General features: G+C 62.9%; 55 protein-coding genes and 1 pseudogene (2 of these 56 running past the window's edge). 21 read left to right on the forward strand and 35 right to left on the reverse strand.

Annotated features, from left to right (window positions below):
- The 13 genes from JQ553_RS12010 to JQ553_RS12070 form a co-directional block, all read right to left on the reverse strand.
- Nucleotides 1-312 carry the 5' portion of a PQQ-binding-like beta-propeller repeat protein gene (locus JQ553_RS12010; protein ID WP_212500137.1) on the reverse strand. It extends 1401 nt beyond the left edge of the window, so only the first 312 of its 1713 coding nucleotides appear in the window; it begins with the start codon at nucleotides 310-312; its stop codon lies beyond the left edge, outside the window.
- 559 nt (nucleotides 313-871) lie between these two features.
- Nucleotides 872-1816, reverse strand: a complete 945-nt coding sequence (locus tag JQ553_RS12015) for a carbohydrate kinase (RefSeq protein WP_212500138.1) — start codon at nucleotides 1814-1816, stop codon at nucleotides 872-874.
- Between the two features lie 12 nt (nucleotides 1817-1828).
- On the reverse strand, nucleotides 1829-3484 hold the full coding sequence (locus JQ553_RS12020; protein WP_212500139.1) for an FGGY-family carbohydrate kinase: 1656 nt from the start codon (nucleotides 3482-3484) through the stop codon (nucleotides 1829-1831).
- A gap of 116 nt (nucleotides 3485-3600) precedes the next feature.
- The gene (locus JQ553_RS12025) at nucleotides 3601-4374 is read right to left on the reverse strand and encodes an SDR family NAD(P)-dependent oxidoreductase (protein ID WP_212500140.1); all 774 of its coding nucleotides are present in this window, start codon (nucleotides 4372-4374) and stop codon (nucleotides 3601-3603) included.
- An 87-nt stretch (nucleotides 4375-4461) separates the two neighbouring features.
- Nucleotides 4462-5466, reverse strand: a complete 1005-nt coding sequence (locus JQ553_RS12030; RefSeq protein WP_212500141.1) for an ABC transporter ATP-binding protein — start codon at nucleotides 5464-5466, stop codon at nucleotides 4462-4464.
- A 16-nt stretch (nucleotides 5467-5482) separates the two neighbouring features.
- Nucleotides 5483-6313, reverse strand: a complete 831-nt coding sequence (locus JQ553_RS12035) for a carbohydrate ABC transporter permease (RefSeq protein ID WP_212500142.1) — start codon at nucleotides 6311-6313, stop codon at nucleotides 5483-5485.
- Nucleotides 6314-6317: 4 nt separating this feature from the next.
- The gene (locus JQ553_RS12040; protein ID WP_212500143.1) at nucleotides 6318-7190 is read right to left on the reverse strand and encodes a carbohydrate ABC transporter permease; all 873 of its coding nucleotides are present in this window, start codon (nucleotides 7188-7190) and stop codon (nucleotides 6318-6320) included.
- A 100-nt stretch (nucleotides 7191-7290) separates the two neighbouring features.
- A complete protein-coding gene (locus tag JQ553_RS12045; protein ID WP_212500144.1) occupies nucleotides 7291-8604 on the reverse strand; it encodes a sugar ABC transporter substrate-binding protein in 1314 nt (437 codons plus the stop codon).
- Between the two features lie 183 nt (nucleotides 8605-8787).
- On the reverse strand, nucleotides 8788-9741 hold the full coding sequence (locus JQ553_RS12050) for a sugar-binding transcriptional regulator (protein WP_212500145.1): 954 nt from the start codon (nucleotides 9739-9741) through the stop codon (nucleotides 8788-8790).
- A 9-nt stretch (nucleotides 9742-9750) separates the two neighbouring features.
- A complete protein-coding gene (locus JQ553_RS12055; protein WP_212500146.1) occupies nucleotides 9751-10416 on the reverse strand; it encodes an HAD family hydrolase in 666 nt (221 codons plus the stop codon).
- A 58-nt stretch (nucleotides 10417-10474) separates the two neighbouring features.
- Nucleotides 10475-10699 carry a hypothetical protein gene (locus JQ553_RS12060; RefSeq protein ID WP_212500147.1) on the reverse strand — a complete coding sequence of 75 codons (225 nt, stop codon included), beginning with the start codon at nucleotides 10697-10699 and terminating at the stop codon, nucleotides 10475-10477.
- A gap of 26 nt (nucleotides 10700-10725) precedes the next feature.
- The gene (locus JQ553_RS12065) at nucleotides 10726-11010 is read right to left on the reverse strand and encodes a chaperone modulator CbpM (protein WP_212500376.1); all 285 of its coding nucleotides are present in this window, start codon (nucleotides 11008-11010) and stop codon (nucleotides 10726-10728) included.
- Between the two features lie 2 nt (nucleotides 11011-11012).
- Entirely contained in the window at nucleotides 11013-11918 is a 906-nt protein-coding gene (locus tag JQ553_RS12070) for a DnaJ C-terminal domain-containing protein (RefSeq protein WP_212500148.1), read from the reverse strand.
- 322 nt (nucleotides 11919-12240) lie between these two features.
- Between JQ553_RS12070 and clpB the strand changes: the two genes are divergently transcribed.
- The 8 genes from clpB to JQ553_RS12110 all read left to right on the forward strand — a co-directional run bounded on the left by clpB (nucleotide 12241) and on the right by JQ553_RS12110 (nucleotide 22040).
- Nucleotides 12241-14853, forward strand: a complete 2613-nt coding sequence (clpB, locus tag JQ553_RS12075; RefSeq protein WP_212500149.1) for an ATP-dependent chaperone ClpB — start codon at nucleotides 12241-12243, stop codon at nucleotides 14851-14853.
- 101 nt (nucleotides 14854-14954) lie between these two features.
- A complete protein-coding gene (locus JQ553_RS12080; RefSeq protein ID WP_212500150.1) occupies nucleotides 14955-15212 on the forward strand; it encodes a DUF2171 domain-containing protein in 258 nt (85 codons plus the stop codon).
- Between the two features lie 186 nt (nucleotides 15213-15398).
- Nucleotides 15399-16454, forward strand: coding sequence for a Dyp-type peroxidase (locus tag JQ553_RS12085; protein WP_212500151.1), 1056 nt, complete (start codon nucleotides 15399-15401; stop codon nucleotides 16452-16454).
- Nucleotides 16447-17262, forward strand: coding sequence for a family 1 encapsulin nanocompartment shell protein (locus JQ553_RS12090; protein WP_212500152.1), 816 nt, complete (start codon nucleotides 16447-16449; stop codon nucleotides 17260-17262). The genes JQ553_RS12085 and JQ553_RS12090 overlap by 8 nt, the downstream gene beginning before the upstream one ends.
- An 85-nt stretch (nucleotides 17263-17347) precedes the next feature.
- On the forward strand, nucleotides 17348-17542 hold the full coding sequence (locus tag JQ553_RS12095) for a hypothetical protein (RefSeq protein ID WP_212500153.1): 195 nt from the start codon (nucleotides 17348-17350) through the stop codon (nucleotides 17540-17542).
- Nucleotides 17543-17736: 194 nt separating this feature from the next.
- On the forward strand, nucleotides 17737-18135 hold the full coding sequence (locus tag JQ553_RS12100; RefSeq protein WP_212500155.1) for an Hsp20/alpha crystallin family protein: 399 nt from the start codon (nucleotides 17737-17739) through the stop codon (nucleotides 18133-18135).
- Nucleotides 18136-18143: 8 nt separating this feature from the next.
- Entirely contained in the window at nucleotides 18144-20519 is a 2376-nt protein-coding gene (lon, locus tag JQ553_RS12105; protein WP_212500156.1) for an endopeptidase La, read from the forward strand.
- Nucleotides 20520-20594: 75 nt separating this feature from the next.
- Nucleotides 20595-22040, forward strand: coding sequence for a DUF5107 domain-containing protein (locus JQ553_RS12110; RefSeq protein ID WP_212500157.1), 1446 nt, complete (start codon nucleotides 20595-20597; stop codon nucleotides 22038-22040).
- Nucleotides 22041-22081: 41 nt separating this feature from the next.
- Here JQ553_RS12110 and JQ553_RS12115 read toward each other — a convergent pair whose 3' ends face one another.
- The 7 genes and pseudogenes from JQ553_RS12115 to JQ553_RS12145 all read right to left on the reverse strand — a co-directional run bounded on the left by JQ553_RS12115 (nucleotide 22082) and on the right by JQ553_RS12145 (nucleotide 28939).
- Entirely contained in the window at nucleotides 22082-23089 is a 1008-nt protein-coding gene (locus JQ553_RS12115) for a class I SAM-dependent methyltransferase (protein WP_312015129.1), read from the reverse strand.
- Nucleotides 23090-23327: 238 nt separating this feature from the next.
- Nucleotides 23328-24110: a 3-hydroxybutyrate dehydrogenase gene (locus tag JQ553_RS12120; protein WP_212500159.1), complete on the reverse strand. Its 783-nt coding sequence runs from the start codon at nucleotides 24108-24110 to the stop codon at nucleotides 23328-23330.
- Nucleotides 24111-24154: 44 nt separating this feature from the next.
- Nucleotides 24155-25330: a patatin-like phospholipase family protein gene (locus tag JQ553_RS12125; protein WP_212500377.1), complete on the reverse strand. Its 1176-nt coding sequence runs from the start codon at nucleotides 25328-25330 to the stop codon at nucleotides 24155-24157.
- Between the two features lie 93 nt (nucleotides 25331-25423).
- Nucleotides 25424-26158: pseudogene (locus JQ553_RS12130) on the reverse strand (acetoacetate decarboxylase); the annotation flags it as partial.
- A gap of 79 nt (nucleotides 26159-26237) precedes the next feature.
- The gene (locus JQ553_RS12135) at nucleotides 26238-27455 is read right to left on the reverse strand and encodes an NAD(P)/FAD-dependent oxidoreductase (RefSeq protein ID WP_212500161.1); all 1218 of its coding nucleotides are present in this window, start codon (nucleotides 27453-27455) and stop codon (nucleotides 26238-26240) included.
- Nucleotides 27456-27570: 115 nt separating this feature from the next.
- Complete coding sequence (locus tag JQ553_RS12140; protein ID WP_212500162.1) at nucleotides 27571-27888, reverse strand: hypothetical protein; 318 nt, start codon at nucleotides 27886-27888, stop codon at nucleotides 27571-27573.
- 100 nt (nucleotides 27889-27988) lie between these two features.
- Nucleotides 27989-28939 (reverse strand): helix-turn-helix transcriptional regulator, encoded by a 951-nt coding sequence (locus JQ553_RS12145; RefSeq protein ID WP_212500163.1) that lies wholly within the window; start codon nucleotides 28937-28939, stop codon nucleotides 27989-27991.
- Nucleotides 28940-29455: 516 nt separating this feature from the next.
- Here JQ553_RS12145 and JQ553_RS12150 point away from each other — a divergent pair.
- On the forward strand, nucleotides 29456-30403 hold the full coding sequence (locus tag JQ553_RS12150; protein ID WP_212500164.1) for an AraC family transcriptional regulator: 948 nt from the start codon (nucleotides 29456-29458) through the stop codon (nucleotides 30401-30403).
- A 27-nt stretch (nucleotides 30404-30430) separates the two neighbouring features.
- On the opposite strand, the gene JQ553_RS12155 is transcribed toward JQ553_RS12150, so the two are convergent.
- The 13 genes from JQ553_RS12155 to JQ553_RS12215 form a co-directional block, all read right to left on the reverse strand.
- On the reverse strand, nucleotides 30431-31357 hold the full coding sequence (locus JQ553_RS12155) for a catalase family peroxidase (RefSeq protein ID WP_212500165.1): 927 nt from the start codon (nucleotides 31355-31357) through the stop codon (nucleotides 30431-30433).
- 217 nt (nucleotides 31358-31574) lie between these two features.
- Entirely contained in the window at nucleotides 31575-32276 is a 702-nt protein-coding gene (locus JQ553_RS12160; RefSeq protein ID WP_212500166.1) for an SDR family NAD(P)-dependent oxidoreductase, read from the reverse strand.
- A gap of 39 nt (nucleotides 32277-32315) precedes the next feature.
- Nucleotides 32316-33122 (reverse strand): glutathione binding-like protein, encoded by an 807-nt coding sequence (locus JQ553_RS12165; protein WP_212500167.1) that lies wholly within the window; start codon nucleotides 33120-33122, stop codon nucleotides 32316-32318.
- Nucleotides 33123-33201: 79 nt separating this feature from the next.
- Entirely contained in the window at nucleotides 33202-34401 is a 1200-nt protein-coding gene (locus JQ553_RS12170; RefSeq protein WP_212500168.1) for an ABC transporter substrate-binding protein, read from the reverse strand.
- Between the two features lie 82 nt (nucleotides 34402-34483).
- Complete coding sequence (locus JQ553_RS12175) at nucleotides 34484-35644, reverse strand: iron-containing alcohol dehydrogenase (RefSeq protein WP_212500169.1); 1161 nt, start codon at nucleotides 35642-35644, stop codon at nucleotides 34484-34486.
- A 38-nt stretch (nucleotides 35645-35682) separates the two neighbouring features.
- Complete coding sequence (locus JQ553_RS12180; RefSeq protein ID WP_212500171.1) at nucleotides 35683-36453, reverse strand: enoyl-CoA hydratase-related protein; 771 nt, start codon at nucleotides 36451-36453, stop codon at nucleotides 35683-35685.
- Between the two features lie 11 nt (nucleotides 36454-36464).
- A complete protein-coding gene (locus JQ553_RS12185; RefSeq protein ID WP_212500172.1) occupies nucleotides 36465-37475 on the reverse strand; it encodes a nitronate monooxygenase family protein in 1011 nt (336 codons plus the stop codon).
- A 22-nt stretch (nucleotides 37476-37497) separates the two neighbouring features.
- Nucleotides 37498-38685 carry an acetyl-CoA C-acyltransferase gene (locus JQ553_RS12190; protein ID WP_212500174.1) on the reverse strand — a complete coding sequence of 396 codons (1188 nt, stop codon included), beginning with the start codon at nucleotides 38683-38685 and terminating at the stop codon, nucleotides 37498-37500.
- 15 nt (nucleotides 38686-38700) lie between these two features.
- Complete coding sequence (locus tag JQ553_RS12195; RefSeq protein WP_212500175.1) at nucleotides 38701-39831, reverse strand: acyl-CoA dehydrogenase family protein; 1131 nt, start codon at nucleotides 39829-39831, stop codon at nucleotides 38701-38703.
- Between the two features lie 24 nt (nucleotides 39832-39855).
- Entirely contained in the window at nucleotides 39856-41037 is a 1182-nt protein-coding gene (locus tag JQ553_RS12200; RefSeq protein WP_212500177.1) for an acyl-CoA dehydrogenase family protein, read from the reverse strand.
- A 12-nt stretch (nucleotides 41038-41049) separates the two neighbouring features.
- Complete coding sequence (locus JQ553_RS12205) at nucleotides 41050-41787, reverse strand: SDR family oxidoreductase (protein ID WP_212500178.1); 738 nt, start codon at nucleotides 41785-41787, stop codon at nucleotides 41050-41052.
- A 48-nt stretch (nucleotides 41788-41835) separates the two neighbouring features.
- A complete protein-coding gene (locus JQ553_RS12210) occupies nucleotides 41836-43380 on the reverse strand; it encodes a class I adenylate-forming enzyme family protein (protein WP_212500378.1) in 1545 nt (514 codons plus the stop codon).
- Between the two features lie 63 nt (nucleotides 43381-43443).
- Nucleotides 43444-44082 (reverse strand): 2-hydroxychromene-2-carboxylate isomerase, encoded by a 639-nt coding sequence (locus tag JQ553_RS12215; protein ID WP_212500180.1) that lies wholly within the window; start codon nucleotides 44080-44082, stop codon nucleotides 43444-43446.
- Between the two features lie 194 nt (nucleotides 44083-44276).
- Here JQ553_RS12215 and JQ553_RS12220 point away from each other — a divergent pair, with 194 nt between their 5' ends.
- Nucleotides 44277-44789, forward strand: a complete 513-nt coding sequence (locus JQ553_RS12220; protein ID WP_212500182.1) for a helix-turn-helix domain-containing protein — start codon at nucleotides 44277-44279, stop codon at nucleotides 44787-44789.
- Between the two features lie 206 nt (nucleotides 44790-44995).
- A complete protein-coding gene (locus JQ553_RS12225) occupies nucleotides 44996-45484 on the forward strand; it encodes a ferritin-like domain-containing protein (protein ID WP_212500183.1) in 489 nt (162 codons plus the stop codon).
- Between the two features lie 544 nt (nucleotides 45485-46028).
- Here JQ553_RS12225 and JQ553_RS12230 read toward each other — a convergent pair.
- Nucleotides 46029-46289: a hypothetical protein gene (locus tag JQ553_RS12230; protein ID WP_212500185.1), complete on the reverse strand. Its 261-nt coding sequence runs from the start codon at nucleotides 46287-46289 to the stop codon at nucleotides 46029-46031.
- A gap of 621 nt (nucleotides 46290-46910) precedes the next feature.
- Complete coding sequence (locus JQ553_RS12235; protein ID WP_212500186.1) at nucleotides 46911-47126, reverse strand: hypothetical protein; 216 nt, start codon at nucleotides 47124-47126, stop codon at nucleotides 46911-46913.
- 647 nt (nucleotides 47127-47773) lie between these two features.
- Here JQ553_RS12235 and JQ553_RS12240 point away from each other — a divergent pair.
- The 10 genes from JQ553_RS12240 to JQ553_RS12285 all read left to right on the forward strand — a co-directional run.
- A complete protein-coding gene (locus JQ553_RS12240; protein ID WP_212500188.1) occupies nucleotides 47774-47944 on the forward strand; it encodes a hypothetical protein in 171 nt (56 codons plus the stop codon).
- Nucleotides 47941-48150, forward strand: a complete 210-nt coding sequence (locus JQ553_RS12245) for a hypothetical protein (RefSeq protein WP_212500190.1) — start codon at nucleotides 47941-47943, stop codon at nucleotides 48148-48150. The genes JQ553_RS12240 and JQ553_RS12245 overlap by 4 nt, the downstream gene beginning before the upstream one ends.
- Nucleotides 48151-48802: 652 nt before the next feature.
- Nucleotides 48803-50053, forward strand: a complete 1251-nt coding sequence (locus JQ553_RS12250) for an ABC transporter substrate-binding protein (protein ID WP_212500192.1) — start codon at nucleotides 48803-48805, stop codon at nucleotides 50051-50053.
- Nucleotides 50054-50181: 128 nt separating this feature from the next.
- On the forward strand, nucleotides 50182-51009 hold the full coding sequence (locus JQ553_RS12255) for an AraC family transcriptional regulator (RefSeq protein WP_212500194.1): 828 nt from the start codon (nucleotides 50182-50184) through the stop codon (nucleotides 51007-51009).
- Nucleotides 51010-51128: 119 nt separating this feature from the next.
- Complete coding sequence (locus JQ553_RS12260) at nucleotides 51129-52139, forward strand: branched-chain amino acid ABC transporter permease (protein ID WP_212500195.1); 1011 nt, start codon at nucleotides 51129-51131, stop codon at nucleotides 52137-52139.
- Between the two features lies 1 nt (nucleotide 52140).
- Complete coding sequence (locus JQ553_RS12265) at nucleotides 52141-53232, forward strand: branched-chain amino acid ABC transporter permease (RefSeq protein ID WP_212500196.1); 1092 nt, start codon at nucleotides 52141-52143, stop codon at nucleotides 53230-53232.
- Entirely contained in the window at nucleotides 53225-54007 is a 783-nt protein-coding gene (locus tag JQ553_RS12270) for an ABC transporter ATP-binding protein (RefSeq protein WP_212500197.1), read from the forward strand. Before JQ553_RS12265 ends, JQ553_RS12270 begins: the two co-directional genes overlap by 8 nt.
- On the forward strand, nucleotides 54000-56210 hold the full coding sequence (locus JQ553_RS12275) for an ABC transporter permease (protein ID WP_212500198.1): 2211 nt from the start codon (nucleotides 54000-54002) through the stop codon (nucleotides 56208-56210). Before JQ553_RS12270 ends, JQ553_RS12275 begins: the two co-directional genes overlap by 8 nt.
- 3 nt (nucleotides 56211-56213) lie before the next feature.
- On the forward strand, nucleotides 56214-57047 hold the full coding sequence (locus JQ553_RS12280) for a phosphoenolpyruvate hydrolase family protein (protein WP_212500199.1): 834 nt from the start codon (nucleotides 56214-56216) through the stop codon (nucleotides 57045-57047).
- 25 nt (nucleotides 57048-57072) lie between these two features.
- Nucleotides 57073-57478: the 5' end (the start) of a flotillin family protein gene (locus JQ553_RS12285; protein WP_212500200.1), read on the forward strand. The gene runs 2489 nt beyond the window's last position; 406 of the gene's 2895 nt are visible here — the first part of the coding sequence; its start codon is at nucleotides 57073-57075; its stop codon lies beyond the right edge, outside the window.

Below are 57478 nucleotides of genomic sequence, written 5' to 3' on the forward strand. Positions count from 1 at the left end.
GATCGGCGATGTCTCGAGCGATTCCTTGACGTCGGTCTGGAAGATCCAGGCCACGTGCAGGTTCTTCACATTGTCGCGGCTGATCTGCTTGCCTGGATAGAAGCGCGTCTGCGCATAATTGCCGTTCGTCAGCAGAAAATCCTTGGCATTCTTGTCCGCCGCGTTGAGCTGCTCCTGCGTGACCGGAGGAACGTTGGCGTTCCCCACCACCGATTTCTGCTCCTGCTTGACTTCCTGTCCAATGGCGACGCCGGACAGCAAGCCAACACCGATCATTGCGGCAAACGCCGCACGCCCTTTCATGATACTCATCATTCCCCCCGCTAATTCTTGGTTGCGATATGACGGATGGTATTTGCCAATTCCCCTTCAAAACCTGATCGCCCGCAGACGGCGACGCCCGCTGGTCGGTTCGTTGCACTGCAATAGCTCGCCGGAAAACGACGACAGGCATCGATGGACGAGTTCCACCATAGCGCCGTCCTGCACAAAGACAACTGATCCGCGCTATGCGAAATGCGATCCGCGCGTGCACATGCCGTCGGCGGCGCGGCTGATGGAGGCCGGTCCCATCAGATCATGATGCGATCAGGTCGAATCGCATCATGATCTAATCTCTTTATTTGAGCATGATCTTGCTCGGAAAACCGCCACGCACTTTTCCGGATCATGCTTTCGCGCCGATAGATGCCTCACCCACGGCCATCGTCGCATGGTGAGCGGGAATCGCCTTCGCGGCGCAGCATACAAAATGAGACTGCGCGTCAAGCAAGGCGGTGGCACAAACACCCTCGTGGAGACGATCTCCGCGCAAACGCTACGCGTTTATCGCGAAGGAAAACCGCTACACACTTTTCCGGATCATGCCGAGTCAAGCGGGCCAATCATCGGCCGGAAGCTCGCCGCTGCGCGGCGGATCGGCGCCCGCCCGCGTGCAGGTGAAAGCGGCACATTTGCAGGCGAATGACAGCGCGCGCCTGAGCTCGGCCGCGGTGATGTCGCCCAGCCCCCGCCTGCCGATGCGATCCAGCCGATGCAAGGCCGCGAGCAGCGCAGCCTGAAAACTGTCACCGGCGCCGATCGTGTCGACCACCTTCACGAGGGGAGCCTCGGCCTCGATCATCCCCGCCTGACCGTGCCAGGCGCACGCACCGAGATTCCCGCGCGTCACCACGACCAGAGACGAACCTTCCGAAAGCAGCGCCCCGGCCCTCTCCCCATAGGCCTCGTCGCCGAACAGATAGGCGAAATCGACGTCCGACATTTTCACGATGTCGGCCTGGCGGCAGAATGCCATCATGCGTGCGCGGTAGGCGTCCTTGTCCGTGACCAAGTTTGGCCGGCAGTTCGGGTCGAACGCAATGGTGGCCGTCCGCCCGGCGTCCGCGACCAGGGCCAAGGTCTCGGCCGCGCCCTTCTCGTTGACGAGCGTCGTCGAGCCGACGTGGAGACAAGCGACGTCATCGAGCGCAATCGCCTCGCTTCGATAAACCCAGTTTCGCGACGCAGTGTCGGCGTCGTAGAAGGCGTATTCGGTCTCGGTACCGGTTACACGCGCGAAAGCGAGCGTCGCCTGGCGATCGCTTCGTGTCGCGTAGCTGAGATCGACGCCCGAGTTCGAGGCGTGGTCGGCGATCATTCTGCCGAACGTATCGTTCGCGATGCCGCCGACGAAGCCCGCGGGCACATCGAGCCGCGCGATCCCGACCGCGATGTTGAGGCAGGAGCCGCCGACCGCGGGCGTCAGGGCCTCGCGCCCGTCAGCCGTCTTCGACGGGAGGAAATCGATCAGCGCATCTCCGCAAACGAGCAGCATCCAGCAAACGTCCTACATCGATGGCGCTTCGCCCGGCGCCCGCTTCATGACCTCGCGGCTGCCGCGATCGAGATCGCGGAGCATGGCATGCACGCTGCGCTTCCGGCGGTGGAAGTCAGCCATTTCGGGCCTGGTCGGTTCGCTGAGGCGCCCGAGCGCGGACATGCCGGCCATCGCCCCGTTGATCGAACTATGCGCGCCGCTTGCGACTGCGCCGAGCATCGCAGCTCCGAGCAGCACCGACTCCTGCGTCTGCGGCAGCGCCACGGTGTAGCCGGTGGTGTCAGCCATGATCTGGCGGACCAGCGGGCTGCGGCTCGCGCCACCGCCGATCACGATGGTCTTGCCCTCGACGCCATGGGCCTGAAAAGCGTCGATGACGTCGGCGAGGCCATAGGCGAGCCCGCACAGCCCGGCCACGAACAGCCGCTCCATCGCGCCGATGTCGGTGTCGAGATCGAGGCCGGCGATTACCGCGCGCGACCCGGGATCGGCATAGGGCGAACGGTTGCCGAGGAATTCCGGCAGCACGTGCACATTGCGCGCGAGCAGCGCCGCGGCGCCGGCTGTTCCCGCGCGCGCCAGGATGCGTTTCTCGAGAAAATCGATGATGTCGAGGCCGTTGCCCTTCGCAGCGGCCTGCACCTCGGCGTGCGCCGGATGCGAGCGCAGCAGATGATCGATCGCAGCACCCGCTGCGGATTGCCCGCCCTCGTTCAGCCAGAAGCCCGGCACCATGCCCGAAAAATACGGGCCCCAGACGCCGGGAACGAAACAGGGATCGACGGTCGTCGCCATGATGCAGGCCGACGTTCCCATGATGTAGGCGAGCCGCTTGCAGACATCGACATCGGCGCCAGAGCCGTCGCGGCCGCCGATCGCGCCTACACCGCCGGCATGGGCATCGATCAGCGAGGCGCCGACCGCGGTCCCCGGTGTGAGGCCGAGATCGAGCGCTGCGGCTTCCGACAGTCCCCGGCCAAGCGGCGACCCCGGGGGCACGATCTCGGTGCCGATGCGCGCATAACGCTCGGTCACGAAATCATCGAGGCCGACCCGCTTGAAGAAGCGCTCGCTCCAGCCGCCCTCGCCTGCCACGTAGGTCCATTTGCAGGTGACGGTGCAGGTCGACCGCGCCAGCGATCCGGTGGCGCGGAACGAGAGATAGTCGGCGAGGTCGAAGAAATGCCCGGCCGCGTCGAAGCTTGCGCGTAGATGCCGCTTCAGCCAAAGCAGCTTCGGGATTTCCATTTCGGGCGAGATGAGGCCGCCGACATAGCGCAGCACGCCGTCGCCGGTCTCGTTGACGAACTGCGCCTCCTCGATCGCGCGATGGTCCATCCACACCACCACATTGCGCGCATGATCGCCCGACATACTGACGGTGAGCGGCTGCCCAGCCTTGTCGAGCACCACGAGCGAGCAGGTCGCATCGAAACCGATGCCCTTGACCTGCTCCGCTGCGATTGCCGCCTCGCGCACCGCGCCGCGGACAGATGCGACGCTCGCGGCCCAGATGTCCTCGGAGGACTGCTCGACGATGTCGCCGGTTTCATGCCAGACGCGGATCGGGTGGCGGGCCGCTCCCAGCAATTTTCCGGCCTCGTCAAACACGCCAGCCCGGGCGCTCGTGCTGCCGACGTCCACGCCGATATAGGCTTGCCGCATTGCCGCTCCGTCAGAGCGTGATGACTTTTCTTCGAACAGTCACCGCGCTCTCTCGTTTTGCGTGTTCATGATCCCAAAGCGGTTTCCACTTTTCCGGATCATGCTCCGGCGCAAGCTTACCAGCAAGTGTAGCCGCCATCGACCAGGACGATGCTCCCGGTCATCAGGCTCGCGGCCTCGGAGGCCAGGAACAGAACCACGGATGCGATCTCGTCGACCTGCCCCATGCGTGCCATCGGAGTTCCACCGATCCAGGCGTCATACATCCTGGGGCTGTTCTTCACGAAGGCGTTGAGCGGCGTCTCGATATAGGTCGGCGCCACCGCATTGACGCGGACGCCGCGCGTCGCCCATTCGGCGGCGAGCGATTTGGTCAGATGGTGCACTGCGGCCTTGGACGCATTGTAGAAGCACTGCTCCTGCGGCTTGTTGACGATGAAGCCTGACATCGAGCCGACATTGACGATGGTGCCCGACTTCGCCTTGAGCATGTGATTGCCGAAGGCGCGGCAGCACCAGAACGTGCCGTTCAGATTGACGTCGATGACGTTCAGCCAATGCTCGTCGGTCACGGTCTCGGCCGGCGTCTCGCTGCGCGCGATGCCGGCATTGTTGACGAGGATGTCGACCTTTCCATATTTGCCGGCCAACTCGTCGGCGACCTCGGAGACGCGCTTGGAATCGGTGACGTCCATCAGCGCGATATCGGTGTCGAACCCCTTGGCCTTCAGCGCCGCCTTCGCATCATTGGCCGCCTTCGCGTCGCGATCGCCGATGATGACCTTGGCGCCCGCCTCCGCCAGCGCTTCGCTACATGCAAGACCAATGCCTTGGCCGGCGCCGGTGATGATGGCGGTCTTGCCGTCCAACCTGAATTTCTCGAGATACATTCTCTTCTTCCTTTTGCTTTGGCCCTGTCGAGTGCGGGCGGGCGCATCGCCCCGGCCCGGGCGAGATCGATGGAGACGCCATCCGCGCTAGGCGCGGATCGAGTTTCCGCTGTCGTCGAAACGATGGATCCGCGACGGCTCGGGCGTCAGCGACACCTGGTCGCCGGGGCTCAGGCCGAGCTCGCCGACATAGCGCGCCGTCAGCGTCCCGAGCGGTCCGGTATCGACATAGAGGAAGGTGTCGCTGCCGAGATGCTCGGCAACTGCGACCGTGCCCTGCCATCCCTGTCCATCGCGCTCGACCTTGAGGTGCTCCGGCCTCACGCCGATGGTCGCGGCACCGTGCTCCTTCGCCTGCTCGCCGGTGACGAAGTTCATCTTTGGCGAGCCGATAAAGCCTGCAACGAACAGGTTCGCCGGCCTCTCATAGAGTTCCAGCGGCGAGCCGTACTGCTCGATCTTGCCGCCGTTCAGCACGACGATCTTGTCGGCCATCGTCATCGCCTCGACCTGGTCGTGGGTGACGTAGATCGCTGTGGTGCCGAGTTGCTTTTGCAGCCGCGTCACTTCGAGCCGCATCTGCACCCGCAGCGCCGCGTCGAGGTTCGAGAGGGGTTCATCGAACAGGAACGCCTTGGGCTCGCGCACGATGGCCCGCCCGATCGCCACGCGTTGCCGCTGGCCGCCGGACAGTTCGCGCGGCTTGCGGTCGAGATAGGGCGTCAGATTGAGGGTTGCTGCGGCCCTCTCGACCTTGCGGTTGATCTCGTCCTTCGGCAGGCCGGCCATCTTGAGACCGAAGGCGATGTTGCCGCGCACGCTCATATGCGGATAGAGCGCGTAGGATTGAAACACCATCGACAGGCCGCGCTTGGCCGGCGGCACATCCACGACGTTGCGCCCGTCGATCAGGATGGCCCCGCCGGTGACGTCCTCGAGCCCCGCAATCAGGCGCAAGAGCGTGGTCTTGCCGCACCCGGACGGTCCGACGAAGACGACGAAGGAGCCGTCGGCGATATCGAGGTCGGCGCCCTTGATGATGTGGACCGGCCCGAACGACTTTTCTACACCCTGCAGCGTAATCTGACCCATGCCGAAAGCCTTTCTGCTACTTGACCGCGCCGAAGGTCAGGCCGCGGACGAGCTGCCGCTGACTGAACCAGCCGAGCACGAGGATGGGCGCGATCGCGAGCGTCGACGCCGCCGACAATTTTGCCCAGAACAATCCCTCCGGGCTCGAATAGGATGCGATGAACACGGTGAGCGGCGCAGCCTCCAGCGTCGACAAATTGAGTGTCCAGAACGCCTCGTTCCAGGCCAGAATCAGATTGAGCAGCAGGGTCGACGCGAGTCCCGGCACGGCCATCGGCGTCAGCACATAGACCAGCTCGCGTCCGATCGTGGCGCCGTCCATCCGCGCAGCCTCGAGGATGTCCTTCGGGATCTCCTTAAAATAGGTGAACAGCATCCAGATCACGATCGGCAGATTACCGAGGCACAGGATGAAGATCAGCCCGGCGCGGGTGTCGAGCAGGCCGAAATTCCGGTAGATCAGATAGATCGGCACCAGCACGCCGACCGGCGGCATCATTTTGGTCGAGAGCATCCAGAGCAGGGTGTCCTTGGTGCGCCTGGTCGGCGAAAACGCCATTGACCACGCCGCCGGGATCGCGATGAGCATGGCAATCAGGGTCGATCCGCCAGCGATAATGATCGAGTTGACCGCGTGGTGGACATAGTCACTGCGCTCCTGGACGGTGATGTAGTTCTCCAAGGTCCAGTGGAAGAACAAGAACGACGGCGGGATCGCGAAGGCCTCGAGCTCGGTCTTGAAACTCGCCAGCACCATCCAGAGGATCGGGAAGAAGATCAGGAAGCCGGCCAGCCAGGCCGCGACCGTCGAGATCACCTTGCGCTGCGTCGTCACCATCCGAGCCATGGCATCACGCCTCCAGATTCCGGCCGACGATGCGGACGAGGAAGAACGCGACGATATTGGCGATCACGACCGCGACCAGGCCCCCCGCCGACGCACTCCCGACATCGTACTGGATCAAAGCCTGCGAATAGATCAGGAAGGCGATGTTGGTAGTCTGCAGCCCCGGACCGCCGCCGGTGGTGACGAAGATTTCCGCGAACACGGTGAGCAGGAAAATGGTCTCGATCAGGATCACCACCGTGATCGGGCGCGCCAGATGCGGCAGCGTTATGTAGATGAAGGTCGAGATCGCACTTGCGCCGTCCATCTCGGCCGCCTCCTTCTGCTCCTCGTCGAGCGACTGCAGCGCGGTGAGCAGGATCAACGTCGCGAACGGCAGCCACTGCCAGGCAATGATGAGTATCACCGACAGCAATGGGACATCGTTGAACCAGTCGATCGGCGTAAGGCCAAGCAACTTGGCAAGCCAGGCGAACAATCCCGAGACTGGGTGCATCAGAAGGTTCTTCCACACCAGCGCGCTCACCGTCGGCATCACGAAGAACGGCGCGATGACCATCAACCGGACGATGCTGAGCCCGACCACCTGCTGATCGAGCAGCAGCGCAAGCGGCACGCCCACCACGATCGTGATGGCGAGCACCGACCCGACCAGCACAAGCGTGTTCTGCAACGAGGCGAGGAAGGCCGGATCGGTCAGGAAGTAGCGGAAATTCTCCAGTCCGACGAATTGTTCGGAGCCTGGATCGAGCAGATTGTAGTGCAGCGTCGAGAAATAGACCGTGAGCGCAAGCGGCACGATCATCCAGATGAAGAGCAACGCAACCGCGGGGGTGAGCAATGTTCGCGCGAGCAGTTGGGTCTGCTGGGTCGCCATCCCCGCCTCCTTTCAATGAAAGGGCGACCATCCTCGTCGCGGCGCGGGATGGTCGCGAGCGTCCGGCCGGGAGGGGTGAGCCGGACGCGTGGAACCAAGCTTACTTGATGTAGCCCGCGCGCTTCATCTCGCGCTCGGTCGAGGATTGAGCGGCCGCGAGTGCGGCGTCGACGGAGGTTGAGCCGGAGAGCGCAGCCGAGAACTGCTGGCCTACCTGGGTGCCGATGCCCTGGAATTCGGGGATCGCCGCGTATTGCACGCCGACATAAGGCACCTGCTTGACGGTCGGCTTGTTCGGATCGGCCGCATCGATCGACTGCAATGTCAGCATCGCGAAGGGCGCGACCTTCAGATAATCCGGATTCTGGTACAGCGAGGTCCGCGTGCCCGGAGGCACATTGGCCCAACCTTCCTTGGACGCCACGAGTTTCGTGTAGTCCTTGCTGGTCGCCCAGGCGATGAACTTCTCGGCCGCCTCGACCTTCTTTGAGCCGGCGGGGATCGCCAGATTCCACGCCCACAGCCAATTGGCATTCTTGCCAAGGCCGGTGTTCGGCGCGAGCGCGAAGCCGACCTGGTCCGCGACCCTGGAATCCTTCGGGTTGGTCACAAAGGACGCGGCCACGGTGGCGTCGATCCACATCGCGCACTTGCCGGCGTTGAACAGCGCGAGGTTCTCATTGAAGCCGTTGGAGCTTGCGCCGGGAGGACCGGCCTGCTTCATGAGGTCGACATAGGTCGAGAGCGTCTTTTTCCATTCCGGAGAGTTGAATTGCGGCTCCCACTTCTCGTCGAACCAGCGCGCACCGTAAGAATTGGCCATCGCGGTCAGGAACGCCATGTTCTCGCCCCAGCCGGCCTTGCCGCGCAGGCATATGCCGTAAACGCCTGCTGATTTGTCGGTCAACTTCTTCGCCGCATCGATTACGAAGTCCCAGGTCGGCTTTTCCGGCATCTTCAGCCCGGCCTTCTCGAACAGATCGGTGCGATACATCACCATCGAACTCTCGCCGTAGAATGGAGCGGCGTAGAGCTTGCCGTCGACCGAGACTGCGTCACGGATTCTCGGCAAGAGATCGTTGACGTCGTAGTCGGCGCCGAGCTTGTCGAGCGGGACCAGCCAATTCTTCTTGGCCCAGATCGGCACCTCATAGGTGCCGATGGTGAGCACGTCGAACTGACCGCCCTTGGTGGCAATATCGGTCGTCACACGCTGGCGCAGCACGTTCTCCTCGAGCGTCACCCACTTGACGGTGATGTCCGGATTCTTGGCGGTGAATTCGTTGGTGAGCCCCTGCATGCGGATCATGTCGCCATTGTTGACAGTCGCAACGGTCAGGGTGGTCTGGGCGATGGAGGGAGCGGAGATCAAAAGAGCAGCCGCACCCGCAACGGCGCAAAGGACGTTTTTCAAGGTAACCTCCCATGGTCACGCTGAGCATATGCCCACGTGTTGAGCGTATGTTCAACCTGCCGCTGATTTTTGTCAAGCGCGCGGACGCGCCGGCACGCGCGAATTCCCAGGCTTCGACACCCCCGGAATGGAATTCTTGCAAGCGCGAGGAACTCGGCCAAGGCAGGATAAGGTTGTGCTGGCCTAGCGCTCGAGCACCGCGCGGGCGGTTGCCTCGTCGGTGATCAAGCCATTGACCACGCGCCCGGCGAGCGCGGCCTTGATCGCCGGCACCTTGGCCGAGCCGATGGCTGCGGCAATCGTGGTTCCCTCCGCCGGAATCTGCGGCGGAATACTGGTCAGCCGCTTGTTGGTGCCGCCCTTGATCAGCCGTCCCCTGGCATCAAAGGCCCAGCCCGTCACCTCGCCGATCGCGCCGAGCCGCATCATCTCCAACAGCTCCTCGCGGGTCACAAAGCCGTCGACATGCACCTGCGCCTTCTGGTCCATCTGGCCGATGCCGATCAGCCTGAGATCGGCCTTGGCCGCGACCGCCTTCACCTTCGCGATCGGCTCAATGCGGACCATGCGATTGCGCTCGTCCTCGCTCGACATCAGGAACGGCAGCGGCATCGGGTAATGGCGCGCACCGGTGCGGTCGGCGAGCCGTCCGACGGTATCGTAGAAGCTCGCCGAACCGTCGGCGGAGATGTTGCCGACCAGCGAGACGATCTGGTGAAAAGGACGCTCGATCGGCGAGACCCGCTCGACAGCGGCCCGCACGGCGCGGCCGGTGCCGAGCGCCACGATCACCGGCGTCTCCGACCGCAGTGTCGTCTCCAGGATGTTGGCGCTGCGCTCGGCGATGCCGGCGGTCGACAGGGGCGCCGACGGGTCGGTCGGCACGACCTCGCAATGGACCAGATCGAAGTGGCTCTTCAGCCTGGACGCCAATTCCATGCAGGCTGCGATCGGATGCTCCAGACGGAAGGTGATCAGCCGCTCCGCGAGGCAGAGCGACACCAGCCGCTGCGCCGAGGCGCGCGAGACTTGCAGCATCCTGGCGATCTCGTCCTGGGTGTGGCCCGCGATGAAATAGAGCCAGCCGGCGCGCGCCGCATCATCGAGACGGGATTTTTCGCTGTCTTGCGTCGCCATGTCCGTGTGTCAACCTTCCGTCCAGAAATCGATCATCCTGTCGAAGATCCGATCCGCGCCGGCTTCCCGGAGCAGGCCGTCGCCGTTTCGCGATCGATAGTGGGAGCCGCCGACAAATCCCCACACCCTCATGCCTGCCGCCTTTGCGGCCATCACGCCGCTGACGCTGTCCTCGATCACCAGCGTCCGGCGCGGCTGCGCTCCCATCGCGCTCGCCGCATGCAGGAACAGGTCCGGCGCCGGCTTGCCACGCTTGACCATCTGGGATGTGTAGACGCTTGGACCAAAATGATTGGCGAGTCCCGTCAACTCCAGCGAAAAGGTGACCCGGTCCAGGTCGCTCGATGATGCGACGCAGCGGGGCAGAGCCAGATCCGCCAGCAACGCCCCGACACCGATGATCGGCTTCAGTTCGGAGCGAAAGGTCTTCCGCACCTGCTGCGCCAGATCGGTCAGGAAATTCGCGGGCACCGGTCGGCCCAGGGTATCGCAATACTCGACCACGGCCGCCGTGCTGCGGCCAAGGAAGAGTTTCAGCGCCTCCTCGGTGCTCAGCGCGACGCCAACCCCGTTGAGCGCCTCGGACAGGCACCGGCAGCTCAGCACTTCGCTGTCGACGAGCACGCCGTCGCAGTCGAAGATCACGAGGTCGGTCTCGGGGAGGCTGGCTTCCATTCAGGCATGAGATCATATGCTCAGGCTATGAGCAATAGATCAGCACCCCCGCGCCGCGTCAGGTCCCGAGGAATCCAGGCGCCAGGTCTTCCTGGACGATGATTTGCGCCGCCTCCGGTGTCAGCTCGCTGCCGACGAGGTCCAGCCCCCTGGCGGCATCGAACAGCAGCGCGCGGACGTCGTCCGGCGTGAGCACGCCCTTGGCGACAAGCTTGCGGACCAAAGCCCGCAGAATCAGAACCTCGATCTCGCCATGCGCAAGCGGCGCTGCCTTCTCGGTCATGATCGTCTCCCCGGTCGTTCGGTCCGTCATTCGCGGGTTGGCGCGGCGACCTGAATCTCCTTGTGCAGTTGCGCGAACGCATGGCGCAGCCCATGGAGCTGATCGATGAGATGGAGAATGACGTCGACTCCCTCGTCGTTGACTCCGAGACCGCCCTTCAAGTCCTGGATCAGGTGAGCGCGCGCAACGTCCTTGTCGGAGAAATTGGTTTCCGTGGCCGTCTGCTCCGGGATGAGCCACTGCTGCTCGATCCAAAATTCCAGCGTCTGCACTTCGAGGCCGGCGCTCGCCAGGAACTCCTGCTTGGTCATGGTCATGATGTGCCATCCTCGCGCGGGTTGAACGCCTTGCCCTTATCCCACTTTGAAACGAATTCCTCGAGTTCGGGATCCGGCCCCTTGGGCAAAACCACCTTCAATTTGACGAACTGATCGCCATGACCTCCGCCGGGGTGCGGCCCGCCCTTGCCCTTGAGGCGCATGATCGTACCGGTGTTCGATCCCTTCGGGACCGTCATCGTTACGGCGCCAGTGGGCGTCGGAACGCGAACGCGTCCGCCGAGCACTGCTTCGGACAACGAGATCGGCAATTCCAGCGAGATGTCATCGCCCTCGCGCGTGAAACGAGGATCAGGTCGGACCTCGACCTCGATCAGCGCATCGCCGGGGCCGCCGCTGCCGGTGCCGGGCGCTCCCTTGCCGCGCAGTCGAAGGATCTGCCCGTCCACCAGGCCGGGCGGAATCGTCACGTCGAGCGTACCTCCGTCAGGCAGCGTCAACCGCTTGTTTGCGCCCGCGATCGACTCGGCGAATTCGATCGGCAGGCTGTAATGCAGATCGCGGCCGCGCCGGTTCGCGCGCGCCCTCTCGCTGCGCCTCAAGAACTCGGCCAGCGCCTCGTCGGAATCGATGAAATCCGCGTATCCGGAGCTGTCCGTGTAAGGATTGCCGCCATCCGATGTCGCATACTCCCGGTAGAAATGTTGCGGCGGCCGCTCCGCACCAGCGGCGTCGATCTCTCCGGCATCGAAGCGCTTGCGCTTCTCGGCGTCACCCAGAAGGTCGTAGGCCGCGGCGACCTCCTTGAATTTTTCTTCGGCCGCCTTGTCACCGGGATTAAGGTCCGGATGCAATTTCTTGGCGAGCTTTCGGTAGGCCTTCTGGATGTCGGCTGAAGAAGCCGCAGGCACAACGCCGAGGACTTCGTACGGATTTCTCACGATCGACCCCGCAAGAACGTCAGTTTGTCCAATGTCATGTGGACGCAAAAGCGGAATATTTGCAACACCATTCGCCACGCCCGGTATTGCCGGTCGGCGAATGCGTGACGGACGCGCGAGCCAGGCCTTTGGCCGCGGACTGGTTCCATTGTTGACTATCCTCGGAAACGATCACACCATGACAACGATCGGCGCCGCAACGCCCGCCGGCGTCTCGGCGAGTGACTTCGTGGTTGTCATCGTCCCGTTGTCTTGTCGACGGCGCAGATGTGTGGCACGCAGCAACTTCTGTCACCTGGCGCCATTGCCTGGAGGTGCCGCGATGAACATTGAAAAATACACCGATCGCGTAAAGGGCTTCATCCAGTCGGCACAGTCGCTCGCGATGCGCGAGGGCCACCAGCAATTCTCGACGCTTCACATCCTCAAGGTGCTGCTGGATGACAGCGAGGGCCTCGCGGCGGGCCTGATCGATCGCTCGGGAGGCAATTCGCGTGCAATCCTGAAGGCGACCGAAGAGGCCCTGGCAAAATTGCCGAAGGTGACCGGTGCCGGTTCGGGACAGATCTATCTCGCTCCGGAGACCGCGCGCGCCTTCGCCGCCGCAGAGCAGGCCGCGGACAAGGCGGGCGACAGCTTTGTCACCGTCGAGCGCCTGCTGCAGGCCCTCGCCGCCGACAAGGACAGCGAGGCCGGCAGGCTGCTCGCCAGGGGCGGCGTCAGTCCGCAGAACCTCAACGCTGCGATCAACGCGCTGCGCAAGGGCCGCACCGCCGACAGCGCTTCCGCAGAGAACGCTTACGACGCCTTGAAAAAATATGCCCGCGACCTGACGCAATCCGCCCGCGATGGCAAGCTCGATCCGGTGATCGGCCGCGACGAGGAGATCCGCCGCACCATCCAGGTGTTGTCGCGGCGGACCAAGAACAATCCCGTGCTGATCGGCGAGCCCGGCGTCGGCAAGACCGCGATCGTCGAGGGACTGGCGCTGCGCATCGTCAACGGCGACGTGCCGGAAAGCCTGCAGGACAAGGCGTTGCTCGCGCTCGACCTCGGCGCGCTGATCGCGGGCGCGAAGTACCGCGGCGAATTCGAGGAGCGGCTGAAGGCCGTGCTGCAGGAGGTGACGTCGGCGGAAGGCGGCATCATCCTGTTCATCGACGAGATGCACACGCTGATCGGCGCCGGCAAGGCCGATGGCGCGATGGACGCGTCCAACCTGCTGAAGCCCGCGCTCGCCCGCGGCGAATTGCACTGCATCGGCGCGACCACGCTCGACGAATACCGCAAGCATGTCGAGAAGGACGCCGCATTGGCGCGACGCTTCCAGCCGGTCTTCGTCAGCGAGCCGACCGTGGAAGACACGATCTCGATCCTGCGCGGCTTGAAGGACAAGTACGAGCAGCATCACGGTGTGCGCATCGCAGACTCGGCGCTGGTCGCGGCGGCGACCCTGTCGAACCGCTACATCACCGACCGCTTCCTTCCCGACAAGGCCATCGACCTGATGGACGAGGCGGCGGCACGACTGAAGATGCAGGTCGATTCCAAGCCGGAAGAACTCGACACGCTCGATCGCGAGATCATCCGCCTCAAGATCGAGCAGGAGGCGCTCAAGAAGGAGACCGACCGCGGCTCGAAGAGCCGCCTGGAGACTCTCGAGCGCGACCTGACCGAGCTGGAAAAAAGGTCGGCCGACCTGACGTCGCAATGGCGGTCGGAAAAGAGCAAGCTTTCCGATGCGCAGAAGATGAAGAGCGAGCTTGAACACCTGCGCACCGAACTCGCCAACGCACAACGCAAAGGGGAATTTCAGAAAGCGGGCGAGCTTGCTTACAGCCGCATACCCGAGCTCGAGAAGAAGCTCGCGGCCGTCGAGGCCAGCGAGACGTCGTCGATCAGCGAGACGGTGACCGCCGACAATATCGCGCAGGTGGTCTCGCGCTGGACCGGCGTGCCGGTCGACAAGATGCTCGAGGGTGAAAAGGACAAGCTGCTGCGCATGGAGGAGATGCTCGGCAAGCGCGTGGTCGGCCAGTCGCAGGCCGTTCGCGCGGTCTCAACGGCGGTGCGCCGCGCGCGCGCCGGCCTGCAGGATCCCAACCGTCCGATCGGCTCTTTCATGTTCCTGGGCCCCACGGGCGTCGGCAAGACAGAGCTTGCCAAGGCCCTCGCCGAATATCTGTTCGACGATGAAACCGCGATGATTCGTCTCGACATGTCCGAATACATGGAGAAGCACTCGGTTGCGCGATTGATTGGAGCTCCTCCCGGCTATGTCGGCTATGACGAGGGCGGCGCGCTCACCGAGGCGGTGCGGCGCCGGCCTTATCAGGTCGTGCTGTTTGACGAGATCGAGAAGGCGCATCCCGACGTCTTCAACGTGCTGTTGCAGGTGCTCGACGACGGCCGCCTCACCGATGGCCAGGGCCGTACCGTCGACTTCCGCAACACGCTGATCATCATGACCTCGAATATCGGGGCGGAGTATCTCGTCGCCCAGCCGGATGGCCAGGACACCGGCGCGGTGCGCGAGCAGGTGATGAACATGGTGCGTGCCCACTTCCGTCCCGAATTCCTGAACCGCATCGACGAGATCATCCTGTTCCACCGCTTGCAGAAGAACGAGATGGGCCGGATCGTCGAAATCCAGTTCACGCGGCTGCGGAAGCTGCTCGAGGATCGCAAGATCGAGCTGTCGCTCGATGCCAAGGCGCGGGACTGGCTGGCGGAGAAAGGCTGGGATCCGGCCTATGGCGCCCGGCCGCTGAAGCGCGTGATCCAGCGCAGCGTGCAGGACCCGCTCGCCGAAATGATCCTCGCCGGCGACGTGCGCGACGGCTCGCAGGTGAAGATCTCCGCGACCAAGGCAGGCCTCACCTTCAACGGCAAGACGCCGGAAACGACACAAGCGGACGAGTTCGAATCGGTGTGAAAAGAACCTGGACGCCGGACGGCGTTGTTGACGCGCCATTCATCGCGCGTCGTCGATTGCGAGGCATCATCGCCGTGCAAAGCTTCAACCAGGAGGAAGCCATGTCGGAGCACAAGATCGAACACAATATGGAGGTGATCGGGGCCGACGGCGTGCATGTCGGTACGGTCGATCGCGTCATCGACAACCGCATCAAGCTCAAGAGGCACGACAGCGGAGACGGGATGCACAAGGATCATCATCACTACATCGAGCTCGGCTTCGTCGCGGGCGTTGAGGGCTCAAAGGTCCGTCTTTCCGCGAATGCCGCCATCGCGGTGACCCTCGAGGAGGAGAGGTCCGGAAAACCTGTCGATTGAAGTCGCGGCTACGGCCTCTGGCAATTTGACGATACGGGCACCACTCCGCGAACACGGTCGAGCCAGGCAATCCGGGCCCTTGTAAAGGCGCCGGTTGCATGCTCCTCTCCTTGTGTCGTGGTCGCCTGCCGGCGCTCTGTCCTGCTCCCTGCGGCCGCGGGATGACAATTCAACAAGGAGTGACGCGTGCCATCAGCCGTCCCGCAACCGGTCGCTGCGAAGCTGACGCGTGCCGCTATCTTCCTCGTCGTCACGATCAAGCCTGACCCGGACCATGATGCCGTCGTGCGGTCGCTGTGCGGTGACCTGGGTGCTCTTCTTCGCGCCGTGGGCTTCCGTGACCTCGAGGGCCGGCTCTCATGCGTCATGGGAATCGGCTCCGACGCATGGGACCGGTTGTTCGACGTGCCGAAGCCGAAGGATCTGCACCCGTTCCGCGAGATTCACGGACGCCATCATGCCGTCGCAACGCCGGGCGACATCATGTTTCACATCCGCGCGGTGAGCATGGACCTGTGCTTCGAATTGGCGGCACAGATCATGGCGCGGCTCGGCGACGCAGTCGCCACGTCGGACGAGGTGCACGGCTTCAAATATTTTGACGAGCGCGACCTGCTCGGTTTCGTCGACGGGACGGAGAATCCGGTCGATCAGGCGGCCCTTGATGCCACCATTATCGGCGAGGAGGACGCTGCATTCGCTGGCGGCAGTTACGTGATCGTGCAGAAATACCTTCACGACTTGAAGGGCTGGAATGAACTGCCCGTCGAGATGCAGGAAAAATTCATCGGCCGAACCAAATTGTCCGACATCGAGCTGGACGATGCGGTCAAGCCGACCTACGCGCACAACGCCCTGACCACGATCGTGGAAGACGGCGAGGAGCTCGATATCGTGCGCGACAACATGCCGTTCGGCGAGGTGAGCAAGGGGGAGTTCGGCACCTATTTCATCGGCTACGCAAGATCGCCGCACAGGATCGAGCAAATGCTTGTGAACATGTTCGTGGGCCGGCCGCCGGGCAATTACGATCGTCTGCTCGATTTCAGCCGCGCCGTGACCGGCACGCTGTTCTTCGTGCCTTCGGCGACATTCCTCGAGGAGGCCGCGGACATGCCGCCCGCGGCTGCGGATCCGTCCGCAGGCGAAGCCAAGGCCAACAACGCGCCGACATCGAACATGCCGCCGTCCGACGGCTCGCTCGGGATCGGCTCACTCAAAGGAGAAGCTGGACATGAATAATCTTCATCGGGGACTCGCCCCCATCTCGGACGCGGCATGGGCCCAGATCGAAGAGGAGGCCTCCCGCACCGTCAAGCGCCATCTGGCGGCGCGGCGCGTGGTGGACGTGGAAGGCCCGAAGGGAGCCGATTTTTCGGCTGTCGGCACCGGCCACCAGCGGCAGATCCACACGCCGGGTGACGGAATCGAAGCGGCACAGCGCGACGTCAAGGCGCTCGTCGAGCTGCGCGTTCCGTTCGAACTCACACGTCAGGCGATCGACGACGTGGAGCGCGGCGCCAACGATTCCGACTGGGAGCCGCTCAAGCAGGCGGCGCGCAGAATCGCCTTCGCGGAAGACCGGGCCGTCTTCGACGGCTACGCCGCTGCAGGCATTCAGGGCATCCGCGAGGGCAGCAGCAACCCCGTGCTGACGTTGCCGTCCAGCGTAAAGGGCTATCCCGGCGTGGTCGCGCTGGCGGTGAGCCAGTTGCGGCTCGAGGGCGTCAATGGACCCTACACGCTCTTGCTGGGCACCGAGCCATACACCGCGATCGGCGGCGCGACCGACGACGGCTATCCAGTCCTGCAGCACATCCAGCGTCTCGTGGATGGAAAGATCATCTGGGCGCCCGCCATCGAGGGCGGCATCGTGCTCACCACCCGAGGCGGTGATTTTCAGCTCGCGCTCGGCCAGGACATCTCAATCGGCTACCTGAGCCATTCGGCGACCACAGTTCGCCTCTACTTCCAGGAGACCATGACCTTTCTCATGCTGACAAGCGAGGCCTCGGTGGTGCTCGCGCCGGAAACGAAGAAGCCTGCCTAGCCGGGGCCGGTCGCGATTCGTCCAGGCGGCGATGGATGTCTCGCGCTCGATCTCGTCAATCTCGAACCGGATGAGGAGACACCCAATGCAGGAATATGACCTGTACATCAACCCGCAGAAGGCATCGATCGGCCTCTATGTCCGCAAGGGCGCAGGCCTCCCCGACCTCGCCGACTCCAAGGACTGGGTGTTTGACGGCACCGCGGCGCAGGCCGATCTGCCGCCGGCGCTTGTGAAGCAGATCGAGACCAATGGTCACGCCTTTCGCGATATGGATTGAGCCTCCGCGTTTGCTCGCGATTGGATCGTGACGTCGTGTCGTAACTGCTCCGGCCCGCGCGGCCGCGCGCCCAACAAAAAAGTGAACAGCCATTCATGGGTGAAAGTTATTTCTGGCGGCACGGTCGCGAGCCGCGTTGAACCTGCCTGGTTTGGGAGTAAGTTGTGCGAGACGACTGTCTTGAGAGGCCGCAAATGCCGACACGAGATCCGTTTGACTGGATGCTGTCCGAGGCGATCGAATCGCTGACCCGCGCCGAGCGGCTGCAAAAGCGATTATTCAGCCTGCAGCCGAGCGCAGGGCCCGCCTGGGAGCCTCCGATCGATGTGCTCGAGACCGACCGGGAACTGTTGATCTTTGTCGCGCTGCCTGGCGTCGATCCGGATCACGTGATTGCGGCGATCGACAACGACACATTGATCATCACCGGACAACGGATCCTGCCGGCTGAACTGCAGGACGCGCTGATCCGCCGGCTAGAGCTTCCGCAAGGCCGCTTTGAACGCCGGATTGCCTTGCCGGTCGGGCGCTATGCCGTCAGCCGCTACGCCTCGAACGGATGCGTCGTGCTGCGCTTGTCGAAATCTGCGTGAGAGGCACCATGTCGCCTGACAACGATACGGCGGCTCCGGCTGCCGCCGCTCCGAAGACGGAATCAGTATCGATCCCATCGGATGCCATGATCATCATCCCGGTGCGCAATGTCGTGCTGTTTCCCGGCGTCATCGCACCCATCACCATCGCCCGCGCGAAATCGATTGCCGCCGCTCAACAGGCCCTGCGCGAGCAGCGGCAGGTCGGAATTCTCCTGCAGCGAAACCCCGACGAAGAGGACCCGGCTCCCGATGGACTCCATCGGGTCTGCACGGTTGCCAACATCGTGCGGTACATCACCGCGCCGGATGAGAGTCATCACGTTGTCTGCCAGGGCGTGCAACGCGCCCGTATCCTGGATTTTCTTCCGGGCACCCCGTTCCTGGCCGCGCGCGTCCTTCACATTCCGGAGCCTGCGGCAACCTCTCCCGAAATCGAGGCGCGGTTTCTCAATCTGCAAAGACAGGCTGTCGAGGCCGTTCAATTGCTCCCGCAGGCGCCGCCGGAGCTCGTGACCGCGTTTGAGGCCATGACATCTCCCGGCGCTCTGGCCGATCTCACCGCCTCCTACATGGACATCAAGCCGCAGGACAAGCAGGAGATCCTCGAGACCATCGACCTGTCGTCCAGGATGGACAAGGTCTCGAGCTACCTGGCAGAGCGGCTGGAAGTGCTCCGCCTGACGAACGAGATCGGCCAGAAGACCAGGGCCGCTTTCGACGAGCGCCAGCGCGAAGCCATCCTTCGCGAGCAGATGGCAACGATCCAGCGCCAATTGGGCGAAGGCGACGGCAAGAACCAGGAAGTCGCGGAACTGACCGCGGCGATCGCCAAGGCGAAGATGCCGTCCGAGGCGGAAAGCCAGGCCAAGAAGGAGCTTCGCAGATACGAGCGGATGCCGGAATCGGCCGCCGAGGCCGGGATGGTTCGCAGCTATCTCGATTGGCTGATCGATCTGCCCTGGGCGCTTCCCGATGAGAAGACGATCAACATCAGCGAAGCCAGGCGCATTCTCGATGAGGACCATTTTGGTCTCGAGAAGATCAAGGCGCGCATCATCGAGTATCTCGCGGTCCGCAAGCTCGCACCTCACGGCAAGGCGCCGATCCTCTGCTTTGTGGGTCCGCCCGGCGTCGGCAAGACCTCGCTCGGACAGTCGATCGCGCGCGCCATGGACCGCCCTTTCGTTCGCGTCAGCCTCGGCGGCGTTCATGATGAAGCCGAGATCCGGGGGCACCGCCGCACCTATATCGGCGCCCTGCCCGGTAACATCATCCAGGGCATCAAGAAGGCCGGCTCGCGCGCCTGCGTCATGATGCTCGACGAGATCGACAAGATGGGGCGCGGCATTCAGGGCGACCCGTCGGCCGCGATGCTCGAAGTGCTCGATCCCGAGCAGAACGCGACATTCCGCGACAACTACCTCGCCGTCCCCTTCGATCTCTCGCGCGTCGTGTTCATCGCGACCGCAAACATGCTCGACACGATTCCGGGACCGCTGCGGGATCGCATGGAGATCATCAGCCTGCCCGGGTACACCGAGGAGGAGAAACTGGAGATTGCACGGCGCTATCTGGTTCGCCGGCAGCTCGAGGCGAACGGCCTCAAAACGGACCAGGCCGAAATCGATGACGACGCGCTCAGGCTCATCATCAAGGGGTATACCCGCGAGGCCGGCGTTCGCTCTCTCGAGAGGGAGATCGGCAAGGCGCTGCGGTTCGCCGCGGTGCAGATCGCGGAAGGCAGCGCGAGCAAGGTCGCGCTCGGGACAAAGGATCTCGCAAGTGTTCTCGGTCAACCACGCTTCGAGGGCGAGATCGCCTTGCGGACCAGCATTCCCGGCGTCGCCACCGGGCTCGCGTGGACGCCGGTCGGCGGCGACATCCTCTTCATCGAGGCCACCCGCGTGCCAGGCAGGGGCGGGCTGATCCTGACTGGCCAACTCGGCGACGTCATGCGCGAAAGCGCGCAGGCGGCCCTGACCCTGGTGAAAAGCCGCGTGTCTCAGCTCGGGATTGATCCGGCCCTGTTTGAGAAGAGCGATATTCATGTCCACGTGCCTGCGGGCGCCACACCGAAGGACGGCCCGAGCGCAGGCGTAGCGATGTTTACGGCCCTCGCATCCCTCCTGACCGATCGTACCGTCAGGCACGACACGGCGATGACCGGAGAGATATCGCTTCGTGGTCTGGTGCTACCGGTCGGCGGCATCAAGGAGAAGGTCGTCGCCGCCGCGGCCGCCGGCCTTACCCGCGTCATGCTGCCCGCCCGGAACCGCCGGGATTACGATGACATTCCGCAGGGCGCGCGCGAGAGGCTGGAGTTCATCTGGCTCGAGAACGTCGACGACGCGATCTCACAGGCGCTGGCCGCCAAGAGCTGAACGACCGCGCCTCGGGTTTCTCCGTGGGCCGCTGGCGCGGGCCTCACATCACAGAATGTGTCGAAGGAGGCGCAAATGGCGATCCGTTGTCACTGGCGCATCTACGTCGGTATCACGCTTGCAATCGCCTTGGCCATCTGTGGATCTATTGCGGCCTCCGATGCTCAATCGCCGGCGCCTGACAAGGTGTCGCTCAGGGAGTCGACGATCACGTGGAGCACCGTCAAATATGCGACCGATGCGGAAAACGGATTCATTGACGGGTCGCTCAACAAGAACGTCATTGTCAATCGCACGCTGAAGGCAAAAGTGCTTGAGAATCGTTATCTGAAAGTAACGCTGGTGCCCGAATTCGGCGGGCGCATTCTTTCAATCATTTACAAGCCAACCGGCCACGAGGAGCTCTATCGCACGGAAGTTGGCGTGCCCTATGGCATCAAGGCGCGCAATTTCTATTACGACTGGCTGATGGTGTATGGAGGCATCTTTCCCACATTCCCGGATGCCGAGCACGGCAAGACATGGCTGAAGCCATGGGATTTCAAGGTGGTGAAGGAGGACGCCGACGAAGTGACGGTGGCGATGTCTCTGAGGGACGATTTCGCGTATAGCGCGCCACCGGCGAAATTCAGGATCGGCTCGACGGGTATCGAAGCGACCTACTATGTCACGCTGAAGGCCGAACGCGCCGCGCTCGACGCGCGCGTCGTGCTGAAAAACCCGCAAGCCAGGACGATCCAATATGAGTACTGGACCTGCACGACGCTCGCGCCTGGATCGGACCCGAAAAATCCCAGGACGACGGGGGGCGCTGAAATCATCGCGCCGATCTCGGCCTACACCACGCCCGCCTGGTCGGCCAATCTGGCCAAGAGCGACGAGAGTGCGGGCATGGGCAGTCACCGCTTCGAACAGCTGCGCTATTTCAAGAACTGGCCGACGATGGGCATCGCTTACGCATCGCCCGATATGCAGGGTGGCAATTTCTGGGGCGTCATCAACCACGATAACGAAGAAGGAATTATTCGGATCGCGGACAATACCGTCACGCGAGGCCTCAAGATGTGGACCTGGGGGTTTCCGTCATTCACCAACGAAATCGATGCACGCAAAGAGCCGACCGAATCGCGGCCCTACGTCGAACTGTGGGCGGGCGTGTCGGACCAGTTTTTCCATAGCGCTGATTTCCCCGCCCTGGGCGAGGTGTCCATTCGAGAGACTTACAGCCCGACCGTCGGCATGAGCAACGTGACTCATGCGAATGAGAACATTCTGGTCAATCTCTCCGCGGGGGCGTCCGGCGTGACGGCTCAGTTCTTCAGTATCGAACCGGCCACGCCGTTGCGCGTCGTGTTGCGGCGAGGCAATGCCGTCCTGTTCGATGACCGTGTCACGGCCGACCCGAACAATGGAAATCGCGTTACGGCCGGAATTCCTGCCGCTAGCAGCGGGCCGATACAATTGACGATTCAGACCATCGAAGGCAAGGCCCTGATCGCGGCCGAGACGAACGTAAGGTAGGTACCCAAGCGATCTCCGCTCTTGCAAGCCGGCAGCGCTGGTCAGGAGATTTTGTCGATCCTCACCCAGAGTGCGCTTCCCAGCGTCGATGAATTCCTGGCCGCGTCGGTCCATGCTGGCAAGCGTGATGGTGAAAACGCGAGGGCGGTCAGAGCGAGCGCAATCCGTTGCGCCTGGCTCCGCGGCAGGCCACGCACGAATTCGCCCACGCTACCGGGCTTCTCTGCCCTGGACAAGAAGCTCTCCACAAGGTCTTGTTTGAGGAAACTGACGAGCTTGAACGGTTCGCGCTCGCATTTGGTCAATTGCAGACCGTGCCGCCGACAGATTGCGCCGAACGCTTCCCTGGTCCAGCGGCCAATGTGGTTCGGCGGCACGTCGACCAGCGAGCCGTGGCGTTCCATGAAATAGGTTCTGATGTCATTTGGCACGGCGATGAACACGGACCCTTGCGCCTTTAGAAGATATTTCAATCGCGCGAAGACTTCATCCACCCGGTCCATGTGCTCGAAGACCTGAAACATGCAAATAATGTCGAACGCCTCTTTCATGGGCTCGAAGCTGTCCGATCGAAGGTCGCTGGAATAGGCGTTGAAGCCTTTCAATTTCAGGACGGATATCGCCTGCTCGTTGTAGTCGACCGCATAAATGTCCGACGTGCGGAACAACTTGTTGTTGACGAGATCGAGAAAATACCCAAATCCCGCTCCCACATCGATGACAGTTCTTCCCGCTGTCTTCATGACCCTGAACTCTTCGATCGTCCTTGCGTACTCCCACTTCATGGTTGGATAGGAAGGGTGCGGCGCGGCCAGATTATAAAATTCGGGCCCGCCCGCGACGAACGGCTCTGCGAAGCCGAAACCGCAATCCGCGCATCTGCGGACGTCACATCTGCTGCAGCCCCAAAGCAGCGCCAGGTGCCGTGTCAGCTCCTTCGAGCGATCTGGATACTGACGTGGATTGACGAAACTTCGGGAGGCCTGGTCCGCTGTTACATCGAACAGTTTGGCAGTTGAGTGACCGCCACATGCAGGACAATTGCTCATCTCATCGGGCGCTGTTCAGGTCTGCGACCGCATGGTGCTTGAGCTCGGCAGCCCCGTCATCATTCAAATGGAGGTTGGTGAAACCTCGACGGCGCAATTGCGCGAGCCAGCTCTCGGAACCGCTTGTAAAACTCGGTCAGCCGCATCGCGGATGCGGCTGGCCTCAACTGGTCTCCATCGCGCGCTCAATGTCCTCGGCGAATGGATCGGCGATTTAGCCGTTTGCATGCTCCGCCGATTACTGTGCCGTCCAACCACCATCGACAGAGATCGTCGTGCCGGTGATCTGGTCTGCCGCGGCCGAACAGAGGAACGCGACGGTGCCGCCAAGCTGCGCCGGAGAGACGAAATCCGAGGACGGTTGCTTCTCGGCCAGGAGATCTTTTGCGGCTTCCTCGTGACTGATGCCTTTTTGCGAGGCGATGTCGTTGATCTGTTTTTCGACCAAAGGCGTGAGCACCCAGCCGGGACAGACGGCATTGCAGGTCACGCCGCTTCCGGCGGTCTCAAGTCCGACCACTTTCGTCAGGCCGACCAGTCCATGCTTGGCCGCGACGTAGGCTGCCTTGTGCGTTGATGCGACGAGGCCATGCGCGGAGGCGATGTTGACGATCCGTCCCCAACGTTGCTTTTTCATCTGGGGCACCGCCGCGGCAATGCCATGGAAGGCCGCCGACAGGTTGATGTCAATGATCGCGTTCCACTTCGCAGGCGGGAATTCTTCCACCGGCGCGGTGAACTGTATGCCGGCATTGTTCACAAGGATGTCGAGGCGTCCGAATCTCTCGATCGTCGTGGCGATCAATCCGCGCACGGCTTCTTCCTTCGACATGTCCGCGCCGTTGTAGACGACGCTCACTCCGTGCTCGCGCTCGATCCCGCTGCGGACCGCCTCGATCTCGCCTGCATCGCCGAAGCCGTTCAGCACGAGGTTGGCGCGGAGCCTGGCCAACTCCCTGGCGATCCCCAGCCCGATGCCGCTGGTGGATCCGGTGACGATGGCTATCTTGCCCTTCAGCATGAGGGGTTCCTTTCGATGCTTTGAGAGATGAAACCTGCCGCCGCTCAATCACGGCGATGAATATCGTGGGTGACGAGGCCGAGCTCGGGAGCCGGCGGGTCCAGGCGCCGCGGATCGGCCAGCGTGCGGCGGATGTCCTCCAGCCCGCTCTGCCAGTGGGCACGCATCGCGTTCAACCCGAACTCGTAGTCCTTTGAATGGCCCTCGTAGATCTTGGACTGGTAGATCAGGTGGATGATGTTGCAGGAGCGATGACGGGCCATCTCCGCGATGGCACGGATTTCCGGATCCTGCCTCGCGGCTTCAGGCAACAGCTCTATCGTGCGCTGCAACGCCTGACGCATCTTCTGCATCCGCTTTGCCTGGTCCGTGATCGCGCGCGTGCGGCTGGAATATTGGATGTCCTTTTGCCGGCTCGACACTTCCATCATGTCGTAGGGAACGCGGCCCTTGGCCGACCAGAGATCAATCTGGAAGGTCAGCGTGTCGCACGGATCACCGGACAACACTCGAGAGAGGGGCGTATTCGAGACCACGCCACCATCCCAATAGTGTTCGCCATCAATTTCGACCGATGGAAATCCCGGCGGCAAGGCGCCTGAGGCCATGAAATGCTCGGCTCCCAGCCGGCGCTCGGCCGTGTCGAAATAGACCAGATTGCCGGTGCGGACATTGACCGCGCCGACGCTGACACGCACCTCGCCCGAATTCAGCCGATCGAAATCGACCAGCCGCTCCAGCGTCCGGCTCAGTGGAGACGTATCGTAGAAGCTTGTCGCCGCGTCGCCTGAAAAGGGCGACCAAAGCGGCGGCGGGAAGCGTGGCTTGAAGAAGCCGGGCTGCCCCTGAACCAAGGCCCTCATCGCTGCGAATGCATTGTGCAGCGAGCGCATGTCGAAAGCGAACGGCATGGCATCGGCAAGCCCCTCGCCGGCTGGCCATTCCACGGGAGTGGCACAGATGGTTTCCCAGAATTCGCGCAGGCGCGCCACGCGTTCGGCTTCGGGCGAGCCGCCGATGATCGCGGCGTTGAGCGCGCCGATCGAAATGCCGGCGAGCCAGTTCGGCCGGATGCCGGCCTCATGCAGGCCCTCATAGACTCCCGCTTGATAGGCTCCGAGCGCTCCACCACCCTGCAGCACCAGGGCGATGACGTCGTACGGCAGCGATTTGGTCTGCTGCGACACAGGATCGATTTGCTCGCGTAACACGTTCAGCATTTCCCAAACTCCCGATGTAACTGTTGATCCGATCAGCCGGCGTTCGCGTCGCATCTCGGAGGACGATCCGCGCCGCCGCACGGTCTCGCTCGGGGCGAGATAGTCGTGGACCACGGTGCCAAGCCCAAGCGTCAGGTCGGCGACAAGGTGCTTGGCTGACAGCACTTGAAGCACCGGCAATTCGGCGACTGGCGCCAAAGCATGCGAGCAGAGGTCGAGGGCCGCGGGTCCCGTCCATGCGCCCTTCACGGTGACGTCTTCGAGGTGGTAGCGCACCAGCTCGCAAATGCGCGGCGTGCCGTCGACATGCGGAATGATCTTGAGCAGGAAATTGGGTGCGGCAAGCTTCCTGGCTTCGAGCGCGGCGTCGAGGGCGCGGTGCTTGTAGCCCATGGTGCCGGTCGCGATACGGACCGAGCCGTAGTTCAAGGTGCCGACCAGCGTGTCGATCTCGACCGCGAGCTTCGGTTGCGCCAGCTTCTTGGGAAAGGCCCACAGCTCGCGCCCACCGGCTATGGGCGGATGATCGTTGAGAAACATCTGGTGGGTGAAGCTGCCGCGCTCGCCCTGGTAGGACACCCGGATGACCTGGCCGCTTTCGGTGTAGTCGCCGAAGCCGGTCGAGTCAGGCATGCGGATGAATTCGTAGTTCACCACCGGCTCGGTCAACTCGAGCGGAGCCGGCACGATCCGCCGCAACGCCTCGGGATCGGTGCGGTACTGGATGATGAAGTACTCGCGGTTGATGAAGCGATAGGGGCCGGGTGGAAAGGCCGGATTGGTCAGCGGCATGGCGAACGCTGTCGCGCGCACGGTCTCGTGTTTCATCGTGGTCGAACTCCAGAGTGATCTGAGGTGAGCGGGCCGCGCTTCGGCGGGAAAGCGCGGCCCGTTTCGCGTGAAGGGTCTAGAAGAATCCTGTCACATCAGTCACACGCTCCGGATCGGCCGAGGCCAGCGCGGCGGCGCGCTCGGGCCGCGGCGGATAGATCCAGACGGTGTTGATCTCCTGCTTGGTCTTCTTGGCGGCGTCGCCGACCATCGCCACCTCGCGCTCCCAGCCCCGCGTGAACAATGCGCCGGCTTTGCCGAGGTCGAGGCAGGTGACGTAACCCTTCTGGTGGTAGGGCTTGGTCGGAACGCCCAACAGTTCGGCGGCGGCATTGTTGCCGGCAAAGGCGCCCATCCGCGTGGCGTGCTGGCACGACATCAGCGCATAGTTGCCAATATCGTCGCATGCCGCCCTGGCGGCATCGCCGGTCGCAAAGACGCCCGCCACCGACGGCACGCGCAGATCCCGGTCGACGAGCAGCCGGCCGAAATTGTCGCGCTCTGAGGGAATCTGCGCGGTCAACGGAGCGGCGCGAATCCCCGCAGCCCAGATCACGGTCGCGCACTCGATGCGTTCGCCGTCAGATAACGTGACGCCGGACTTGTCCAGCGACGCGACGCCGGCGCCGAGCCGGGTCTCCACGCCGAGCTTGCGCAGAGCGTCCTCGATGACGGGGCGAGGACCTTCGCCCATGTCGGGCGCGATCGCCTTGTTGCGATCAACGATGATGACGCGAGGCTTGGCATCCTTGCCGAGGATCGCACGGAGCCGGGAGGGCGCTTCGGTCGCCGCCTCGATGCCGGTAAAGCCGCCCCCGGCAACGACGACAGTGTCGCGCGCCCTCGAGGCCGGCTGGCCTGCGAGACTGTGCAGGTGCCGGTCGAGCGCAATTGCGTCGTCGAGCTGGTCGACGCTGAACCCGTGCTCCGCAAGGCCTGGAACGTTCGGACGGAACAATCGGCTGCCGGTGGCCACGACCAGCCGATCGTAAGGCAGCGTCTTTCGTGCGCCCTTGGCGGTGACGAGTTGCACGGTGCGTGCCTTGGTGTCGACCGTCTCGGCGCTGCCCTGCACATAGACGACATCGATCGCGTTGAGGACGTCCAGGAGAGGCGCCGTCAGGGTCTCCGGCTTCGGCTCATAGAGCCGAGGACGAATCACGAGCGTCGGTTCCGGCGCGATCAGCGCGATCTCGAGCGCCTCGGGCGAAACGCCCTGGATGTCGCGCAGTCGGGCTGCGGAAAGTGCGGCGTACATGCCGGCGAAGCCGGCGCCTATGATGACAAGTCGCATGTGATCTACTCCTGTGGGTTGGCATTCTCGAATTTGCGCGCGTTACCGCCGCCGCTGATCGATGGCGGCAAGGCTTCTTGCAATCGTGAGTGGGGCAATGACGACGCCGGGCCCTCTATGGATGAGAGGCGCAGCCCGGCGTGAACGGCATCGGCACGGCACCTTCACATTCCGCGCGGCAGCCTCTGGACCCGAGCCATCCGCGGTGAAACGCACTTGTCAGCCAGTCTTTGTGGAGGATTTGCGCGCCGTCGTTGATCATGATGGACATCATGGGATTGGCGCCTCGAGCAGCCGGCGCCGGAGCTTCGATTTCTTCGCCCGCCGCGGAAGTGAAGCGAACGGTCAATGAAAGGCCGTATAGAAGGGCGGTCGCCACGACTCTGCGTCGCCGGGCGATTGCAAGGGAGCTGCCGAGCTTCCTCCAGTTCATCGCTTGTCTCCGTTGGTTGTGACGTAGGCACTGCGCTGATCTAGCGAATTGCGTACGCGACTGCCCCAGAGCGATTGCCGTATCTGAAGGGAGATTGCTGCTAACGCGTGCGTTTGCGCCAATCGCTAGGCGTTTCGCCGGTCAGCTTCCGGAACGCGGCAGCGAACGCGGTCTGGGAGGAATAGCCAAGCGCGGCCGCGATCGAGACGACCGATTCGTCCGTATCGCGCAGCATGTTCATGGCCTGGTCGAGCCGATGCTGGCGCAGCCAGGCATGAGGTGAAAGCCCGGTGCTTTCCTTGAAAGCTCTGCAGAAATGGAAGCGCGACAGCCCGGCGTCCGCAGCGAGCGCGCCGAGAGACACGTCCGCATCGCTGTCCGAGCGCAATCGCTCGATGGCGCGGCGCAGGACCGTCGGTGACAGCCCGCCCACGGTCGGGTGGACCACGGTTGACGAGCCGACATGCGCAGTCAGCAGGCGCGTCGCCAGCAGATCCGTCAGCTGTTGCCTGAACAGGTTATCCAGCGCCGCGTTGCCCTCGATGACATCAGCTGCACTCAAGAGCAGCCGCGAAGTGATGGAGTCGGGATGCCCCGTTCGTTCCAGCAGATCGCTGGGCGCGGCCATACGGGCTTCGCCGGCAACGCGCTGGAGCGTTGTATGCGGAAGGTAGAGCTGAACGACGCTGACGGGCCCAGCAATATCCCATCGCGAGGTCGAGCCGGCCGGAATGATCGTCACAACTCCAGGACGCGCCGTTCCAATCGCCGCTGATTTCCCGGTGCGTCGTTCCAGACGCTGTGGTCCGGCAGGATAGGTCATGACGACGTGATCGAGCATGGGCTCGACAACGTCGTGCAGGGCACCATGCTTCCAGTAGGCGATCGCGCCATTGGACGGGTCCGACGCAATGCGAAGCGGGTTGGTCTTGAGCACGCGGCTCATCTCCACATCGGCCCGGCGTCGCTCTGCGCTACGCAACTCGCGCGGACGCGTCTCGGAGGCAGCGGGCGGATCCGGCAAACGATCGTGCAAGATCGGCTTACTCATCGCTTGAGCTCGCGTTTGGAGGGTCATGCGCTCACTCCGTACAGACCTGGCCGTGGGCCAAATGAGACGCGGAGCCGTCGTGTGCTCGTAACGGCGAGCCGCGTAACGGTGTCGTGCGGCGAATCCGATCTCGCCGATTCAGTCGGGATTGTCGGTTTGTGTTTTCGGTGCGGTTACTAAGGGCTGAGCTGGCCGGCGTCTTTCCCAAATCGGCGGCGCTTTGTCCGATCCTGCTCCAAGCTCGCCATCGCTGGGCACTTTGCCGCATGCGACGAAAGTCGAAATTGTCAGCAGCGCGCGCTCTGACTCGCTGTTGCTGAACATGGCCATCGTCGCTGCCGCAAAATCAAGTCTAAATCACTTTGAATCAATTAACCGCGATTGATCCGGCATGCTGTCACAATCGCTACGCATTTCGCGAGCACCTAGACGGCCATTCGCTGATCCCCGATAATGAGCGTTCCCGCGGGGTGATTTGACCTGCCTTGTCCAACATTCACTGATAGGTCGATTTGTATGTCAGAGGCTGGCGGCCACGGACAGCGGCTCGGGCAGTTCGGTCAGAGACTCGGGCAGTTCTTGCACCTGGAGCATGCACCACCCTCGCTGATCACGCGTTCACTGCGCAGCGTCGAACTCGCGGTCACCGAGACGCGAAATGATGCTCCCGTGCCCGGTCTCTCCGGCTCTCTGACAGCAGAGGACGCCTTTCTCGTCAGCCTGAAGCTTCACGATTACCCCGACTGCGAGCTCTGGGAGCGCGGCAAATGCGTCATGAAGGCGGATGTCCAGGCGGGCGCAACATATCTTTACGACCTCAAGCGCGATCCGCGCTACGTAATCGACAAGCCGTTCCACTCGCTCTTTTTCTATGTTACGCGCTCGGCGCTCGACGGCATTGCTGAACAGTCAGGCGCGCCGCGCGTTGGCGACCTCGACTGCCGGCTCGGTGTGGGCCATGACGACGAGGTCATCCGTCATACGGGCGCGTCGCTCTTGCAAGCCCTGCGCCGGCCGGCCGAGACCAACCAGCTTTTCATCGATTACACGATGCTCGCGCTCACTGCCCACGTCGCTCAGACCTATGGCGGACTGCGGCGCGTCAGCGAACCGGCCCGCGGCGGCCTTGCCCCGTGGCAGGCGAAGCGGGCCTGCGAAAGGCTCGAGGCCGATCTCGGCGGAAAGTTCTCATTGCAGCAAATCGCGGCAGAGTTTGACCTCTCGGTCAGCCATTTTTCTCGCGCATTTCGTCTCTCGGTCGGCCTGCCGCCGCACCAATGGCTGCTCCGCCAGCGCGTGAAGGTGGCCAAGCAGTTGATGACCATCCGCGACCTTCCGCTGTCCGAGATTGCGATATCGGCCGGGTTTGCCAATCAAAGCCATTTTACGCGGGTGTTTTCGGCGGTGGTCGGCGCCAGCCCGGGAGCGTGGCGCCGCGAGGTGCACGGCGCCCCGGAAAGCTAATTCAGGACGGGGCCACACCGCATCCGGTCAGCGCCGCTTCGCCAATGAGATCGCGTAGGCCGCGCGGCGCGCTGCGAAGATCTCGTCCGGCGGATGACCGATGCCTTCGGCGAGGTTTGCCGGATTGAAGATGGACGCGTCGCATGCATCGTCGGCTTCAACGCCGGTAATGACGATCGATCCAAGTCGCACGGCGTCGCGCTTGTCCTCATCCGGCCAGCGGATGGTCACGTCCATGGTGGGATCGCCGGGACGGCCGAGCAGCGCCATCACGTTGAACCGAACACCGCCTGAAGCGATTCGATGTACGAGGTCCTCGTGCAGGAAGTCGGCCGATTTCGCCTTGGCCTCCTCCTCCGTCAGCGTGATTTCCCCGCCGGCCGGAACGACCCTGAATTTGATGAAGCGCGTCTCACCTTTTGAATTCGTGGCCGGGAAGGCGTGCACACCCCAATAGGCCGTGCCGGCAAAGCTCCCGGGCAGCGGGCGCGTGGCAATGTAGCTTGCCTGACGCAACGTTTCGGGATTGGCGGCGGAGAATGCCTTGACTTTCGCCACATTCACGTTGCCGTCCGGTCCAGGAATTCGCGCTTTGAGGAAAGCCAGCATCTGATCGAGCGTTCTCGCAAAGTGCACCGGCGCGCTTTCCGTGAGAATGTCCGAGCGATGGCTGTCATCACCGAGCCTGAAGCTGAAACCGCGCAGCACGAGCCCATTGGTATCCGCCACATTGGGATCGCCGCCGCCCATCGAGAAGCGCGCCAGCACGCGTGATGGCCGTGTGAAGCTTCGGGATTTCGTAATCTCCTGCGCCTGGTCCGACGGGGCATAGGTGCCGCGAACGCATCGGCCCTTGGCAAAGCTTGCCCGCGCCCTCGGCGGATTGCCAGCGACCGCCTTCAGGGCGTCGACGATCGACGCCGGCGTGGCGGCGCCGTCCGGGAACTTGGGCATAATGAGGCCTTGGTTTGAGCGTCCGGGGTGCGTTTTAGGCGCGGGAAAGATCCGGCGTCTTCCCTAAAGCGGCCATGCCTTGTCCGATCCTGCTCCAAGCTTGCGGTCCAAAATCCGGCCAGCGCACCCCGTGCACTTCCAGTCCGCGCTCGGCACAGCGTACCACCCCAGTCGACGACGGAGTTCTATGCCTTTGCGCTTCCGCCTTCGCGTGCGGTTACCAGGCTTCACCAAACGGCCGCAGTTCGACATTGAATGACCACGCGCTGCGATCCTGGTGAACGAGGTGCCAAATCTCGTTCGCGATCGCCCGCGGCTTAATGAAGAAGTCGTCCGGCCGGTCCGGCCAGCGCTTCCTCGTCCACTCCAGGTCGATGACAGCATCGATAACGACATACGCGACGTGCACTCCTCGCGGTCCCAACTCGCGCGCCATCGCTTCGGCCAGGATCCGCTGCGCTGCCTTGGTCGGCGCGAAGCCGGCGAAACCAGGCTTGCCTCGCAATGCCGACGTGTTGCCGGTGGCGACGATGGCGCCCTCACCCGCGCCAACCATCGCCGGGGCAAATCGCCTGGCGAGGTACAACAGCCCCATCGTATTGACCTGGAAGTTGCGATTGAGAATGGACGGATCGATCTCGCGGAACGTGCCGAATGCGCCGCCGACCGCGTTGTGGATGACGACGCCGGGATGACCGAGATCGCGCTCCACCGCCGAGGCCACCGCCTCGACCTGCGCGGGATCCGACACGTCGCAGCGATATCCCTTTGAGTTCGACAGCTCCTTCTCCAGCGCGGCAAGGCGCTCTTCGCTTCTTGCGAGAAGCGCCACGCGATAGCCGCCCTCGGCAAATCTCCTCGCGAGTGCCGAACCCGTGCCGGGTCCGACGCCGGTGATCAGGCAAACAGGCGCGGTCATGCGATTAATCCTCCTCGTTGCAGCCGGCAGACCTCGCGTTCAGGGTGCCGCTTTCGACAACAATTTTTCGACGTATGGCTTGAGCTCCGGCCTGAAATGCTCGTGCTCGAGCAACCGAGCGAAATGAGCAAACATCAGGGGATAATCGTTCTGGACGCGCGGGTGCAGGATCTGGTCCAGCCCACGCTCCCTCAACTGCTCCGCCCGCGCATGCTCATTCATGAACAGAGCAAGCTCTGCGGCAAAGCAGATATCGGCGAGCGTAATGCCGTTCCCCACCAGCGTCTCCTTCCGCGGAGACAACGCCTGTTCGAGTCCTGAGGCGTAGATCGCGAACGCCTCCTTGGCGCGCGCGTGAATCGCCGCGTCAACCGTGCCACCCGACAGCGCAAGGAGGTAGATTTGGGAGTCCCTCGCAAAGACCAGGCTGACATCCAGAAAGCTGTCGATCCGCGACGCCTCAAGGGCGTCACGCCCGTAGAGCGGAAACCCCGCCTCGCCCAGACGCGCCACTGCCCGCATGATGCTGTTCGACTCGAAAACTCCAATCCTTCCATCGGGCCCAAAAGCGGCGGGCACGTTGCCGAACGGCTGCGCCTCCAGGAAAGCCTCGGTCTTGAAGAGCTGGGCGCCGGCCAGCCCGACCCGCCCGGTGCGCGCGAAGGACGAAAGCGATTGACGTTCATTCGCGGCCAGAGGACGCGCGTCATAGTCCCACAACCAGTCCCGCAACTCCTTGCCCGACGCCCCTCTGACCTCGACCTCCAGGCAGCAGAACCGGGCAGCGATGGTCGCCTTCCATACACGGGGGTTCGGCAGGTATGAGAATATTCGCAAGTCAGCCATGGTGGAGCTCTCCTGACGAACTGTTTCTTCGCGCGGCGATGCCCATGCCTGTGCTCCCGGGCATCAGGTCGGCGGACGTCTACTCCGAGCCCGCGTCGAGAATTTCACCGAACTGCTCCCAGCGTGTCCCGGTCCAGCGCTGGAGTTGCAACTGCGTCCAGATCATGTTGTTGCTCTCGCTGGTGTTGATCCGGACACCGGGCAGCGCTGTCGGCAACGCGAGGCTCTTCAGAGACTTCGCCTGCTTGATGACGTTGTCTCGCGAGAGATCGTCGCCGCATTGCCGGAGGATCTGCTCCAGCACCATTCCTTGCTGATAGCCGGTGAGGTAGCTCGTGTTGCTGATATCGGATCCCGCCAGATATTTCTCGAAGAAGGCGCGGTAGGCCTTGACGCCCTCGTCATCCTTCCAATTCTCGTCGTTCGGATCCTTGTTCGGAGTGCCGACAATCACACCGACGGAGTTTTCCAGGCCCGCCGGCTTCAGCGTGCCGGCGACCGATGACGAGGGGAAATTGATAAAGACCATCGGCTTCCAGCCCGTCTCGGCCGCGCGGCGGATAGCCTGTGCGGCAAACTTCGGCGTACCTGCAATGAACAGAGCTTGGGCGCCGGAGCTCTTAAGTGCCACCACCTGCGAGTCAACCGTCGGCTCCGTTACCTCGTAACTGGCGGTGATCACACGCTTGTTGAAATCTGCGCCCAGGACGGCCTTGAAGGCGTTGACGTAGTCACGGCCAAGATCGTCGTTCTGGAACAGGATTGCGTATTTTGCCGTGGGCAAGGAACGCATCAGATATCTTGCGTAGATCTTCCCCTCGGTGTCGTAACTGACAAGGCCGGTGGTCGTGAGCGGATAGTCCTTGATAGCGGTGAACTTGCTCGCGCCTGTGACGATCGCGATCGTCGGCACCCGCTTCGTGGCAAGATATTTTGCCACGGCCGAATTGCCCGCCGTACCGAGCTGGCTGAACATGAACGCGATCTCGTCACTCTCCACCAACTTGCGCGCATGTTCAAACGCCTTCGGCGGGCTATATGCATCATCGAGAACAATGTATTCGATCTTGCGTCCGTTGATACCTCCGCGATCGTTGATCGATTGCACGTAGGCATGCACGCCGTGGCCAACCTGACCGATTGAGGAAGCGGCTCCACTTAACGGAAATATGCCCCCGATCTTGATTCCTGTCGCCGTGACGCCGGGCGCATCGCCCGCCCAGCAGGGTGCCGAAATCGTAATCGCAAGTGCATAGGCCAGTCGGATGCTTCGAAACACCGTACGTTCCTCCACTATTTGCGCGGTCTACCTATGGCCCGCGAAGTCGAACGCGAGGCTGGCTTCATCATCAGACCACTATTCAGGCCGCTAGCTTCAGTATCTTGACGACATCGGCTGGCTCGCGGATCGGTTGCGGGTTCGCGCGTGTAAAAATCGACAGCATCGCGTTCTTGCCGATCAGATCGAAACGGCCCTCGTCCACGCCGACCTCGGCCAGCCGCCGTGGCAGGCCGAGCTCCGCAATGAAGTCTGCGAAAGCTTCGCTGGCGTCGCGATCCGGCGCGCCGAGCGCCGCGGCTATCGTTTTCTGAGCGGCTTCTGTAGCCGGGTGATTGTACCGCAGCACACTCGGCATCATTACCGCTGTGCAGAAGTAGTGCGGTACGTCGCAGGTACCTCCGAGCACATGGCCGATGGCATGGCTCGCGCCCATCGGCACCCTTGCCTGCAATCCGAAGGCCGACATCCACGAGCCCAACTGACAATTCAGTCGCGCCTCTTCGTCGTTCGGGTCGTTCTTGGTGCGCAGCAGACCATCATGCAGATAGCGTAACCCCCGTTGACACACGGTATCGACGAGCACATTGGGACGGCTGGAGCAAATCGCCTCGATGCCGTGATCCATGGCGCGAGTGCCGGAGCCAAGCCAGAGTTTCTCCGGCGTGTATCTGGTCATCGCGGGATCGAGGATGATGCTGCGCGGCATCATCATGGGGTGATTGAAGATCTGCTTCAGCTTGCGCCTGACATCGGTGACCAGCGCGCCGGAATTGTATTCGCCGCCCGATAGTGTGCTCGGAATGGCGATCATACGGACCTTCGGGGTCCGGAATTGCCCGAAGCGCCGCTCCGGCGTGGTCTCGAAGCCATCGAGCCCGTCTTGTTCGAAAATCTCGTGCTCCATGCACATCAGCGCGATCTTGGCTGCATCGACCACCGAGCCGCCGCCGATCGCAACCACCAGATCGGCTTTCGCGTCCTTGGCTTGTCTTGCCACCTTGACCACCACTTCGCGCGTGGTGTGCTGCGGGATGCCGTCGAAGGTCGCGGCGTGACGGTCGCCAAGGGCCGTGCGGATCTTCTCGATCTCGCTTGTCGTCGTATTGAGCGTGCGGCTTGCGATCAGATAGACGCGTTTGGCACCGAGACGTTCGGCCTCGTCGCGCAGCGCCTCGGCCGCGGGCCTACCGTAGATCACCGATTCCATGGTCGGATACTGATAACTGCCCGCGCTGCCCATGCTCGCTCCCTCGGTGTTGTGATCCGCTCGCCCGTTGATCAGCCGACTTTCGAGAAATCCGGCGGACGCCGTTCGGCGAAGGCTGCAAACGCCTCGCGCGCCTCCGGTGTCTTCAGGCGCTCCTTGAACAATTGACTTTCTTCGGCAATCTGCGCCGCGATCCGCTGGTGATCACGCATCAGCTTCTTGGTCTGGCCCAGCGCGCCCGCGGGGCGTTTGGTCAGCGTCGTCGCTGCGTCAAGCGCCCGCTTGCGCAATTCGGCCTGCGGCACCACTGCGTTGGCCAGACCACACGCGAGCGCAGCGGACGCCTCCATCGGCTCGCCCAGCGCAAACATGGCGTAGGCGCGCGCATGTCCGATCCGCAACGGCAACAGCCAGCTCGACGCCGCTTCCGGAACCAGCGCGAGATTGACGAAAGGCGTGATCAGCCGCGCGTTGTCGGCGAGATAGACGAGATCGCAATGCAGCAGAATTGTGGTGCCGACGCCGACGGCATTGCCCTGCACGGCGGCGACCAGCGGCTTGCCGGCCTTGCTGATGGTCTCGATGAAACGGTGGGCAGGACTATCGACGGGAACCTCGCCGCGCGCTTGGCTCGCGAAATCGGCCAGATCATTGCCGGCCGTAAAGCTGTCGCCGTCACCCTGGATCAGCACCACGCGGACGGAGGCATCCGCCTCCGCCTTTCTCAGCGCATCAGATAGAGCGTCGTACATGGCGCCCGTCAGCGCATTCTTCTTCTCCGGGCGCTGCAGCGTCAGCGTTAGGATGCCGTTGGTGATTTCGGTTTTGACATGCTCGGTCATGGCGGTCTCCGTCAGGCCACTGCGCGGGCCGGTGCATTTTGAACGGTACCGTCGAGGAAGCCGGTCAACCGCTGCCGGATGATCTGCTCGGCCTCGACCATGATGCGGTCGATCAACCCTTTGACCGTCGGGACATCGTGGATCAGGCCGACCACCATGCCGCAGCTCCAGGCGCCGACATCCATCTCGCCCTCGATCATCACCTTGGGATAGACGCCGGCGACCTGCTCGTGGATGTCCTGGATTTTCAGGCTCGCGCCCTTCTCGCGTTCGATCTCGAGAAGCTGGTCGACGCCCTTGTTCTTCAGAACGCGCTCGGTGTTGCGCAGCGCGCGCATGACGAGGCGGGTATCGAGCTCGGTCGCCTCGACCAGCGCCTTCTTCACATTGGGATGGACTGGCGCCTCCTTCGTCGCGATGAAGCGGGTGCCCATGTTCATGCCGGCCGCGCCCATGGCGAGTGCCGCGACCAGGCTGCGCGCATCCGCCATGCCGCCCGAGGCCACAAAGGGGATCGTCAACTCGTCGGCCGCACGAGGCAGCAGAATCATGTTCGGGATGTCGTCCTCGCCGGGATGGCCGCCGCATTCAAATCCGTCAACGCTGACCGCGTCGCAGCCGATCTTCTCGGCCTTGAGCGAATGCCGCACCGAGGTGCATTTGTGGATCACCTTGATGCCGGCCGCCTTCAGCGCCGGCATGTACTGCTCCGGGCTGCGCCCGGCCGTCTCGACGATCCTGACGCCGCCTTCACGGATGGCGGCGATGTATTCCGGATAGGGCGGCGCCGTGAAGCTTGGCAGGAAGGTCAGGTTCACTCCGAACGGCTTGTCGGTCATCTCGCGGCAGCGCGCGATTTCCTTCGCCAGCAGTTCCGGCGTCTTCTGGGTGAGCCCCGTTATAATGCCAAGTCCTCCGGCGCTCGACACCGCCGCGGCGAGTTCGGCGAAGCCGACATAATGCATGCCGCCCTGGATGATCGGATGCTGGATGCCGAACAGTTCGGTGATTGCTGTCTTCACGATTTGCTCCCGCGTTTTCCGATCAGTGGACGATTTCAAACAGGCCGGCTGCACCCATGCCGCCGCCGATGCACATGGTGACCACGCCGTACTTGGCCTTGCGCCGGCGGCCCTCGATCAGGAGGTGGCCGGTTAGCCGCGCGCCGGTCATGCCGTAGGGATGGCCGATTGCGATCGAGCCGCCATTGACGTTCAACTTGTCTGGATCGATGCCAAGCTTGTCGCGGCAATAGATCACCTGCACCGCATAGGCTTCATTGAGCTCCCAGAGATCGATGTCGTCGATCTTCAGATTGTGGCGCTTCAGCAGCCTCGGGATCGCGGCGACGGGGCCGACACCCATTTCGTCCGGCTCGACGCCCGCGGCCACGAAGCCGCGGAAGATGCCGAGCGGCTTCAGGCCCTTCCTGGCCGCGATCTTGTCGCTCATGATCACGCACGCAGAAGCGCCATCCGAGAGCTGGCTGGCATTGCCGGCGCTGATCGTCTTGCCCTCGAACACGGGCTTGATCTTTGCGAGTCCTTCGGCGGTGGTGTCGGGACGCGGGCCCTCATCCTTCGCCAGGGTCACCTGCTGATAGCTGACTTCCTTGGTATCCTTGTTGACGACGGCCATCTTCGTGGTGATCGGCACGATCTCGTCGTTGAAGCGGCCGCCCTGCAGCGCCGCGCCGACGCGGCGCTGGCATTCGAGGCTGTATTCATCCTGCCGGTCACGGCCGATGCCGTAGCGCTCGGCGACGACTTCGGCGGTCTCCAGCATCGACATGTACATGTCCGGCTTCATCGCCATCAGCTCCTCGTCGACGGCGTGGAAGCGGTTCATGTGTTCGTTCTGCACCAGGCTGATCGACTCGATGCCGCCTCCGATCGCGATCTCGACGCCGTCAAGCATCACCGAGCGCGCGGCGACCGCAATCGCCTGCAGCCCGGAGGCGCACTGGCGGTCGATCGTGGTGCCGGCGACCGTGACCGGGAGGCCGGCGCGGATCGCGCCCTTGCGCGCAACGTTCATCACCATGGTGCCCTGCTGCATCGCACAGCCCATCACCACGTCCTCGACCTCGCCGGGCGCGATGCCGGCACGCTTCACTGCCTCGGCCATCACATGGCCGGCCATGGTCGGTCCGTCGGTGTTGTTGAGCGCGCCGCGATAGGCCTTGCCGACGCCGGTGCGGGCGGTGGAAACGATCACTGCTTCAGTCGTCATGCTTGCCTCTCTGCCTTAAGCGGCCGTATCGAGCTGCGCGTAGCGCAGCACGTGGTAGGCGGGATCGCCGAACTGGATGTTGATGGAGGAAATTCGCTTGAAGTAATGGCCGACATCGAGCTCGTCGGTCATGCCCATACCACCGTGGAGCTGGACGGCCTGGTCGGCGACGAACTTTCCAGCATAACCGATCTTCGACTTGGCGCCCGACGCCAGCCGGGAGACACCGGCCTCGCTCGCGCCGAGGCTGAGATTGAGGTGCTGCATCAGCGAGAGCGCCTCCTGATGCGCGATGAACATGTCGACCATCCGGTGCTGCAGCACCTGGAAGGTGCCGAGCGTGACGCCAAACTGCTTTCGGGTCTTGGAATATTCCAGCGTCGCCGAGTTCAGCTCCTCCATCGCGCCGACGGCCTCGGCGCACAGCGCGCCGATCGCGCGGTCGCGACAGGCTTCCAGCACGGCCATGCCCTCGCCTTCTCTTCCAAGCAATTGACCGCGCACATCGCGCAGGCTGACCTCGGCAGCACGGCGGCCGTCGATGGTCTTGAAACCTTGCAGATGCAAATTCGCAGCGCGGCGATCGACCACGAACAGGCTGACGCCGCCGCGGTCGTGGCGGTGCCCCGAGGTACGGGCGGAGACGATGAGGTAGTCAGCCCAAGGAGCTGCAAGAACGGCGGTCTTGTCGCCGGTCAGGACATAATCCTCGCCATCGCGGCGAGCGGTGGTCGTCACCGCCGCCAGATCGAAGCGCGAGCCCTTCTCGGTCCACGCCAACGCCCAGATCTTGCTCCCCGCGATGATGTCGGGGATGAAGCTCTGCTTTTGCCCTTCAGATCCTGCCTGCTCGATCACGCCGCCGGCGAGCACGACCGTCTCGACGAATGGCTCGACGACAAGGTGACGGCCGAACTCCTGCATGATGATCATGGTCGACAGCACCCCGCCGCCGAGCCCGCCGACATCTTCCGAAAATGGCGCGGCGAGCAGACCAAGCTCGGCGAAGGCCGCCCAGTGTTTGCGGCTGAAGCCGTCCTCGCTTGCGATGATCTTGCGCCGGGCATCGAAATCATACTGGTCCCGTAGGAGCCGCTGGACGCTCGATCGCAACAATTCCTGCTCTTCCGTAAACTGGATATCCATCCGATCCTCTCGTGACGCTGCCGCTTACAGACCGAGCACCGCTTTCGCGATGATGTTGCGCTGGATCTCGTTCGATCCGCCGTAGATACTGAGCTTGCGCGAGTTGAGATATTTTTCCGACACGGTGTGGCCGTAATCCGGGCCCGGCATGAAATGATTGGCGCTGACCGGATGCTCGCGGATCGCAAGGCCGTAATTGCCGATCGCGCGATGGGTCAATTCCGTAATGGTCTGGAAAATCTCGGTGCCGCGAATCTTGAACAACGATGCCGCGGGCCCCGGGTCGATGCCGCGCGCCATTTGGGCGACGACGCGAAGTTCGGTTGCTTCCAGCGCCAGGACGTCGAGCTCGACGCGGGCGATGTCCCTGAGGAATTCGAGATACGCCGGATCGTGTTCCGGGATCTCGGCCTTCACGACCTTCTTCAGGCGCGCAATGTAACGCGTGGAACGGCCGATCCCGGCCATGCTGGTGCGCTCATTGCCGAGCAGGAATTTCGCGTAGGTCCAGCCCTTGTTCTCTTCGCCGATCAGATTCTCGGCGGGCACACGGACGTTCTCGAGGAAAACATCGTTGACTTCGTGGCTGCCGTCGATGGTGATGATCGGCCGGACTGTGACGCCCGGCGACTTCATGTCGATCAGCAGGAAAGAGATGCCGGACTGCGGTTTGGCGGCGGGATCGGTGCGCACCAGACAGAAAATCCAGTCGGCGTGTTGTGCGAGCGTGGTCCAGGTCTTGTGACCGTTGACGATATAATGGTCGCCGTCACGCACTGCTTTGGTCCGGACCGAGGCGAGATCGGAGCCCGATCCCGGCTCGGAATAGCCCTGGCACCACCAGTCCTCGCCGGAGAGAATGCGTGGCAAAAACCTTTTCTTTTGCGCGCCGCTGCCGAAGGTATAGATGACCGGGCCGACCATGGTGACGCTGAACGCCAGTGGCGGCATGGTGCCCCCGCGGGTCGTTTCCTGTTCGAAGATGAAGCGGCGGGTGATCGACCAGCCGGGCCCGCCATATTCCTTCGGCCAGAGCGGCGCGATCCAGCCCTTCTTGTGCAGGATGCGATGCCAGAGCAGCATCTGCTCCTTGGAGAGGTCGGTCTCCGGATTGGCGACGCGCATCTCGGCCGGATAGTTGTCCTTGATGAAGGCGCGAACCTCGTCGCGAAACGCCGCATCTTCAGGAGAAAGCGCGAGCTCCATCGAACGGACTCCCTACCACTTCTCGCCGAAGGGACGGATTTCCAGCTCGAACGTCCAGGCGCTCTTCGGCTGCTGATAGAGCTGCCAGTAGGACGCCGCGACCGACGACGGCGGCATCAAGAGGTCGGGATCGTCAAGCGCATTGGGTCCCAGCGCCTCGACGCGGCGCTGCCGCACCCATTCGGTATCAACGCCGGAGTCGATGATCAGATGCGCGACGTGAATGTTCTTCGGCCCCAATTCGCGCGCCATCGCCTGCGCCACCGCCCGCAGTCCGAACTTGGCGCTGGCGAAGGCGGCATAGCCGCTACCGCCACGCAAGGACGCAGTCGCGCCGGTGAAGAAGATGTTGCCACCTCCGCGCGGCAGCATCAGCCGTGCCGCCTCGCGTCCCGCCAGGAAGCCGGAATAGCAGGCCATTTCCCAGACCTTCCGGAACACGCGCTCGGTGGTCTCCAGAATCGGGAAATTGACGTTGGCGCCGATGTTGAAGATGCAGACTTCCAGCGGGGCATGCTTGTCGGCGTCGTTGAGGAAGGAAAAGATCTCTTCCTCCTTGCGCGCGTCAAGCGAGCGGGCGTGAATCTCGCCGCCAGCGGCCTCGATGTCCTTGACCAGCGGCTCGAGCTTCGCGCCGTTGCGGCGGCCGGCGAAGATCGTAAAGCCTTCGGAAGCAAATTTCTTGGCAATCTCGCCGCCGATGTAGTCGCCGGCACCGATCACAGCTACCGTTGCGTTTCTCTTCTGCATGGTTTTCTCCGGCCTTGCGTTGAGGTGAACTCTTCTCCGGGCGAGGCATCAGCCCGCACTGCGCAGCGACTCCGCCAGTTTGTGCTTCAGGATCTTCCCGGTTGATGTCGCCGGGAGCGCATCGAGAAGGATGATCTCGGACGGGCGCTTGTAGGAGGTGAGCTGCGGAGAGACATGGGCCAGCAGGTCCTGCGCGGTGGTGTTCGAGCCTTTGATCAATTGCACAAAGGCCACGACCTCCTCGTTGCCCTCCACCTGCCGCCCGACCACGGCGCATTGCACCACCGCATCGTGCGTGCTCAGCACCGCTTCGATCTCCGCAGGATAGACGTTGAAGCCGGACCGGATGATCATCTCCTTGGTCCGTCCGACGATGTAGAGGCAGTCGCGGTCGAACCGGGCAAGGTCGCCGGTGTTGAACCAGCCGTCGGGATCGATCGCCTTCGCAGTCAGATCGGGAGCGCGATAGTAACCGCGCATCACATTCGGGCCGCGCACATGGAGTTCGCCGACTTCACCGCTGGCGACAACCTTGCCATCACGCCCGATGACCTTGGCTTCGAGCCCCGGCAGGATCGAGCCGACCGCATGATCGGCCCGCGGCGCATCGGGCCGGACGCCGGAAATCCCCGGTGAACATTCGGTGATACCGTAGCCGTTGAGCAGCGGCAGGCCGAGCTCCTGCTCGACCCGTGATTTGAGCTCGAGGTCGAGCGGCGCACCGGCCACCGAAATCACGCGCAACCTGCCGCGATCAAGCTGCGGCAGCCCCGCATTGCGCCGGTATTCGAGCAGGCGCTGATAGGTCGCGGGCACTCCGTTGAGGATAGTGATGCCTTCTTCCGCCATCGCCTTCACAAGAGCAGCGGGATCGTATTTCGTGACCAGTCGCACGGTGGCGCCCACCATCAGCGTCATGGTCAGCAGCGAGATGCCGACAATATGGGAGATCGGCAGCACGCAATATTGCACGTCATCCGCCGTCATCTTGCGCCAGGCGGCGGTGCCACGTGCGCTGAACAAGAGATTCCGGTGGGTCAGCATCACACCCTTCGGCGTGCCCGTGGTGCCCGACGTGTAGATCAGAACGGCGACCTGCCTGGCGCCCTCAGCCTCGACCGGCTCCGCCGGCGTGGCCTCGTTCAGGCGGCTTACGCCGATGCCATGGAGCGGGCCGACATCCCGCACCGGCGCGTCATAGCGCCTGGCGTGGGCGGCGGCCTCCTGCGACACGTCAGCGGTGAAGAAGGCGCGGCGGGCGCCGCTGTGATCCCTGATCTGATCGACTTCGCGCGGCGACAGTCGCGGATTGACCACGATCGCCCAGGCATCGAGCCGACTTGCGGCCAGCAGCAGACAGGCGAGCGCAATCGAGTTCTCGCTGACGATCATCATCCGGTCGCCGGCGCGGATGCCGAGCGCCTGCAGCGCCGCCGCGACAGTACTCACTGCCCGATCGAGCTCGCGATAGGTCAGCCTTGCCTTGTCGTCAATCAGCGCGAGCCGGTCCGGCGTCGCGCCGACGTGCCGGTCCATCACCTCGTGGAGGCGGTTCGGCAAGCCTTCCAGATGTTCTACCGCCGCCGTCTGCATCGAAGCCACCACTGACACCTCCCTGCAACGGCCCTCGGGCCCGTTTTTGTCCTGCGCGCTGAATCAGGCGGTCTTGCGCCGCTCGGCAGCCAATTGCGCGACGATCTCCTCTTCGACCTCGCGCAGACGATCCTTTCCAAAGAAGATCTCGTCGCCGACGTAGAAGGTCGGCGATCCGAACGAACCCCGGGCCACGGCGTCATCGGTGTTTGCAATCAGCTTCTTCTTGACTTCATCCTGCTGCGCGCGAGCGATGATGCGATCGATATCGAGGCCCGAGGACAGGAACGCGTCACGAAAGACTTGGGGATCGTCCATCTTCTTGGGTTCGACCCACATGTGATGATAGGCGGCGCGGAAATAGGGTTCGAACAGCCCTTCGAACCCGGCCGCGACGACGCCGCGCATCAGCATCAGCGTGTTGACGGGGAAGAACGGATTGAACCTGAACTTCGTGATGTTATGGCGCCGCAAGAAGCGCTCGGTCTCGAGCGCGTTGTATTCGGGCTTGTTCTTGATCCCGCGCAATGACTCGCCGGGGGACAGGTTGCCGGTCGCCTTGTACACGCCGCCGAGCAGAACGGGAACGTAGGCAAACTTAACGCCAGTCCGCTGCTCGATCTCCGGCAGCACGAGTTCGGCGAGATAGGCGTTGGGACTGCCGAAATCGAAGTGGAACTCAAGCTTGAGCGGGGTTGCCATGGAATGCACATCCCTTCCGATTTGTCGCAGCGGTGTCATCAGCTTCATCCTCAGCGCATCCATAAAGTTCTTTTTTAGAACTGTCAACTCATGAATCGCACAAAACCTCATTATTTGCCGCACAGGCGTTGACTTCATTTCGTTCTGATTTAGAATTCAAATCGCTTTCGCGTCGGAGGTGACTGGAGACATTGATGAAATGGGATACGCTTGAAGAGGAACCCTGCTCGCTGGCTCGCACCGTTGCGGTGATCGGTGACCGCTGGAGCCTGCTGATCCTGCGCGAATGCTTTCTTCGCATCCGCCGGTTCGATGAATTCCAGTCGACGCTGGGAATTACCCGGCATTTGCTCGCCGACCGGCTGAAGAAACTGGTCCGCTTTGGCGTGCTGCGCCGGATCCCGTACCAGGAATCGCCGAAGCGCTACGAATACATTCTGACGCAGAAGGGCCTCGACCTCTACCCGATCATCATGTCGATCGTGCATTGGGGCGACATCCACATGGGCGACTCGCGCGGGCGGCCGATGCTGCACGAGCATAAGACCTGCAAGAAGGTGTTCGACCCCGTCATGGTCTGCTCGGAATGCGGCGAGCCGCTCACGGCCAAGGCCGTCCATGTGCATCCGGGTCCCGGCGCGCGACAATCTTCACCGGTGCATGCGAGCGCTCAAGAGAGAGCCAACAGAGCCGTCAAGTCGGGTTAGCGCGGCAGTTTGACAACACCGACAGTCCGCGTCGGTGCGGCTGCTAGAGGGTCATGTCATGATCGCGCGGCGCGGGGCCGCAAGCAAAGTAGCCCGCCCTTCGGCCGCGACAACGCGCCCTCCCTCCGGGCCATCAAAGATAGGAACTTGGCTGTGACGCGCGTGTTGAGACGCACGAAGCAACCCCCGACCAACGGAGAGCGCCCATGCCGGACAAGGATCTCAGTGCCCTCTTCCTCGATACGGTGAAGGACATCTACTACGCCGAGAAACAGATCTACAAGGCGCTGCCGCGGATGGCCAAGGCCGCGGCCTCGGACCAACTGCGCGCCGCCTTCGATAAGCATCATGACGAGACGGAAGGCCACATCGAACGGCTCGAGAAGATCTTCGAACTCATGGGCAAGCCGGCACGCGGCAAAAAGTGCGATGCGATCGAGGGAATCATCGACGAGGGCAAGGAAATCATGGAGGAGTACGCCGACACGCCGGCGCTCGACCCCGGGCTGCTTGCCGCCGCCCAGGCAGTCGAACACTACGAGATCGCCCGCTACGGCACGTTAAAGGCTTGGGCAACCAAACTAGGCATGCAGGACGCCGTCAGGCTCATCGACCAGACGCTGGCCGAGGAAAAGAAGACTGACGAGGCGCTCAGCAAGCTCGCCGTAACCGCCATCAATGCCGAGGCCGCATGATTGAACAAGGTCCCGAGCTTAGCCAGGGCTGAAAATCATATAGATCAGGATCGCGGCCACGACGACCGTCCAACCGATGGACGTGGCGAAAGCCCATAATACCTGGGTAGGCACATCGGACCTCCCTCCTACGATTGAAATAAACTAAGAGACCGCTGGCGCTGGACAGCGGCCTCCTGAACCCGGCCTCAAAATGACTTCGAGATAAAATCCCATGCCCCAGGTCCGCCATAATTAAACGCCGGATTCGTCATCCTGTGAAGTCGAAATGACTGCGCGGGACTACGGAACAATTGTAACGTTGCGAGAGCGACACACATCGGGCACTCATCGCGCTTTGATCCATCCATTTGCTGTCGAAGCATTGCCCCTGCGATTATTGGCGGCTTCCGGTAGGCCGGGATTCCCGAGTCTGCTGAGCCGGCAACCTGTAGTATTACGCTCCCGCGAATGCATGGCCTCTTACACACGTAATGGCCCCGGATACGGTTTTTGCCGCGGGCGTCGTTAGCCATACGGCATGACGACTTCCGAAGTATCGCCACTAAGCGGCGGCGCGCACCAGAGGGTCGATAGCCCTCAACTGATGATCCAGGGTACGAATGGTCGCCAACAGGTTCTGGCGACGCTCTCTTAGGTTCATCGCAAGGATCGAATAAGCGACGTTCGCTGGATCGAATACCTTCGTCCTTTTTTCTTCCTCTGAGATGTCCGCGTTGAAGAGTTGCACTCTCCAATTCAAGTCCTCGATCAGCGCCTGCAGCTGCAAGGAATCTGTCATATCAGGACGGGACATCAGATGCATAACAATTGCCTCATGTTGGAACACCACTTCGCCGGATCGGCGAACTGAACAACACTCAGCAAAGGTGATGCCAAAGATGAGCGCGAGCTAACCCATGCATTGGGGCGTTGACCCGCGGCCGAGTTCCGGAATTAACGACTTCCGCCGTCATCAAGCTTAATTCGAGGGATCAGTTGCGTGTCGCTGCCGTCCAACTACCTTCGTGCCGCCGGACATTGCCGTCGTCCGGGTCCAGCATGGCGAAGTCGTCGCGTTAACATATTAAGCGCGGCGGCTTCGTTGGCCGAAGAAGCGGACGTTAGATAATGCGTAGAATCCTGTCGCGATCATTTGCGACCGTCACGTGGTTCACTCTGCTCTTGCTCGTCGTCGGAGGAATAACGCGCGCCAGCATATACGCCAAGGAACGGCGACAAGAGCGTGAAGGCGCATTCGCTCGATCGGAAGCTCGACCCAAATCGCCCACCACGCGAAGCTGAACGCCGGTGCGCGCGGCTCGACATCACGGTCGCCTTTTCGTCGCGCGTCTCAAATCGCGTCCGCGTCGAACGATGGGTAGAGGGGAGTATTTAAGCCTTCCCGGCCCGGCTCCATCGGGAAGCCGGCCCGCTACCCGTTAGCTCACAGATGCCAATCTGGTTCGGCGGTAGCAGCCGAGCTGGCAAATGCCTTGGCCGCGTCGACATCCGAGGCTTTCTCGGCTCGTCGCTGGTACTCGTCGGCCAAGGCCTTGAGCTGATGAGCAATCGCTCCGTCGGTCATTGTTTGAGCAGCACGCAACAAGGTTCGTGCCGTTTCCATATATTCCTTGCTTCGTTGCGATATCCGTAACGTCATAAAGGCCTCGCGCGGTTCTCGGACTGCTCGTTGAAGTCAATTTGGAACCAACCTACCCAGTTGCGGTCACGCTTTCGGCGAGCCGTGAATCGATCGACGCACTTCTTGGAACAAAGGGGTGTCCGCCACGAGTAGTGACGGATGAGACCAAACGCGCCATCACAAACGGCGCATCGCTTGGCTCTGCCATGTCGAAGGTCTTCGGAGAAATTGGGCATCATTGTCTCCTGTTGGCTCTATCGTGACGTCAACCATCCTTCATTGCTGTTTGCTTATCTCGACCCATGCAGCCTAGGACGATCGAGCCCAACGGCTCAATTGTACGGAGGTAAGTTTCAGGCATCCAAAGGGATCACCGACCCCATACGAAGGTGTACCTGAGGAGCACCTATGGGTCGGATGATGGCAGACTGGTTGTCGTTGGCTTCGCCCGGAAGCTGGCAAATCGGTATCGCCAAATGCGTCGAACGTGCGAACCGGATGTTCTCGTCAGATTGTGAAAGACAGGCCGGCAACATCTTGGCGTCTTAGCATCGCGGTCACGATCTCTTTAGTTGTTGTTACTGTCTGCAAGTCTTCAAAGACGGCCGAGGAACAACCAAATGCAGGAATGATCAAAAGAATCATTTCATGCTGATGGAGAAGCCATGCGTGAGCTCGTTCGATTTGTGCCGAAGTCCGTGCTTCAGCGAGGGCGCCTGACCGAGGCGGCTCGCACGAAATCTGACAGCATCTTTCCGGTCGCCGGGCAGCGCGAGGTAAGAAATGCGGCCGGTGGCGTGGTCGCTCATGGCAGCGACGAGGTTCTCTCATCGTGATCAAGATTATCGCCGTGCTTTGCAGCCTCTCGTCCCCGACAAATTGCCACGAACAGATCGTCACCACTTCGGACTTCGCCGAGGTTTCGATGCAGGCGTGCCTTATAGGCGCGCCGCAACTCGCCGAGTGGATGAAGCAGCATCCTGCAGAACGCTTGGCGGCCTGGCGCTGCGTGTTCGGCAAACAGGATGGCAGGGGGGTCTAGATCATTATCCGGAAGAGGGTGTGCGTGTTCCCTCGCGACGACGCGAAGCGCTTGCGCGGAAATCATGCTCAAACAAAAGGCCGGACTGCGATGGCAATCGATCCTCATATCATCGCACTTTAGAGTAGGCAGCACCTCTCCCACGACTTTCCGGCTTTGCGTTTCAATTCTGGCAACCAGTGCCACGAGCGCAGACGGCTTGGGAAGTAGTCCCACCCGCAAGCAACGTCCCCGCTTTCGCTACCGAGGTGCTCAGCACACCGGCCCGATCGCGACCGTCAGCTCGAACGCGTTACGACGATTTCCTGTGGATGCCTGGGCCCAGTGTCATTGCTGTCGGCATCGCCGACACAGGCGATCGAATTGGCCGTGACGGAGCTGCCCCTGCACCGATCGAGGCCGGGCTTGCATTGATGTCGCGCGCGGGAGCGCGACGGCGCGGTCGAGGGATGACTCGTCGCGCGATACGCCGACGTCCGCGACATTGCGCCGCGAGGCTCGTTGCGGCGCAGCATGCAAAATGAGACTGCCCGTCAAGCCACGTCAGCGCCACGACATCCGCGTTGGGCCCGCCATCGGCTAGCCTTTGGCCAACGATCGGACGTTCGCGGACATTGCGCGCGTGCGGCGAAAACACAGAGGGAGGAGTGCAATGCTGAAAGGCAGTGTGGGACTAATTGCGCTGGGCAGCCTGCTGCTCTCGGGGACGGCGTTCGCACAGGAGAAGATCAAGGTCGGCGTGACCGCGACGCTCGAGGGCACCTACACGGTGCTCGGCGAGGACGGCATCCGCGGCTTCCAGACTGCCCTCAACACGCTCGGCAAGAAGGTCGGCGACAAGGAACTCGAGTTCGTCATCGCCTCAACCGACGCCACGCCCGACTCCGCGGTACGCGCGGTGCGCAAGCTGATCGAGCAGGACAAGGTGCAGATCCTGCTGTCGCCGCTGTCAGGCGACGAAGGCATCGCAGTGAAGAATTTTGCCAAGACCCATCCGGAACTGACCTTCATCAACGCAGCCTCCGGTGCGCAGGAGACGACCTATGTCGACCCGGCGCCGAACTTCTTCCGTTACAACATGGACGGCGCGCAGTGGCAGGTGGGTCTCGGCAAATACGCCTATGAGACCAAAGGCTATCGCAAGATCGCGACTGTCGGCGAGGATTACTCTTTCATCTACACTCAGGTGTTTGGCCTCGTGCTTGAATTTTGCGGCGCCGGCGGCCAGGTCACCAACCGGCAATGGGTGCCACTCGGCACCAAGGACTTCGCCTCAGTCATCGCGGCGCTGCCCGACGATGTCGATGCGATCTATCTCGGGCTCGGCGGCGCCGACGCCGTCAATTTCCTGAACCAGTACCAGCAGGCCGGCGGCAAGGCGCACCTGATGGGCGGCTCGATCATGATCGACCAAACCATCCTGTCGTCAAAGGGCAGCGCCAAGAACGCGCTGATCGGCACCATCGCGGCAAGCGGCCAGGCCGACACCTGGGAGGATCCCGCCTGGCAGAAATTTGTGAAGGCCTATCAGGACTCCTTCCCGCCGAATAAGCGCTTCCCGAGCCCGTCGCTGCTCGCGACCAACTATTACGGCTCGACCATGGCGCTGATCCTAGGCTTGCGGCAGGTCAATGGCGACCTCTCCAACAACCAGGCCAAGTTGAAGGAAGCATTGGCGAAAATCGAACTCGACGCGCCCAATGGCAAGATCAAGCTCGACTCCAACCGGCAGGCGATCGGCACCAACTTCGTGACCGAGGTGGTGGATGACGGCAAAGGCGCGCTGTTCAGCAAGGTCGTGAAGGTGATCCCTAACGTCAACCAGACGCTCGGCTACGATCCGGCTGTCTTTGCCAAAATCGGCCTACCGAGCCGGACGGTCCCGGAGTGCAAGAAATACTGACGCCTTTTTTGCAGTGCGAGCTAGCCGGTGGCTGACTGGTTGCGAGAGGCATTCCTCTCGCTCTTGCAATCTCCGCGCGGATGTTGAACGCTGGTCGAAAAGCTAAAAACATCCGCGGGAGGTAAGGCATGAGCAGGGCGCTTGCCGTCTTCCACGGCCGGTTCGGTCGCGCGACGGTCTATCAGTTGAACCGCCCCTTCAACGTGCATGCGCATCGCGAAGGGCACTTGATCTTTCATGTCGGCGGGACGCCGGCGCAGATCGACGTCTCCGATCAGCGCTGGCTACTCAAGGATGACTCCGTCGTTGCGATCAACCCCTGGGAGCCGCATAATTTCCTGCCGACCGACATGAATCACGGCGCGATCTTCTTCGTGCTCTACGTCAACGCCGAATGGTTCGCGCCCGACGCCGCCCACGCGCAAAGCTTGCGTTTCGGGCGCACCCATTTCAAGCGCACCGACGCGCTCGACAAGCACATTCGCCGGACCGCGGCGCTGGTGTGCGGCGCGCCGTCGCTGCGCAGCCTCGACTGCGAATTGAGGCAGCTGATCGACAGTTGCTACGAGCAGAGCTGGCAGCGGGCCGAGACCGCGCAGGAGGCGCGCGCGGCTGCCGCGATCACCGATTTTCGGGTCCGCAAGTCGATCAAGCTGATGTCGGAGAGCCCGGGCGCTGAGATCGAGCTGGACTCGATTGCCCGCGAATCCGGGCTGTCGCGGCCGCATTTCTACCGGCTGTTCAGGACGCAAACCGGCGTCACCCCCCACCTCTACATGAACACGCTGATCATGGAGCAGGCGCTGGACGCGCTGGTCGCAACCGAGGCGCCAATAGCCGATATCAGCGTGGATCTTGGCTTTACCTCCCAGAGCGGCTTCACTCGCTTCTTCGCCGCCAATGTCGGCATGGCCCCGACCGATTACCGCCGCGCCGCCAAGGTGTTGCGTCCCTGAGCGGGTTCCTGACGCATGATAAAAGATACTCTCGATCAAATCCGCCGCGTTCTCCCTCGATAGGATGCGCCAGAACGCGATCCGCAGACGGTCGCGGCTTCCGAGGGAACGCAGCGGAGATGACGAGGTTCATCGAACGCCATCCGGCCTGGGCGCTGATCGCCATCATCGCCGTCGCGGTGCTGATTTGGCTGGTCTTCGCGATCTGGCCGCCCGGGCTCGAACAGGCGATCGGCCGCAAGCGGGTGTTCCTCAACGCCGTCTTCAACGGCATAACGCTCGGCGGGCTCTACTTTCTGGTGGCGAGCGGCTTCACGTTGATCTTCGGCCTGATGCGCAACGTCAACCTCGCGCACGGCTCGCTCTATCTGTTCGGCGGCTATATCGGCTACGCGATCAGCGCCTGGACCGGATCCTGGATCCTGAGCTTCATCGTCGCCTTCATCGCAGCGGCGCTGGTCGGTGTGATCCTGCAGATCGTCGTGTTCCGCCGCATGGAGGGCCAGGACCTCAGGCAAACCATGGTGACGATCGGGCTGTCGATCGTGTTCGCCGATCTGATGCTGTGGGTGTTCGGCGGCGATTTCTACCAGATTCCGACGCCGAGCTGGCTGATCGGTCCGGTGCAGATGCCGCTAGTCACGGCGGTGAAATCTTCCGGCGAGCCGGTCTATCTGCAATACCCGCTGGTGCGACTTGCGATCTTCGCCGCCTCCTGCGTGATCGGGATCGCGATGTGGCTCGCGCTGAACCGCACGCGGATCGGCATGATCGTGCGGGCCGGTGTCGATGACCGCGACATACTGGCTGCCACGGGGGTGCGGATCCAGCTCGTCTTCGTGCTGGTGTTCGCGCTTGGCGCCGGACTCGCCGGCATTGCCGGCGTCGTCGGCGGCACCTTTCAATCGCTGTCGCCGGGCGAGGACACGCGCTTTCTGCTGGCGTCGCTCGTCGTGGTGATCGTCGGCGGCATGGGCTCGATCCCTGGCGCGGCGCTCGGTGCCGTCATCATCGGCCTCGCCGAACAGCTCGGCTCGGTCTACATCCCGACCTACGCCATCGTCGTCACCTTCCTGATCATGGTGCTGGTGCTGGCCCTGCGGCCGCAGGGCCTGCTCGCGAGGCGATGAGATGTCGTTGTTGCAGAGCACCCAGCTTCGCACCGAGCCGACCGCGTCCGCAGCACGTCGGGCCTTGGTTCGCGCCTGGCCAGAGCTGCAGAACCCCGTGGCATGGCTGGTCGCGCTCATCCTCGTGATCATGCCGCTGATCGCCAATGGCTTCTTCCTGATCGAGATCTTCGCCACCACGCTGATCCTTGGCATCATCGCACTCAGCCTGATGTTCCTTGCCGGCTATGGCGGCATGGTCAGCCTGATGCAGCTCACGATCGCGGGCTTCGCCGGCTACATGGTCGCGGTGTTTGGTATGAGCGGCAACGCCAATATCAGCCTGGGGTGGCCGTGGTGGCTCGCGACGCCGATGGCGCTGGCCCTTGCCACGATCTTCGGCACGCTCGGCGGCGCGCTCGCGGTGCGCACCGAGGGCATCTATACCATCATGATCACGCTCGCGATCGGCGCGGCCTTCTACTACTTTACCAACCAGAACTGGGCGATCTTCAACGGCCACACCGGCATCAACACCGTCGCGACACCGTATTTTTGGGGCATCGACTGGCGTGCCGATATCGCGTTCTATTATGTGACACTCGGGGTCGCCGCAATCTGCTACTTCGCGGTCCAGTATGTGTCGAGAGCCCCGTTCGGCCTCGCGCTGCAGGGCGTTCGCGACAATTCCCGCCGCATGGCGGCGCTCGGCTTCAATACTAACGCGCATCGGGTCGCGGCTTACGCGTTCGCCTCCTTCATCGCGGCGCTCGGCGGCGTTCTGCAAGTCTGGAACTACCGGCAGATCTCACCCGGTTCGGTCAGCGTCGGTGCCTGCATCGACATCCTGATCATCGCGGTGGTCGGCGGCATCACGCGGCCGATCGGGCCGTTCATCGGCGCCTTCATCTTCGTGATCCTGCGCACCTTCGCGCTCGATTTGCTGGTGAAGTTCGGACTCGATGGCAACCGCTTCCGCCTTCTGATCGGACTTGGCTTCCTTGCCATCGTGTTCTGGTCGTCCGACGGGGTGATCGGGCTCTGGGAGCGCTGGCGCTGGCGCCGCCGCAAGCCGTCAGCACCGACACGTCCGGGCGGAGGTCGCCATGGATAGCGTCGCGCAGCGCCTTTCGGCAGTCGGTGCCGGCGCGGCCCTGGAGCTGCGCGGCGTGACGCGCCTGTTCGGCGCACTCGCGGCGCTGACCGATGTCACCATCACCGTGCGGCCGGGTGAGCGGCGCGCGGTGCTCGGCTCGAACGGTGCCGGCAAGACCACGTTGTTCAACTGCATTACCGGCGACTTCCCACCCTCCTCCGGCACGATCCGGTTCTTTGGTGAGGACATCACCCACTTCCCGCCCTACGAACGGATCCGCCGTGGCCTGCGCCGTACCTACCAGATTTCGGCACTGTTCCCCGCCCTCACGGTTCAGGACAATGTCTATCTCGCCTGCTGCGGCGTCTCGCGTGGACGGTTTTCGCCAATCCGTCCCGGCACAGACGACGCGCTCATACATGCCGCCGACACGCTGGTTCAGGCGGTGCATCTGACCTCCGTGAAGCAGCAGCGCGTCGCCGAGCTTGCGCATGGCCAGCAACGGCAGCTTGAAATCGCGCTCGCGCTCGCCGGCGCGCCGCGCTTCATCCTGTTCGACGAGCCAGCCGCGGGTCTGTCGCCGACCGAACGGCGCGAGCTGATCGAGATCCTGACGTCGCTGCCTGCCCATATCGGCTACATCATCATCGAGCACGACATGGACGTCGCGCTGCGCGTGGTCGAGAGCGTAACGATGATGCACAACGGCCGCGTCTTCAAGGAAGGGCTGCCACGCGACATAGAGTCCGACCCCGAGGTGCAGGAACTCTATCTTGGAGGCGGCCATGAGTGACCGCCGCAGCGCGCCTGCGCTCGACGTCAAGGGCCTGGACGTTTACTACGGGCATTCGCATGCACTGCAAGGCGTTGACCTCACTCTCGAGTCCGGTGTGTTCTCGGTGGTCGGCCGCAACGGTATGGGCAAGAGCACGCTGTGCAAGGCCATCATGGGCCTGGTCCGCCCCAGCGGTGGCTCGATCCGCTTCCGCGGCGAAGAAATCACGACGCTGAGCCCAGCCCGCATCGCGCGCCTCGGGGTCGGCTATGTGCCACAGGGACGGCGCCTGTGGCGCTCGCTGACGGTCGATGAGCATCTGCAGCTTGCCGGCGGCCTCCGGCGCGGTCCCTGGACCGTCGAGCGCATCTACGACACGTTCCCGCGCCTTGGCGAGCGCAAGAACAACGGCGGCAGCCAGCTCTCCGGCGGCGAGCAGCAGATGCTCGCGATCTCCCGCGCGCTGCTCACCAACCCGCATCTGCTGATCATGGACGAGCCGACCGAAGGACTGGCGCCCGTGATCGTCGCGCAGGTCGAGGAGATGCTGGTGCGGCTGGGCGAGGACGGCGACATCGCAGTGCTGGTGATCGAGCAGAACATCGGCGTAGCGACCGCGGTATCGCGAAATGTCGCGATCATGGTCAACGGCCGCGTCAATCGCATCATCGACTCCGCGCAGCTTTCCGCCGATCGCGATTTGCAGCAACGCCTGCTCGGCGTCGGCATGCACGGCGATCTCGACACGGATGCCGTGGCGAGCTCGGCAAGGGCGGAAGCGGACAACACGCGAGAACCGGCGCGCAAGGGGCCGGTGCGCATCTACATCTCCAACCCTGTGGCGCCGACACGCTGGTCTCAGCCGGTGCCGATCGCCCGCATCGAAGCCGGCGCACGCACCCAATCAGGTGGCGCTACCCGGCTCGAAGAGGCCACCGGCCGGCGCCGCGATCCGACGCCGGCGCAAGCGTCGGGCCCGCCGGTCGTGCTGGTCGTCGGCACACTCGACACCAAGGGCGCCGAGTTGCGTTACATCCGCGACATCATCGCCGGCAGCGGGCTGCGCACGCGCCTGGTCGACGTCTCGACCAGCGGCAAGGCCTCCAGTTGCGACGTCACCGCGCAGGAGATCGCGCTGAACCACAGCCGCGGCGGCGCGGGCGTGTTCGGTGCCGATCGCGGCACCTCAGTGACGGCGATGGCGGATGCGTTTGAAAGATGGCTACGGCGCCAGAGCAATGTCACCGGCATCGTCTCGGCTGGCGGCTCTGGTGGCGCGTCGCTGGTGGCGCCGGGCATGCGCAGCCTTCCCGTTGGCGTGCCCAAGATCATCATCTCCTCGGTCGCATCAGGCGACGTCGGTCCCTATGTCGGGCCTGCCGACATCATGATGATGTATTCGGTGACCGACGTGCAGGGCCTGAATTCGATCTCGCGTACGGTGCTTGCCAATGGCGCAAACGCCTTGGTTGGGATGGTCAAGGCCCGTCTCGACGAGCGCGACGCCAAGCAGCGCGACACGAGCGGCGGCCTTCCCGCTATCGGCATCACCATGTTCGGCGTGACCACGCCGGCCGTGCAGAGGATCACGGCCGACCTGCGCGACGATTTCGAGTGCCTCGTCTTCCATGCCACAGGGGTCGGCGGCCGCTCGATGGAAAAGCTGGTCGAGTCCGGGCAGCTTGCCGGCGTGATCGATCTCACCACAACGGAGGTCTGCGATCTCCTGATGGGCGGCGTGTTCCCAGCAGCCGAGGACCGCTTCGGCGCGGTCATCCGCAGCCGCGTGCCCTATATCGGCTCGGTCGGTGCGCTCGACATGGTCAATTTCGGCGCGCCCGACACGATTCCGGAGCGCTATCGCCAACGCAAGTTCCAGGTCCACAACCCGCAGGTCACGCTGATGCGGACCACGCCGGAAGAGAACGAGCGCATGGGCCGATGGATCGGGGAGCGGCTCAACCAGATGGACGGGCCGGTGCGTTTCTTCCTGCCCGAAGGCGGGATTTCCGCCCTCGACGCGCCGGGTCAGCCGTTCTGGGATGCTGATGCCGATGCGGCGCTGTTCCGTTCGCTGGAGCGAACGGTGCGCCAGACCAGCAACCGCCAGATCATTCGCGTCAAGCGCAACATCAACGATCCCGAGTTCACCGCAGCTATCGTCAGCGCGTTCCGTTCCTTGTTCGGACGCACCGGCGGGCGGCGGAGAGTGGCGAGGTGACCAATGGCCAGGTTTGAACGCGCGGCGCTGTTGAAGAAGTTTCGAGACATGGCGGCCCGCGGCGAGCCGATCGTCGGCGGCGGTGCCGGCACCGGGCTGTCGGCGAAGTGCGAGGAGGCCGGGGGCGTCGACCTGATCGTGATCTACAATTCCGGCCGCTACCGCATGGCCGGCCGCGGCTCACTTGCGGGGCTGATGCCGTATGGCGACGCCAACGCCATCGTGCTGGAAATGGCCGGCGAGGTCCTGCCGGTGGTGACGAATACGCCCGTGCTTGCCGGCGTCAACGGTACCGATCCGTTCCGCGACATCGACGTCTTCCTTGACCAGCTCAAGGCGCTGGGCTTTGCCGGCGTGCAGAACTTCCCGACCGTCGGCCTGATCGACGGCGTCTTCCGCGCCAATCTCGAGGAGACCGGCATGTCTTACGCGCTCGAGATCGACATGATCGCGAAAGCGCATGACAAGGACATGCTGACGACGCCCTACGTGTTCAGCGAACAGGAGGCCGCCGCGATGGCAATCGCCGGCGCCGATATCATCGTCTGCCATATGGGCTTGACCACCGGCGGCAGCATCGGCGCGCAGACTGCGCTGAGGCTGGAGGACTGCCCGCCCCGCATCGAAGCCTGGGCGGACGCCGCGCTCAGCGTCAATTCGAACATCCTCGTACTCGCGCATGGCGGTCCGATCGCGGACCCGGCCGACGCCGATTTCATCATGAAGAAGACCCGCAACTGCCACGGCTTCTACGGCGCCTCCTCGATGGAGCGGCTACCCGTGGAGCGGGCGCTGACGGATCAGGTTCGCAAGTTCAAGGCGATCGGCGCGCGCTGAAGCGCCGTGACCAAGGGAGGAAAAGATGTCGGGGATGCTGGTTGGTGAATTGATCCTCTGGTTCATCGTCGCAATCATCGCGATCGTCATCATCGTCTACGTCGTGAACTGGCTCTACCATCGTTCGTCGAAGGAGGTTTCCTTCGTCCGCACCGGCTTCCTGGGCGAACGCGTGGTCATCAACGGCGGCGCCTTCGTGCTGCCGTTCATCCACGACTACACGCCCGTCAACATGAACGTGCTGCCTATGGGCATCGTGCGTGCCCGGCAGGACGCGGTCATTACCCGCGACCGCATGCGCGTCGACGTCGAGGCCGACTTTTACGTCCGGGTCGAGCCGACCCGCGAAGCCGTGTCGATCGCAGCCGCCACCCTCGGCCGCCGCACCATGGAGCCCGAACAGCTTCACACCCTGCTCTCCGGCAAGTTCA

Source organism: Bradyrhizobium lablabi (assembly GCF_018131005.1).
Lineage (GTDB): Bacteria > Pseudomonadota > Alphaproteobacteria > Rhizobiales > Xanthobacteraceae > Bradyrhizobium > Bradyrhizobium lablabi_D.

Coding starts and splice junctions, on each gene's coding strand:
- JQ553_RS12265 (WP_212500196.1), top strand. CDS start 52,141: ATGTCGTTGTTGCAGAGCACCCAGCTTCGCACCGAGCCGACCGCGTCC.
- JQ553_RS12090 (WP_212500152.1), top strand. CDS start 16,447: ATGAATAATCTTCATCGGGGACTCGCCCCCATCTCGGACGCGGCATGG.
- JQ553_RS12275 (WP_212500198.1), top strand. CDS start 54,000: ATGAGTGACCGCCGCAGCGCGCCTGCGCTCGACGTCAAGGGCCTGGAC.
- JQ553_RS12260 (WP_212500195.1), top strand. CDS start 51,129: ATGACGAGGTTCATCGAACGCCATCCGGCCTGGGCGCTGATCGCCATC.
- JQ553_RS12030 (WP_212500141.1), bottom strand. CDS start 5,466: ATGGGTCAGATTACGCTGCAGGGTGTAGAAAAGTCGTTCGGGCCGGTC.
- JQ553_RS12240 (WP_212500188.1), top strand. CDS start 47,774: ATGCGTGAGCTCGTTCGATTTGTGCCGAAGTCCGTGCTTCAGCGAGGG.
- JQ553_RS12025 (WP_212500140.1), bottom strand. CDS start 4,374: ATGTATCTCGAGAAATTCAGGTTGGACGGCAAGACCGCCATCATCACC.
- JQ553_RS12060 (WP_212500147.1), bottom strand. CDS start 10,699: ATGACCGAGAAGGCAGCGCCGCTTGCGCATGGCGAGATCGAGGTTCTG.
- JQ553_RS12205 (WP_212500178.1), bottom strand. CDS start 41,787: ATGCAGAAGAGAAACGCAACGGTAGCTGTGATCGGTGCCGGCGACTAC.
- JQ553_RS12125 (WP_212500377.1), bottom strand. CDS start 25,330: ATGCTGAACGTGTTACGCGAGCAAATCGATCCTGTGTCGCAGCAGACC.
- JQ553_RS12150 (WP_212500164.1), top strand. CDS start 29,456: ATGTCAGAGGCTGGCGGCCACGGACAGCGGCTCGGGCAGTTCGGTCAG.
- JQ553_RS12250 (WP_212500192.1), top strand. CDS start 48,803: ATGCTGAAAGGCAGTGTGGGACTAATTGCGCTGGGCAGCCTGCTGCTC.
- JQ553_RS12215 (WP_212500180.1), bottom strand. CDS start 44,082: ATGGCAACCCCGCTCAAGCTTGAGTTCCACTTCGATTTCGGCAGTCCC.
- JQ553_RS12230 (WP_212500185.1), bottom strand. CDS start 46,289: ATGCATCTGATGTCCCGTCCTGATATGACAGATTCCTTGCAGCTGCAG.
- JQ553_RS12195 (WP_212500175.1), bottom strand. CDS start 39,831: ATGGATATCCAGTTTACGGAAGAGCAGGAATTGTTGCGATCGAGCGTC.
- JQ553_RS12210 (WP_212500378.1), bottom strand. CDS start 43,380: ATGCAGACGGCGGCGGTAGAACATCTGGAAGGCTTGCCGAACCGCCTC.
- JQ553_RS12115 (WP_312015129.1), bottom strand. CDS start 23,089: ATGAGCAATTGTCCTGCATGTGGCGGTCACTCAACTGCCAAACTGTTC.
- JQ553_RS12160 (WP_212500166.1), bottom strand. CDS start 32,276: ATGACCGCGCCTGTTTGCCTGATCACCGGCGTCGGACCCGGCACGGGT.
- JQ553_RS12235 (WP_212500186.1), bottom strand. CDS start 47,126: ATGACGTTACGGATATCGCAACGAAGCAAGGAATATATGGAAACGGCA.
- JQ553_RS12040 (WP_212500143.1), bottom strand. CDS start 7,190: ATGGCGACCCAGCAGACCCAACTGCTCGCGCGAACATTGCTCACCCCC.
- lon (WP_212500156.1), top strand. CDS start 18,144: ATGTCGCCTGACAACGATACGGCGGCTCCGGCTGCCGCCGCTCCGAAG.
- JQ553_RS12065 (WP_212500376.1), bottom strand. CDS start 11,010: ATGACCAAGCAGGAGTTCCTGGCGAGCGCCGGCCTCGAAGTGCAGACG.
- JQ553_RS12280 (WP_212500199.1), top strand. CDS start 56,214: ATGGCCAGGTTTGAACGCGCGGCGCTGTTGAAGAAGTTTCGAGACATG.
- clpB (WP_212500149.1), top strand. CDS start 12,241: ATGAACATTGAAAAATACACCGATCGCGTAAAGGGCTTCATCCAGTCG.
- JQ553_RS12100 (WP_212500155.1), top strand. CDS start 17,737: ATGCCGACACGAGATCCGTTTGACTGGATGCTGTCCGAGGCGATCGAA.
- JQ553_RS12135 (WP_212500161.1), bottom strand. CDS start 27,455: ATGCGACTTGTCATCATAGGCGCCGGCTTCGCCGGCATGTACGCCGCA.
- JQ553_RS12180 (WP_212500171.1), bottom strand. CDS start 36,453: ATGACCGAGCATGTCAAAACCGAAATCACCAACGGCATCCTAACGCTG.
- JQ553_RS12015 (WP_212500138.1), bottom strand. CDS start 1,816: ATGCTGCTCGTTTGCGGAGATGCGCTGATCGATTTCCTCCCGTCGAAG.
- JQ553_RS12145 (WP_212500163.1), bottom strand. CDS start 28,939: ATGAGTAAGCCGATCTTGCACGATCGTTTGCCGGATCCGCCCGCTGCC.
- JQ553_RS12255 (WP_212500194.1), top strand. CDS start 50,182: ATGAGCAGGGCGCTTGCCGTCTTCCACGGCCGGTTCGGTCGCGCGACG.
- JQ553_RS12050 (WP_212500145.1), bottom strand. CDS start 9,741: ATGGCGACGCAAGACAGCGAAAAATCCCGTCTCGATGATGCGGCGCGC.
- JQ553_RS12165 (WP_212500167.1), bottom strand. CDS start 33,122: ATGGCTGACTTGCGAATATTCTCATACCTGCCGAACCCCCGTGTATGG.
- JQ553_RS12175 (WP_212500169.1), bottom strand. CDS start 35,644: ATGGGCAGCGCGGGCAGTTATCAGTATCCGACCATGGAATCGGTGATC.
- JQ553_RS12080 (WP_212500150.1), top strand. CDS start 14,955: ATGTCGGAGCACAAGATCGAACACAATATGGAGGTGATCGGGGCCGAC.
- JQ553_RS12155 (WP_212500165.1), bottom strand. CDS start 31,357: ATGCCCAAGTTCCCGGACGGCGCCGCCACGCCGGCGTCGATCGTCGAC.
- JQ553_RS12020 (WP_212500139.1), bottom strand. CDS start 3,484: ATGCGGCAAGCCTATATCGGCGTGGACGTCGGCAGCACGAGCGCCCGG.
- JQ553_RS12140 (WP_212500162.1), bottom strand. CDS start 27,888: ATGAACTGGAGGAAGCTCGGCAGCTCCCTTGCAATCGCCCGGCGACGC.
- JQ553_RS12270 (WP_212500197.1), top strand. CDS start 53,225: ATGGATAGCGTCGCGCAGCGCCTTTCGGCAGTCGGTGCCGGCGCGGCC.
- JQ553_RS12095 (WP_212500153.1), top strand. CDS start 17,348: ATGCAGGAATATGACCTGTACATCAACCCGCAGAAGGCATCGATCGGC.
- JQ553_RS12220 (WP_212500182.1), top strand. CDS start 44,277: ATGAAATGGGATACGCTTGAAGAGGAACCCTGCTCGCTGGCTCGCACC.
- JQ553_RS12190 (WP_212500174.1), bottom strand. CDS start 38,685: ATGACGACTGAAGCAGTGATCGTTTCCACCGCCCGCACCGGCGTCGGC.
- JQ553_RS12055 (WP_212500146.1), bottom strand. CDS start 10,416: ATGGAAGCCAGCCTCCCCGAGACCGACCTCGTGATCTTCGACTGCGAC.
- JQ553_RS12120 (WP_212500159.1), bottom strand. CDS start 24,110: ATGCTGAAGGGCAAGATAGCCATCGTCACCGGATCCACCAGCGGCATC.
- JQ553_RS12035 (WP_212500142.1), bottom strand. CDS start 6,313: ATGGCTCGGATGGTGACGACGCAGCGCAAGGTGATCTCGACGGTCGCG.
- JQ553_RS12200 (WP_212500177.1), bottom strand. CDS start 41,037: ATGGAGCTCGCGCTTTCTCCTGAAGATGCGGCGTTTCGCGACGAGGTT.
- JQ553_RS12110 (WP_212500157.1), top strand. CDS start 20,595: ATGGCGATCCGTTGTCACTGGCGCATCTACGTCGGTATCACGCTTGCA.
- JQ553_RS12225 (WP_212500183.1), top strand. CDS start 44,996: ATGCCGGACAAGGATCTCAGTGCCCTCTTCCTCGATACGGTGAAGGAC.